This window comes from Noviherbaspirillum saxi (assembly GCF_003591035.1).
Classification (GTDB): Bacteria; Pseudomonadota; Gammaproteobacteria; order Burkholderiales; family Burkholderiaceae_D; genus Noviherbaspirillum; species Noviherbaspirillum saxi.
Window position 1 is genome coordinate 172,856 of record NZ_QYUO01000003.1, and the last position, 57,671, is coordinate 230,526.

Sequence of the window (57,671 nt, forward strand, 5' to 3'; positions counted from 1 at the left end):
GGCATGTCGGTGGAAGAAATCTATGGGATGTTCCCCAACCTTGCCGAGCGACGCCACAGCCAGGGAACGCGCCTGTCCGGCGGCGAGCAGCAGATGCTGGCGGTCGCACGCATCCTCCGCACAGGGGCGCGTCTTCTGCTGCTGGACGAGATTTCGGAAGGCCTGGCTCCGGTGATCGTGCGGGCGCTTGCGCGCATGATCACCGCACTCAAGGCCAATGGGTACACCATTGTTATGGTTGAACAGAACTTCCGCTTCGCTGCACCGCTGGCCGATCGCTTCTATGTCATGGAGCATGGCCAGATCGTCGAACATTTTGCTGCCAGCGAGCTTGACAGCAAAATGAGTGTGCTCAACGAATTGCTGGGCGTGTAACGCAATCCGCCCAATCGCGATCTTTTATCAAGGTTTACTACCATGGAAATATTCGGCATTCCCCTGCAGGCCATGCTGAGCCAGCTCCTGCTCGGCCTGGTCAACGGGTCCTTCTACGCTATGCTCTCGCTCGGCTTGGCCGTCATCTTCGGCCTGCTCAACGTCATCAACTTCGCCCACGGCGCGCTCTACATGGTCGGCGGGTTCCTCGCCTGGATGGGCTTGACTTACTTCGACGCCAATTACTGGGTGATGCTCGCGGCTGCCCCCGTCATCACCGGCGCGTTCGGTGTGCTCATCGAGAAGACCATGCTCAAGCATCTGTACAAGCTCGACCACCTGTACGGCTTGCTGCTGACCTTCGGCATCACGCTGATGCTCGAAGGCCTGTTCCGTTCGTTCTACGGCGTGTCGGGGCAGCCTTACTCCGTACCCGAGGCATTGACCGGCGCGTTCAACCTCGGCTTCATGATCCTGCCGAAGTATCGTGCCTGGGTCGTGGTGGCCTCGGTCGTGGTCTGCCTCGCCACCTGGTACGTGATCGAAAAAACCAAGCTTGGTGCCTATCTGCGCGCCGGTACCGAGAATCCGAAACTGGTGGAAGCCTTCGGCATCAACGTTCCACTGATGGTGACGATGACCTACGGTTTCGGCGTTGCACTCGCCGCGTTCGCAGGCGTGCTCGCGGCGCCGGTAATCCAGGTCTCGCCGCTGATGGGCTCCAACCTGATCATCGTCGTATTCGCAGTGGTCGTGATCGGGGGCATGGGGTCGATCCTCGGCTCCATCGTCACCGGCCTTGGCCTGGGCGTGATCGAAGGCCTTACCCGGGTGTTCTATCCCGAACTGTCAGCCACGGTGGTGTTCATCATCATGGCCATCGTCCTAATGCTGCGTCCCGCCGGCCTGTTCGGCAAAGAAAAATAAGGAGTTCCGCATGAACAAGAAAATCGCCTACGGCGCTGTCCTTTTTGCCGCACTGGCCGCACCAGCGTTCATCTATCCGGTGTTCCTGATGAAGGTACTGTGTTTCGCGCTGTTTGCCTGTGCCTTCAATCTGCTGATCGGCTTCACGGGCCTGTTGTCGTTCGGCCATGCAGCCTTCTTCGGCGGCGCCGGCTATGTTGCCGGCCATGTACTGAAAGTATGGGGATGGCCGTTCGAGCTCGGCCTACTGGCCGGGATGGCGGTAGCGGCCGTGATCGGGTTGATCATGGGAGGGCTAGCGATCCGCCGCCAAGGCATCTACTTCACCATGATCACACTGGCACTCGCACAGATGCTGTACTTCGTCGCACTGCAGACGCCGTTTACAGGCGGGGAGGACGGCTTGCAGGGCATCCCGCGCGGCAGTTTGCTGGGAATGCTCAACCTGGGCAATGACATGGTCCTGTATTACGTCGTGCTGGCGATCTTCGTAGCTGCGTTTGCGATGATCGTGCGCACCATTCACTCGCCCTTCGGCCAGGTACTGAAGGCAATCAAGGAGAACGAGCCGCGCGCCGTTTCCCTAGGTTATGACGTACACCGCTACAAGCTGCTGGCCTTCGTGCTCTCCGGCACGCTGGCCGGTCTCGCGGGTGCACTCAAGACTGTCATTTTGGGCTTCGAAACGTTGACCGATGTGCACTGGAGCATGTCCGGCCTGGTGGTACTGATGACGCTGGTCGGCGGCCTGGGCACACTTGCCGGGCCCATCGTTGGCGCGGTGGTCATCATCGCGCTGGAGAACAAGCTCGGAGACCTCGGCAACTGGATAACGGTAGTAACCGGCATCGAGTGGTTCCGCTCCATTGGCGAATCAGTCACCATCGTGACCGGATTCATCTTTATTGTCTGCGTGCTGGCCTTCCGTCGCGGCATTGTCGGCGAGATTGGCGCGCTCTCGACATTGTGGCGCCTGAAGCCAACGAAAACGGCTGCGAAAGCAGCAACTGCGTAATCTTTCACCACTGCACGGCGCAGTCCGGCGTGCTTCGGACTTGCGTCGTGGATGCTGTACTTTCGCCGATCTTGCTGAATTTTCGGTGAGCGCGTGATTTCAGTAGTCAGAGTAATCCGTTGCTACGGCGATCCAGACCAGCACATTTGTCCTTTGGGAAGCGGTGACTTGGTATTCGATGTTTCCGGCGCGGAGGTATTGAAATCGCAAGTGAAACACGCAGATGTCCGCGTACTGCCGGGAATCGGTCATCTGCCGATGATAGAAGCACCGAAGGAAACCTCGCAGGCGTATACCGGCTCCTTGCGAAAGTCCGTAGGCAGTCAAACCTTATGCTTCGGCAATCTTATCCGCAGCAAGGCGTTCTTTCTATGAATAGATAATCGGAGGAAATTTTACCGCAGGCCCACGGAGTCGATATACGTAATCTGATGGTCCGGGATGACTCGTAAGAAATTGATTCAGCCTCTGCGTGCAGCAATCCTTCTCTTCTGCAATTATTGTGCTGGTATATCCTGAGACGGTCTTATCTTATATAGTTTGATGAAGGTATGGACGTTGGACAAGCCAATCAATCCATTGCAGGATTTCATTAGCGGGCGCGACCCGGATACTCTCTGTACGAGAATAGAGCTGCATGACACTTGGCTGCTCTGAAGAAGAACGGGTTAGAGTCCAGGCCGCGTATCAGATTGGATACAGTTTTTGATAAAGGTTCCGACAAAAAAAAGCCCGCATATCTTTCGATGCACGGGCCAAATCCAATCCTCCGCGGAGGTGGAGGAGACTTGAATGAGATGGAGGCATGCGCAGAGAGTTCAAGTTGTCGTTCTGCGTTTTTCATTCATATTGACGTGCCACGCATTTAGACCAAATATTGCCTATCGGTGTGAGGGTAGCGAAGCGGTCTGTCGCGTTTCCTGGAGGGGACCGCAAGGCGTCAAGCGCAGGCGAACTGTTTACCATTTCGCTTCGACAATCAATTCTGGAGAATCCCGAGCCTCAATTCATGACACCCGCTGGGCGCAAACTTTCATTTGCGCCCAGCAAGATGCTGCAATACATGACATCGCAGATGTCATCGTTACGATGAGCCTGTCCGTGTCCTAATTAAGACGCAGATGCCTATTTGCTTTATATGCAATCGGCCTGGCGCTGTTGCTTCCGCCGCCCGAGTGCAGGCTGTCCATCGTAGCGGCACTGGATGCAAGCTTGAATAGCGCAACCGCCCGATTCAGAATGGCCGCCTGATCCTGCATGCTCTGTGCGGCGGCGGCGGCTTGCTCCACCAGTGCGGCGTTTTGCTGGGTCGCGTTGTCCATTTGCGAAATTGCCTGGTTGATCTGCGCGATACCGGCACTTTGTTCATCGCTGGCGGCGGCGATCTCATTAATGATGTGGGTAAGCTGCCTGACAGAAATCACTATCTCTTCCATGGTTTGCCCCGCTTGGCTGACAAGGACGCTGCCATTTTCGATACGATCAACCGAATCGCCGATCAACGTCTTGATTTCCTTGGCTGCGCCGGCGGACCGGTGTGCCAGTGCGCGCACCTCCGCAGCGACAACGGCAAAACCGCGTCCCTGCTCGCCGGCACGCGCAGCCTCCACGGCGGCATTCAACGCCAGGATGTTAGTCTGGAAGGCAATGCCATCGATAACGGAAATGATATCAACAACTTTCCGGGAGCTTTCCTTAATCGAGCCCATGGTGTCAATGACCTGGGTCACGACCTGCCCGCCCTTCTCGGCGACACTGGATGCGTTTTCGGCCAATTGATTTGCCTGTCGCGCATTCTCGGCATTTTGCTGTACGGTGCCGGTCATTTCTTCCATGGAGCTGGCGGTTTCTTCCAGGCTGGCCGCCTGTGCCTCGGTGCGCGCCGACAAATCTGCGTTGCCCGTTGCGATTTCACGCGAGCCGACGTCGATGGTTTCGGCGGACCGCTTTATATCGGCAAGGGTCTGGCTCAGCTTTTGCCGCATCGCGCTCATCGCAAACAAGACACTGGAGCGGTCATCGTCCCGGATCGATACTGCCGTCGAAAAATCACCAGTCGAGATGTCGCTTGCAATCCTGACCGCATAGTCCGGTTCTCCACCGAGCTGCTTCATCACGTTACGTATCAGCCATGTCATCATGCCTGCCCCGAGAAGAACGGCGAACAGCGTGAGGATCACACTGATTGAAACCATTCTTTCGGTGAATGCGACCATGCTGGATTTCGTTTCTGCGACGGCCGCATTCTTGGCCTTTGCAAAATCGATGAGCCGCGTGCGCATCTGACGCCATACCGGCGTCTCGTCCTTGCTGATCATGGCGATCGCAGCAGCCTGGTCGGAGGCTGCCAGCGCAACGATCGTTTCCTGAATCGGTTTTTGCCGTTCGCGAATGGCGCCTACCTCCTTCAGCATGGCTTGCACCGCGGGCTCGGACTCGGCGAGCGAAAGCGCCAGTTCATGGGCCTGTTTGAACTCCTTGCTCGCGTCATCCAGATTCTTGTATGCAGTCTTGTTCGCCGGATCCATGACGATATTGCGCAGAGCCTGTCCCATCTGAAGACCTTGAGCATACATGGTGGTGGCGGCCTGCAGGATGGCCTGGTCCTTGTCGAGAAAGGTCTCGAAACGGGACTTGGTGTTGAGGGTACTGATGAGGGCTACGGCCAATGCGAGGATAAACAGGGAAAAGCATAGCCCCATGCTCAATACAAGTTTTGTCTTTAGTTTCATGCAGATGTCCAGCGGATTCGAATCGTATAAATGAAAAATGACTGGTATTTGACGAGCGACCAGTTTTGGTTTCTTAGTTATACCAGCGACAGTTGCCCATGAGAAAGACAATGTGCCGCACTATACGATTTGTTGTATGCACGAGACGAACAATGAACAAAGTTTCACATCTCGAGGTCTTCCTTCACTGCTGCGATGCCGGCTGCCGCGCATCTGTCATCCGCTTCGCCTGAAGGTGCGCCGGAAATGCCGATGGCGCCGTAATTGGTTCCCCCGGCCTCGATCAGCATGCCGCCGCCCAGTGCCAGCACGCGCGGAATGTGACGAATTCCGCTCGCGGGCTTGCCTCCTTGAGTCGCTTCGGAAAACTGACTGGTGTTGAGCTTGAAGCTGACCGCAGTCCATGCTTTGTTGACTGCTGCATCCGGCGTGTGCATGCCGGCAAAGCGGTCACGCAAGACGACTTGCGTCTGGCCGGTCCGGTCGACGATCGCAACTGCAATCTGATAGCCGGCATCTCGACAAGCCTGCAGTCCGGCCTGAGCCGCCTTGAGCGCAATCTCGGGCGTCATCAGCTTGACTGTATAGCTCGCATCCGCCGCCAATGCCTGCGCTTCTATGCCGGCGATGAACATGGTCGCAAACAGCTTCTTATAAAAATGCTTCATTACTGCTCCTTTACTTGTGTGCGTATTTGCGCAGCCATCTTTTGTGATGCAGTCGACAGCCGCTGGTCGAAATATGCGCCATACATGCCGGCCGTATCTCCACCGACAAGCGGCTCGGCCAATTGCTGGCCCTGCGCCCCAAGGAAGATGACTGTCGGCGCAAATCGTATGTGGTAGGAAGTGGAGAGCGCCTTATGGGTCATGCGTTCACCATCCAGCCGAAGCAGACTTTGAAGACTGGTCAAGTCGACTTCGCGAATGATCGGGCGAGCGTTCCGGTCGGCCGCCTTCAGCAGCGGCGCAAGATAGTTTTGTCGGATGACATGACAATAACTGCAATCCGGCATCGTAAAAAAAACAATGACTGGTTTGCCTTCATGCTGCGCCTGTACGACGTCCTGACGCAAGTCGGTGGCCAACGGAATGGAAAAATGATGGTCCGCAGCGAACGAACTATTGATCGCTGCTGCAAAACAGGCGAAGCCAAACAGGATAGCGCACCATGCTGATTGAACAGGATGCATGCCGGTCTTATATCGCGATTCCGGGATTTCCTTCCATCCCTATGAGACGCGGTGCGTTCACCTTGCGCGGTTTTACCGTTTTCGTGGTGCGCAGCCATTGCGCCACGACATCCCACACCGGTTCCCCTTTTGCGCCTTCGGCAACCGGCGCCCAGCCGGCGACCTTGTAAGTCTTATTCGCTTCAATCGGTTTGCCGTTCAGACGCATGTCTTGAATGCGCGCTCCCATTTTTGCTTTTGGCTCGATTGCATACGTCATGCCGCCGACACGCACCATGTCGCCGCCCTGCTGGTAGTACGGATCGGGATTGAAGAGATTGTCGGCCACGTCTTCCATGATGGTCTTGATGGTATCGCCGCTCAACTCGGACACCGTGGTATAGGAATAAGTAGTGGCGGTCTGGTCCATCAGGTGATCCATCAAGATAGGACTGTCCGGCAGCAGGGAGGTACCCCAGCGGAAGCCGGGGGAAAATGCAATCTCCGCCTGCTTGACGTCCATCAGCGCATCGACGATCAGTTGATCAAACGTGCCGTTGAAATTTCCGCGCCGGTAGAGCGTTCCTTCGGTCACGGCAAGCTGCTCGTTAAGCTTGGACTCGAATGGTGCGCGGATCTTCTTGATGAGCGCATCCATTTCCTTGTCGGCCGGCAGGAAATTGGAAAACACAGGCATTAGGCGATACTGAAAATCCTGCACTTTCCCACCGCGGACATCGAAGTCGAGCACCCCGAGGAATTTGCTGTTGCTGCCGGCATTGGTGACCAGCGTCTTGCCGCCGGCATTGCTGACGATGACAGGCGCCGGCATGCCGTCGTGCGTATGGCCACCCATGATGGCATCGATCCCGCGCACGCGGGAGGCCATCTTGAGATCGACATCCATTCCATTATGAGAAAGTACGACGACGACCTTGGCGCCTTTCGCACGCGCTTCATCGACCATCTTTTGCATGTTCTCATCCTGAATGCCGAAGCTCCAGTCCGGAATCATGTATCGCGGATTAGCGATAGGCGTGTATGGAAATGCCTGGCCGATGATGGCGACCTGTACCCCATTCATTTCCTTCATCACATAGGGACTGAAAACCTGGTCGCCAAAGTCGGCCGTCTTGATGTTCTGTGCAACGAAATCGACTTTGCCCTTGAAATCTTTTTCGACGATTTCCATCACGCGTTTGTCGCCAAGCGTCATTTCCCAATGCGCTGTCATGACATCGACGCCAAGCTTCAGACAGGCATCGACCATGTCCTGGCCATTTGTCCAGAGAGCGGTGGCCGACCCCTGCCAGGTATCGCCGCCATCCAGCAGCAGTGCGCCCGGCCGCGATGCCTTCATCTGCTTGACCAGAGAGGCGAGATGAGCGAAGCCGCCGACCTTGCCGTAGGTTTGCGCCGCCTGTTCGAAATTCAGATAAGAGAACGCGTGGGCTTGTGCGCTATTGGGTTTGACACCTGTCTGCTTGAGCAGATGTTCACCGACGAGATGCGGCATGCGTCCATAGGCGTCGCCGATACCGAGGTTGACATTCGGTTCACGGAAATAGATGGGAAGCAACTGGGCATGGCAATCGGTGAAGTGCAGAAAATGCACATTGCCAAAACGCGGCAGGTCGTAAAGCTTGCCGGTGGAAGGTGCTGCCAGCGCAGCCTTCGTGTTGAGCGCCATGCCGCCCGCTGCGGCGATACCCATTATTTGCATGAACTCGCGACGGTTCAAACCCATTTTTCTTCCTTTATTTCACTCAGGCCGGCGACGACGCATGCAGTAGTGTTACGTCTTGCACGTGCCGCCGTCCTTGATCAAGGCTGCCTATTTATTGACAGGTGATTGCGGATCCAGCAACAAGGCCATGACGTCCTGAATCTGCTTTTCATTCAGAATTCCCTTGTGGCCGAAACGCGGCATATTGGAGCAGGCAGTAAACGCTTGCGAGTTATAGATCTTTGCCCAGGTGTACTTGAGAATTTCCTCGCTCTGGCCGCGCAGCTTTCCGTAGTGATAAAGCGAGGGGCCGATATTGCCGAAGGAGATTTCTTCCTTGGTCATTTGATGGCAGGCATAACAGTTGCCTCCATTGGTGCCGCCGATCGGATCGGAAGATTGCATGCCACGCCCGTTCTGCGCGATCTTTTCCCCTTCCTGCCACTTGCCGAGATACTTCGCTCCATCTGGATATTTCACCAGTTTTAGCTGCTCCGCTTCGATCTTTTCTGCCACTTCCTTCGGCCGCTCAGTTGGATACTCGCTGCACAAGCGTTGCGCCTCGTCCTGCTTGAGTACGCCTTCGACCGTTGCCGGTCCTTTCGATTTGAAGTCCGACTTGATCATGTCGAGAGCGGCCTTGCCATAGTCGGTGTCGCCGGCCATCGTCGCGCAACCCGCAACAGCACCAGCCATGACGACGGCAATTACGATTCTTTTCATACCGTTCCCCTTATCGCTTCAACGCGGGTGCGTTGTACACGCCGCCCTCGGCGTTTTTGGCTAGAAACATCGTCACCGCAGTAATCGCGTCGGAGCCGTAAAGGGGTTCCGGAAAGCGTTGCTGGCGGAAGCAGTCGTTCAAACGATGTTGCATGGTTCGCACCTCACCCTGCGAAACCCGGTACGCCGGCCATGTCGTATATGCGGCTTGGGCATTCGACTTGGTCAGGATGTTGGGCAACTCCTGAAGACGAATCCGCTGACCGTCGGTCGAATGGCAGGTCGCGCAGGCGAAATCATGGGCCCCGCCGCGATGGAAGAATATCTTCTTGCCGATTTCATAAGCGGTTTTTTCCTGAGGATGGCTCGCGGTGACCGCCATCTTCATGCCCTTGGATTCCGCAGTGATGTAAGACACGAGCGCTTCGATATCGGATGGGTTGCCGGCCGATGCGAACGGCGTCTTGGTCCCCTGCTCGCGCGTCAGACCCTGCAAGGTCATTCGGCAATGAAGCAATCTTTGCTCAAGGTCCATCACCTTGTTCACGTCCTTGAAATAACGTGGAAGCTCAACGTAGGCTCCCTTGAGTACGCCGGGTCCCTTGCCAAGGTCGCACTGTTCCAGCGAGGCTTTTTGAGGTCCATCCTTCTTTTTCCACAGTTCTTCGCCGCGCATCTCCCACAATTCGGCGGGATTACCGTCCGCCAGCAACTGGCGGTATTTTGCGATCTCGTCGGTCACCGATGTCTGCGCGATGGCGGGTGCAGCCGCAACGATTATCGCGGTCGCAATAACATAATGGCTTGTATGCCTCATTACGTCTCCATTGTATTGGAATGTGGTTTGAGCCACTTCCTTATTGTGTCTGGAATATACCTTGCCGAATCGACTAGGCAATGACTGCTTCGTCGGTGCGTGTATCGCCCTTGTTGTCGGTCCAGGTGATCGTGACCTTGTCGCCTTTCGCGCCGCCCTTGAACTTGAACGAAAGGAAGGGATCCTTGGAAATAGACGTGCCCATCTGCGCATCGAGTACAAGCTTGTCGTTGCATTTGGCAGTCAGGGTTTGAATGAAGTGCGGCGGGATGGCTTTTCCGGAAGAATCCTTTCGTTGTCCGGTTTCCATGTCATGACGGATCAAAGCCTTGACCTCCACGACGTCGCCGGTGGCGTTTGCGCGAATCCGCATTGGATTTCCCATGATATTTCCTCTTAAGCGTGAATGATATGAATGCGACGCTGTCGATAATCAACCGCCGCAACCGCCGAGCGTGACCTTGATTTCCTTGCTTGCAATGAGCCACTTGCCATCAGCCTTAACCAGCGCATGGACGTTGGACGTGCCACCCATCTTCACACGCGTGCTGACGGCAGCCTCGGTGCCGGCCGGAATGTTGAAGCTGGCCGACAGGGGATTCGGGTTCTTCTCCACCAGGATGGCGATGAACTCGGTGTTAGGCGCCGCGCTGGCGACCGATACAGGCACCACCGCACCGTTTTCGGCAATATCCGGCCCGTTGACCGTGATGTCTTTGCTGACGACGAACTTGTCGCCGCCTAGCGCCTTGACTGCGTCTTCAAGTGTTTTTGCTTCGAAAACGTTGGCCTTCCAGTCTGCCGCGAATACATCGGACGGCTTGAGCAGTCCGGCAGTCAACGCCAGGCCAAGTACCGAGCTGATGCGCAGAACGTCACGTCGATTTTGATTCATTGCTTTCTCCATTCTTCAAATTAACAAGGCCGCGCGGCCGGGCAATACCTTTGCTTAGTTTTACTGCGCCTGCGCAAGGGCCTTGGCAAGCCGGTCCTTGTTCATGACAAAGGTCTTGGCAAGCTTGTCCGATTCTTTCTTTGCGTCGTCCAGGTTAGTCGCCTTTCCAACTTGAATGACACCGGCCATCGCCATAAGCTTGTGAGGATCGCAGACATACACGTAGACCCCTTCCTGATCCAGCTTTACCGAGAATTCCTCATCCATCTTTCCCTTCCATGCTGTCGCACCGGCCGGCACGACGACGGCAGCGCTGTTATGGGACGGATCCCCCTTGACGAACTTGACGGTGTCACCCTTTGCTATCTTGAGGAAAGACGGTTCGAACACCATCGTTCCATCCTTGCCGTTGTTGAGCATCTTTACTTGATGCTCCGCCGCAGTCGCACTGACTGCAGCCAATGTCAATGCGACAATCATTCCAAGTTTCTTCAATTCCCATCTCCCTGATTTTTCGACTAATGTCTCATCACGCCAAACGCATTGCGGCGTCGGCATTGAACTTTGCCTATTTGGCCCCGGCCAAAATCCATTTCACAACGGTTCCTATGTCTTCAGGCTTGAGGTGCGCCTGCGAAGGCATGGGCACCGGCCCCCATGCTCCGCTACTGCCATTTTTGACTCTTTCGGTGAGCCGCGATACTGCTGATGCATCGCCCTTATATTTGGCCGCGATATCGCTGAAGGCGGGGCCGACGATTTTGTTTGTCAGCCCATGGCAAGCCATGCATGCGTTCTGCTTCGCCACCGCCGCGCCATCCTTCGCAGCCGGTGCTGCGACTTTCACCTGCTGCGATGCATTTGCGACAGCATCGCGGCGGACCTGACTACCAACCGGTTCCGTCGAAGGAGGTTTGCTGGTATCCACACCGCGAACCGGACCAAATGACCGGTTTTGCTGCGACAAATCACCATGCACATTCCTTGCCGAATCCGGAAGCTCGGACCGGATTTTTGTCTCGCCCTTGCAGTCTTTCATGCAAGCGACGCTTTGCACGTCTGCCTTGCCTTTCAATGCCCACATGCCGTGATTCGTCGTCATTCCGTTCCGGTTAGGCATGCGCTTTTGTACTTCCGCCATGTTTTCATTTGAAAGCACAAAGTCGTCCGGAAGGACTTCCGCCATGTTCAAGATATAAGCGGTTACCGCATAGACTTCTTCCGTGGTCAGACTCTTGGGCGCCGTCCACGGCATCGCGCGATTAATATAGTCCCATAGCGTGGAGACAGTCGGCACCTTCATCAGCGTGGTGCGTTGCGGCTGCTTGTTATCAGTGAGCGCAGCAACCTTGCCGGCTTTAACGTCCTCTTTTGTCGTACCGCCGACAATCGGCGTAAAGACTTCGTTAGACTCGCCAAAGGTGCCATGGCAGGAAGCGCATTTCGACTCCCACACTTCCATGCCTTTTGTCACCGATCCCGAACCTTTCGGCAAGCCCTTGAAGTCGGGACGCACGTCGATATCCCATGCTGCAACTTCCTTGTCCGTTGCGACTCGTCCGATATTCGGATATCCCTGCGCGATCGTCGAAGCGCAGGCGAACGATAGCGACAGCGCCGCAATCGCCTTAGTACACCTGAACATTGGATACCTCCCCGGATACATCAAGCTTCCATGACTGGATGGCATTGTTGTGATAGATCGATTTCGTGCCGCGTACCGCACGCAACTCATTAATCTTGGGCTGCACATAACCGCTCTCGTCGACTGCGCGAGACTGCATCACCACGGGCGATCCATCCCATACCCAGTCGATGTTGAATCGTGTAAGGCACTTCGACAACACCGGCGTCTCCAATCGCGCGGCGCGCCAATTCTTTCCTCCATCGACCGAGACATCGACGCGTTTGATTTTTCCGCGTCCAGACCATGCCAGGCCGGTGATGTTGTAGAAACCCTTGTCTAGCAGGCGTTGGCCGGCAGACGGTGTGGTGATAACCGACTTGCACTCCTGAATAGAAGTGTATTGACGATAGCTGCCATTCGGCATCGCGTCGATATAGTGAATCGCCTCATCCTTTGTCGCATAAGGTTTGTCGCCCACCTCGATGCGCCGCAGCCATTTCACCCACGAGACCCCCTGTACGCCGGGAACGACGAGGCGCAAGGGATAGCCGTTTTCCGGCCGCAGCATTTCACCGTTCATGCCCCAGGCGACGATGACGTCGTCGAGTGCATGCTCAATCGCTATCGTACGGGTCATGCCGGAACCATCAGCACCTTCGGCAAGAATGAACTTGGCCGCCTTTCGATCGTATCCGCAGTCGTCCAGCAAAACTGAAAGCGGCACGCCGGTAAATTCGCTACAGCTCAGCATTCCGTGGGAATACTGCACCGCCGGGACTGCGACATTCCCCCACTCCATTGCAGTATTGGCACCGCATTCGATGAAATGGATGCGTGATACCGAGGGAAGCCGCATCAGATCATCCATTGTGTACACCTTGGGATTTTTGACGAGGCCATTAACCATGAAACGATGGCGGCCAGGATCGATGTCGTGCCAGCCCTGATGATGCCGCTCGAAATGCAGTCCGCTGGGAGTGATGATGCCGAACAGGCCTTGCAATGGCGTGAACGATACGGACGCGGCATTGACGCGCGTCAGTCCGGGCGATTCGCGGCGCAGCAGATTGGTTTCGAAGCGGGAAGGCACTCCGTAGGGGTTCGCGGCAACCGGCTTGCCCAGGGTCGTGGAATGTTCGGGCAGCGTGAGAATATTGACATCGCCATCGGTCGCAGCGCTGGCTGCAGCCTGTGCGAGCGCCGAGCCGCTAGCCAAGGCGGCGCTGGCGGCCAGAAAACTCTTACGGAGAAAGCCTCGGCGTTCTTCGTTCAAGCCCTTTTCGGTAATCTCCAGAGCGAGATTTGCATCAAGGAAGTTTTCCGGCGCCCGCAGAATACGGCCACGCTTTTTTACATCATCCTTCATCCGGTCTCCTTGCCTTCCTGCTTTATTGAATAGTTACTAAAGTATATAACTACTTACGCATATTGTGATAAAGATGTTGCTTTTAAACAGCATTCAATCAGGAAGGCGTCATTGCCGTGAATGTAGAAGCCATCTGTTCCGATACATGGCGCGCAACGATCTTGGAAGAAATCTGGCCGCACACGGTTTTGCAGATTTCGAGCGTCGTCTGGTCGTCGATACGATAGTAGACCTGCGTTCCTTCTTTGCGCCTTGCGAGGATCTTTGCACGGAATAGCATATTCAGCTGCCGCGAGACATTCGCCTGGGTCGCTTCGATTTCCGTAACAATGTCATTCACTGGCCGTTCGCCATTGCACAGGCAGTGCAGGATCTTGAGGCGAGTGGGCTCGGAAAGGAGAAAGAAGTAGTTCGATACTTCCTCAAACAATTCGGTCATCTGCGCCTGTCCAAGCTTGTTATCCACGTTAATCACCTAATTGATATAAAAAACATGATCGACATCAATCGACCGCCCTTCCATCTGCACTGCCTCTGTCGTCACCCGTTGCGCGCAAGTTCCGGATTCTACCGCGATGCCATGATGTCCGTTGGACAATATTAGGGCTTCAAATATGCAAAGCCTTCTTCGATTTGCAAGCGTGCGATTTCGGCGACTCCGGACGGTACGACAGTCGCCTCAGGTAGCACGAGCGATTTATCGATCTTGCGCGTCTCCAATGTGTTATTGCATACCCGGAATTCCACTTGGCGCGCTGCCAGTTCCTGCACCGGAATCTCATACGGATTGCCGTTCTGGTTCTTGGCGCCTTCGAGAAGAAAGTCTATACCCGCGCCAAGGGTCACAACGACAATTCTGGTCTTTGGACTGGCATTTAAATGATTGCGGATATTGTTGAGCGCGGCCGACGCATGGGTACTGTCATTAATGTGGTAAACCACCTTGTGCTCACGGTCGGCGGCCAGTGTCGGCGCGGTGACCGACAACAGAAGCACCAGGGCAATGCTGCGCAATAGACTGATCATGATGGTGTCCTCACGGTTTGTTTTTCCATCGTTCGAAAACCTTTACTCCTTGCCGAGGCTTTCCTTTTCCATTAGCAGATAGGTGCCATACGCATTGATGCGGTTGGCTTGCTGAAAAGCCGGGTAGCTCCCGAAGCGGGACCAATCGACCCTGTTGTAGGCCTCCTCAAAGGGCAACAATTCGTTAACCGCACTGCCCATTTCCTGCCGCAGGAACATCAGGTAATCCCGCGTGAGCTTCATGTCGTCCAGGGGTCGCCTTGACGCTTCTCCGTGCCCCGGAATGACGATCGACGGCCGCACCTCCAGCATGCGGTCCAGCGTTTCCAGCCACAGCTTGCTGTTTGCTTCACCGACAAAGGGCAGCCTACCGGTGAAAAACAAATCACCGGCGAACAGCACTCCCTCGCCTTCAACATACAGCATGATGTCTTCCGCCGTATGCGCACCGTTGGAATCAATCAAGCGAAAACGCACGCCGCCCATGTCAAATGCGATCTGTTTCGTTTCGGGAAAACGGATCCAGCGGTCCGCTGGGATGAGCTTTGTCTTTCCATTCACCCATGGAGACAGGGAGACACGCCGCTCGGCCAGGCGCGCCGCCGCAGCGTCGGAACTCACGGAGGAGCGCCCATTTTCATGTGCCCAGACCTCGGCGCCTTGCGTCTTCAAGGCCTGAAGACCATAAAAATGGTCGGCGTGATAATGACTGATGATCACCCGCCTGACGGGGTGAGAGGTGACCTTTCTTATCGCTGCAAGCATCGCCTCGCCGAGTGCCGGGGTAGCGAGGGCGTCGAACACGACAACACCATCATCGGTGACGACAAAACCGGCATTGGACATGAATCCCCGGTTTTGCTTGCTCGCCATGCCGGACTCGCCGCGGAAATAATACACACGGGCCGATACCTTGACTGTCTCGAGGGCAATCCCGGTGTTCGCCGCATACGCTGGAAAATACACCGCCACGCATGTCAGCAGCACCGGCAACAATATCCTGATCAGTCTTGATATGAGCATCTGGCGGCAAATCGAATTTGTTTTGTCGAATTAAATGTGCAATTTAAAACATTACAAACTGATTATATACGCATAAATGAATTAAAAATCAGGAATTTTGAATGGCTACATAAATGCTCTTTTATGCATGTTCATAGGTTCGTACCTCATTAATAGTACCCACACAGGATCAATCCAGGCGCAAAGTTGCTCAGCTAAAAATCCCCGCGCGCCCCTTTATCTATCATTTTTTTTATGGAGTCGCGCATCTGCAGAACGGATTTTTTGAGTTCAGGTGGCAGCTGGCGTCCGAGTTTGATCAGCATGTCCATATTTAATGCATAGAGCCATAAGCCGTCCTCCTTTTCTACAACGGCAATACGGCAAGGCAGGTACGCCGCCATATGCGGACTGAAATCCACCATGGCCCTTGCAGTCACCGGATTGCAGTAGGAGTAGACCTTCAACAACTTCTGGGGCTGCCCAGTCCGTGCCTCCAACTCCGCTGAAAGAGCTGATTCTCCGACCATCTTGAGATTATCTTCCGCCGCAACACTGGCGAAGGCTTCTTCAATTTCTTTCGCCGTGACGCCCTTCTCGACCTTTCGCTCCCAAGTCGTTGCAGCTGCAATATCGCCGCCGGAATCGACATATCTATCCCAGATCGCCATGGCTTCCGAGTAGGCGCCCTCGTCCGTATTCAGCAATGCATGCAGAGATCCGCAAGCTGATAACGCAACGCATAAGGAGACAAGGATGAGTAATCTTGCTGGCTCGGTCTTGATCATCGGGTGTTTTGCTTGTCACTCAAGTATTTTTCCAGGCCCAAGCTTAACGCCTTTTCATACGGTTTTGATGCCGGAAAACGAATCATCCGGCATGTCGGCGGCAAGCCATACTCAATCTATTGAATGATATATTCAAAAATCATATAATGAATTCGTGCAAGCCCAATTCCCTGGAGGGAAAGCGATGACAGTGTCAGCAGAACAGATCGATTTGGAAGTATTGCGAAAATCCGCGTCCGATGCCTGCGGCTTGTTAAAGGTTCTTGCCAATCCCGACCGCCTTCTCCTGTTATGCCAGATGAGCCAAGGCGAATATTGCGTAAGCGACCTCGAAGCGCTAACCGGCATTCGACAACCGACGCTCTCGCAGCAGTTGACCGTTTTGCGAGATGAGGAATTCGTCAACACAAGACGTGAAGGCAAGCAGATCTTTTACACGGTTGCCAGCAAGGAAGCGATGGCGGTGATGAAAGTTCTGTATGAGTTGTATTGCCAAGACGGCAAAGATAAAAAGAGAGCCAGAAAATGACCATCGCCTGGGACAGTTTCACGCCATGGGCTTCGCTGGGCGGCGGCATACTCATTGGCCTTTCCACTGCGATGTTTGTCCTGCTCAATGGAAGAATCGCTGGCGTCAGCGGGGTGTTGGGTGGGCTACTCAGGCCGGCAGGCGCTGATGTCGCTTGGCGCGCCGCATTCATCATCGGTCTGCTCGCGGCACCGTTTGCATTCTCGCGGGTCGCGCCATTGCCCGAGGTGTGGATCGGCGCTGACACTGCCACGCTAGTCGTAGCCGGCCTGCTCGTCGGCGTCGGTACGCGCTTCGGCTCCGGCTGCACCAGCGGGCACGGGGTCTGCGGATTATCGCGCGGCTCGTACCGTTCGCTAGTAGCGACCGCGTCGTTCATGTTTGCGGGCGTCGTTACCGTCTACGTCACCCGTCATCTATTTAGTTGAGGCTACATCGTGCGCATCGCAACCGCTTTTCTTGCAGGCCTGCTTTTCGGCTTGGGCTTACTCCTGTCCGGCATGACGGATCCATCCAAAGTCATCGGCTTTCTGAATGTCGCCGGCAAATGGGAGCCTTCGATGGCTTTCGTAATGAGCGGCGCCATTCTGGTGAGTTACTTTGCCTTTCGCCTTGCTGGAAAGCGCGACAGAAGCTGGCTGGGCGAAACGATACTCCTGCCCTCGGCAACGAAGATCGACCGCCGCCTCGTACTGGGCGGCTTGGTGTTCGGAACAGGTTGGGGGCTGGCTGGAATTTGTCCAGGGCCGGCATTGGTTTCGCTCGGCCGTGGCGACAGCGAGCCGTTCGTTTTTGTTGCCGCCATGCTTGTCGGCATGGGAATGTACGAGCTCTATGAAAGATGTCCTGCATCCCGAATGCGCGATGCCGGGTAATGCCAGTCACACCAATGCCGCGCCACTGGCTTCTGACCTGGGCTAATGCCGCGAAGTCAATCTTGATGGCATCGGAATGATCATCACCCAGATAAGAACACCGACCGATATGCCGTTGTTTCCATACTGCTCCAGGCCCACCGCGCCATGGATTGACTGGCCGCCAGCAGCAATAAGGAACGCGTTGAGACCAGCAGCGTCAACCTCCTGGTGGGGCAGGCCGCTGTCCTTGAGCAGGTTACGGACAGCCGGCAGGTCGTCAGGTGTTGCCAAGCGAAGCGGTGTCATAGCTCAGCAGAGATCGCCGTCGGCTTTTCTGTCATTTGGGATTCCAAACGTGCAATGTGTTGCATTGCAATCGGAATACATCTTGGCCCCTGTTCGGGGCCAAGATGTATTCAGGAAACCAGCTATGCTTGTATGGAAGTTTTAGATAATGCTATTTGAACAATTATCAGAAATCGAATATGTCACTAAGAAACCCTTCTTTTTTCTTTTTCTTGTAATGGCTTTGATGCTGTTCGGAATAGCCATGAGGCTGATTCGAATGTCCGAATCCCTCAGGCTGGCGTGGCTGATTTGAATAAGGATCACTTCGTTGAGCGACTGGCTGCGCTGCTACGCCAGAAGACCTGTCGATGATCTTGTCCAGCTCTCCGCGGTCGAGCCAAACACCCCGGCAACTTGGACAGTAATCAATCTCAATACCTTGACGTTCGGACATTACAAGCTTCGTGTTTTGGCATACTGGACAGTCCATAATTTCCCTCTTCAATGGTCACGTAGAGCGATCTCGCGACAATAGCAAGATCCATAAGATGGATTACATATGCAAGCAAAAATACATTTTTCAATAGGCGGTTCAGAGCTGGCCATTTTTTATTGTTGGCTTAACCTGGTTCGGTCAAGCCTTAGCAATATGCGTTTCTTATTGGCACGAACCTCCACATGCCCTATCGTTTTTTCTTGCTCACCTGGTTGCCAATGACGCCGCCGACTGCGGCGCCTCCTACGGTACCAATTGCATCGCCCCCGGTCAGCAGCGATCCGGCGACTGCGCCAATGCCGGCACCCATTGCCGTATTCTTATCTCGTTGCGACATGCCGCTGCAGCCGGTCAAGGTGACAAGCATTGTTAAAGAAACCGCAGCAAGCAGTGAGCCATTCCCCGTTTTCATCCGAATATATCCGCAAAAAATGATTAACTATTGTTCATACGTGCTCGCTCAAGCATAAGACGTTTTAATAATACGGACCGTCCGTGTTGCCAAGTGTTACGAATTCCATTGCAGGATGCACGCTTGCGTAGGAGTCGGATATTTCGCTTTCCAATAGTCGACATGTTCTTTAACAGCTTTTTCTTTTCGGATTGCCACTATCCACATGCTGCAAAGCGTCAGGCCATAGATGACAATAGTCTAATCTACATCACAATGTGCCCCTGCAAACCAAGGATTCTATGTAGAGATTATTGTGCCCTTCCAATATTTAACCCGTATCAATTAGGAAAACTTGTCCATGAAGTGGCATTGGGAAAAGATCTCACATCGTCACTTTTCAGCGAATTCCGGAGAAGTTGGATTTTTTCGTCATAGCCTTCCATTTGTTGCGGCTTGGGCGATCGGTGCCCTGCTTCTACTTGCGATCGGATGGACCACATTCATGAACAGTCTGAACAGCGAACGCGCCGCGGTTGAAGAAACCGCCTTGCATGAGGCAGAGACTCTTGCCGATGCTTACGCAGAAAGACTTTATCGCTCTGTCCAGGCAATCGACCAAATGACATTGTTCGTCAAACATGGATGGGAGACCGCAGGAACGAGCTTCCGACTCGAAAGCATTACAAAGCCGGGTAACCCTACGACAAGTGCCGGTTTCCATATAAGCGTCATCGATCGGCATGGCTTTCTCCTTTCCAGCACGCTTATCCATCCGATCGCGGCGAATGCCAGCGGTCAACCCTACTTCACGGTGCACCTGCGGCCAGGTCCGGACTACCTGTACATCGGCGGCCCCCATCCAGGCACATTCATGAATCAAACAGTGATTCAGTTCAGTCGAAAACTCGTTACCGCGGATGGAACATTCAACGGTGTGGTTGTGGTTGGCGTGGAGCCGGCATACTTCATCACGCAGTTTGATGAAGGTATTTCCGGTAAAAGCAAGTTAATCGCAATATTGGGAGTGGACAAAAAAGTTCGCATTGCACGCATAGGAGAAAGGATCTTTGACGCTGCGACCCAGCCAATCTCCAATGAACTTCCGCTAGACAGCCCAAGCGGCCGCAGCACTTTGCCTGGCGAACCTTGGTTTTCCGACGCGCGGGATCGCTATGCGGCGTGGCGGACCATCGAAGGCTACAACATGATTACATTTGCTGGCATCGATCAGCAGGAGATATTTGGCCCCTATTGGATTCGACATCACAACGACCTTTGGTATGCGAGTATTGCCACTGCGCTTTTCCTGGCGCTGTCGTTCCTGGCCATGTTGGCCTTTGCTCGCTTATCTTGGAGAAAACATCAGTTTGATGCCATCCAGGCCACCTATCGTGCCGCAACAGAGGGAGGACAGGAAGGATTTTATATAGCGCGCCCGATCGAAGATGCCTCCGGCGAAACAACGGACTTCAAATTCATTGATTGCAACGAACGCGGCGCGTCAATCCTAAAATATAGGAAAGAGGAGCTGATTGGAAAAAGCATTCGCAGCGTTTATCACGGTGAGGCGGCAAAAGGAACCCTCCATTTATTAAAGCATGCGATGTCCACACGTCATTTTTCTGGCGAAGTCAAAGTCCGGGCGGGAGACCCTTCAGGACTTTCCTGGTTATATGTAACGGTAGCCCGGCCCGACGGCGACCTTGCGGTTACCTTGAGGGATATAAGCGACACGAAAACGCATGTTACAGAACTGGAGCGCCTCACGAATGAAGATACCTTAACCGGACTTCCAAACCGCCACTGGCTATATAATTTTTTACCAGGCGCCCTGGAATCTGCAGCACACGGGAAGCATCTTCTGGGCTTGCTGTTCGTTGACCTGGATGGCTTCAAATCGGTCAACGACACGATGGGACATGAAGCCGGGGACGAACTGCTCCGCAATGCCGGGCGCCGGTTAAAGGAGGCGATCCGGCCTCATGACTATGTCATCCGTATCGGGGGCGACGAGTTTGTCGTCGTGATTGAAAACATGACGCACAAGTCCGATGCGTCCCATGTGGCCGAGCGCATCATTCTGTCCTTCCATGAAGCCTTTCGTCTCACGAAGGGCCTTCACTCCGTAGGCACCTCAATTGGCATCAGCGTCTTCCCCGAAGACGGCCAGGATGCCGACTCTCTGCTCAAGAACGCGGACATGGCCATGTACTGGGTTAAAACTACCGGCAAGCGGAATTATCGCTTTTTCGACACGCACATATCGGAAGCTGTCCAGTCCAAGCATGAGATAGAGAGTGAACTTCGGCACGCGATAGTGCATGATCAGTTCATCATTCATTACCAGCCGCGGGTTGACCTGGCATCCGGAGAAGTATCCAGTATGGAAGCGTTAGTGCGATGGGCGCATCCGACAAAGGGCCTTGTCGAACCAGCCTCTTTTATCGCTCTTGCCGAAGAAACCGGTTTGATCATTCAGATTGGCGAACAGGTCATTGATAAAGTGTGTGCTCAGTTGGCATTCTGGTCCCACACCGGCCAGCGACTGGTTCCCATCTCGATCAATATCTCACCAAAGCAATTTCATGAAGTGAATATGGCTGACACATTGGTCGCGGCATTGGCTCGTTATCAGGTGCCCGCCAGCCTGATCGAGTTAGAGCTGACCGAATCGACAATGATGGGCAACAGCCTGGAAATTTCCGAGATGCTCAGTAGACTCCAGGCAATGGGCGTAACCTTATTGGTCGACGATTTCGGAACCGGATATTCATCACTGTCGCAGTTGCAGGAACTGGATTTTGACGTATTGAAAGTCGATAAAGCCTTTACTGCACGGCTTGAGCAAACACCGGCAGGAAAGGTCTTTTTCTCGGCCATCATAACGATGGCGCACTCCCTTGGCATGCGAGTCGTCGCTGAGGGCGTCGAGACCCTGGAACAAATCCAATCGCTGAAGGCGCTACGTTGTGATGAAATCCAAGGCTTCTATATTTCGAAGCCTCTTGCCCCTTCAACGCGCCAGCCAAACATCAGTGATATCGCAGTCCATCACCGGTTCTAATAGATGGCATCACTGTTAAAGACGAATGGCTTGTTCCGTCTAATACCAATCGCACCCTCTAACCTGACAAATGAAATTGATGGATTTTTTCGTCTGGCAAGGCGCAGGAGGAGTCAATAGTCGCGCTATTGACGACGATGGCAACACAAAGCCAAGCGAAAAAAGAGGCGATTTCATGTCGCGTTATGGGTTGGGATTGGCATAAAGTTCGACCTCATGTCGCCGTCGTCACATTCGGTCACGCATATAAGGCTTTACGAGGACGCATCCGTCGGATCTTTCAACCGTCACTGGTAGTAAAAATTTATTTCACCGCAAAACAGTAGAGCAATCCATCGCCGCCTGTGCTACGCAATGCATCGGCGTTACATCCTCGCGTCGGGTGTGCGGAATTCCAGGATTTGGCCCACGAAGCATCGGCAGGCCCCGCACGATCATGATGCCCCGTCATCGCTGAACCATCGGCTCCACTCTTGGTCCAGTTGCCGCAGGTCATATCGGTAAACGGCGCGCCAGGAAAGGCTGTACCGTCCGGCCGAGAGCCGGTCAAAATGTCATGTTTATTAGGTTTTTCGGTACGGCCGTTAACTAATTGCCCCTTCTCATCCAACGCGGTCTGTTTCGTCAAGTTGGTATTGGCAGAGTGCAGCTCCTCGACGTTCCGAGCAATTACGACGCCCTTGGCGTTCTGCCAGGGACCAGTACCGATACGGTCGCGCGCATTAACGAACTTCGGATCGTCCAGCGCTGCCCCCTGAGTGCTCAGGTAAGCGCGCCATGTGCGCTGACCTGCACCTGCGGTTTTTGCTAGCGACTGACAGTGCTGGTCAGCACCATCAAGTCCGCCCAGGTCAGCCCCCTTGCCTGGCCCGGCACTGCTCACAAAAAATGTCATGTCGCCGGCACTTTGCCGTGGCGGCTCTACGCCCGCACATCCAATCAGCAACATCACCGAACCCGCAACTGCTCCTGCCCTACGCATCATGCTGTCCATCGCGATCTCCTTTTAGTTTGGTTTTCGACCTACAATAGCGCCGCGTTCCCACGGCTGCAAGAGAGAACGGCTGGTTCAGACTCATACTTGCATCCGACTTCCTCAAGCATTAACCACGGATACAGAGCCCGGTCATGCTTCCCGGCGTTCAGCGTCGCCATTTGTTGATGCGTTTTCGTCGCCTGCCTTGCATAGTGAATTTAGCGCATTTCACACCGATGCGTGCCCTTCAATTTCTTGTTAAATATCAAACCTGGTCACGCGACAGTTGTCTTCCACCCCTGCGGCCCGCAGGCGTTATTCAAATCGAGGATAGAATTGATTGAGCGCCTTTCGGAGCGAACACTACTGGATCAACGAAAGACATTAGGATATCGCTTCCGATAATAACAACCAGAAGATAACAACCAGAAGACCCGAAACGCTTGGTATCGCGAGGTTTCTTTACTGACGCGGCCCCGCTCGTCTGCTTATGCTTCAAGCTTGTTCCCGATCCTCACACGAACCGACCCGGTAACGATGTTCTTACCGTCGTTTGACTCGATATAATCGATCAGACTTTTGATGATGATCGCCATTTCCAGCACCGATGCCGGATCCACTACGGCGCAATAGTCTGCATGCCACGCAGTATTTTCGTTTGAGCTACGCTTGAGCGCATTTCCACATGCATCAAGGATTACCGACAGCGGCTGCATAATCGTCCCTTGGTATTGGCAGTAAGCAACTTTTCGATTAGACGCCTTACTTTAATTTAACGCCATCCCATATTTATGGGAATTTCCCTCTTGATAGCAGCGAATGGATACTGCGTAAATGCACGACCTGTTCGTGCTATGGAGGGCTTTTACGTGCGACGGCCGACGTCCATAACCGCATAGAGAAGGACAAACTTATAAAACTTCATTGAGCATATAAAAAGTATTGTCTTTCATTTTGTGCCATAGTCCACGTTTGCGCCATTGCTCCAACTCGATTTCCCGGGAAAGCGGCGCATACCTTTCGAAAACCGCATCGAGCCTCTGCGTTGTCGCAGCGTCGGTGATGCCGAGCATGATTTCGTCATTCGTATCGAAAGAACGATCATCGAAATTGCTCGATCCGATCGCACTCCATACACCATCAATCGTCATGATTTTCTGATGCAGTAGCGTGTGCGGATACTCGAACAAACGGACGCCGCATTTCAAAAGTTTTTCGAAATTTCGGTGCCCGGCGTGCTGCACCATCGGGTTATCCGATCCGCTGGCGGACGGCATTAACACGCGGACGTCGACACCTCGGGAAACAGCCTCGCCAAAAGCATCGATTGCTTCCGGTTCGGGAATGAAATATGGATTCTGAATCCAGATTCGCTTACGCGCTAGACAAATTGCAGTGTGGTGAAGGATCTTCACGGCCGGTGCCGAATATTCAGGCTTTACAAACGCTGCATGAATCAATACATCGCCAGCCGGTTTCAACGCCGGAAACACATCGTCACCGACAAATAGTTCACGGGTTTGCCCTACCCAATTTTCGCTGAACGCGGCCTGCACGCTGTTCACGATCGGGCCTTGCAATCTCAAGCTGACATCGCTGAAGTGGTTGCCATCCTGCGCATCACCTAACCAGCTATCGACAATGCAGTGGCCGCCAATAAATGCTTCGCGTCCGTCAATCACAACAAGCTTGCGATGGTCACGGTCGTTCAGCACACCGATATTATGAAATTTTTTATCATGGAAGAAAACGACCTGGCATCCTGCTGCTTGCAACTGTCGGCGCGTCTCGCTCCCGATCTTCCGGCATCCGGTAGCGTCTAGCAGTACCCGTACGCGTCTGCCAGCACGAGCGCGCTCTGACAGGGCATCGGCCACTCGCCTGCCCAGTATTCCATCCTTCCAAAGAAAGGTTTCAAAATGCACTGTATGCTCGGCACGCCGAATTCGCTGCAGAAGAATGTCAAAAAAAATACCATTCTCGTACACTTCGACTGAGTTCCCTGCAATGGCCGTACCAAGGGTAAGGCCGGCAAGCGATGGAGCGAGTTCGTCGATCGGCAAAGCGCAGCTGATGTGTAATTTGGGAGAGCGATGGCGCCGCGCCGACCAGATTATAACGATCAGTAATACGACGACGCCCAGAAGTCCCAGGGCCAGGTAAAAGGATCGCTCGGTCCAGATCGAATCGGTCATCGTTTATCGCTCGTATGCGCGCATATCACGAATGTCCAGCAGCGCGAATGTCCTGTCCGGGTCAAGTGATAGGATTGATACTGCCTTTTTGTGTAAGGTGATGGACAAACTGATACCCGGCCTTTTCGCCATTTACAAGGCGCGGCTGAATAGACCCTGAGATACAAGGTAGTCGCACCTCTGGAAAAAGCATTGCGCTTGCGCAATGCTTTTTCATTGCGAAAAAACCTGCAGTCGCCGGTACCTCTGCACATCAATCATTGATCTTTGCGCCTACCTCATAGCGGGCAACTCAACACATAGTGGTTCAAACCACCAAACGCGCAAAGGGCAAAACACAGACAAGTAAAAAGGGCGAGCCACCATCAGCTCGCCCTCTCGTTCATCATTGCCGGCTCATTCCATGCTACTACGGCGTCACGCTGCGACCGGAACCACCGGGCCCTGACCATCGGGCCGTGATGCCTTTTTCTCGCTCAAGTACTTAGGCGCACGCGGTGGGCTGCCGACCATGATGTCGTTCACCTGGTCCGCATCCAGCGTTTCCCATTCCAATAGCGCCTTGGCCATCGCGTCAACCTTATCGCGATTCGCTTCCAGAAGACGACGTGCTAGCGCGTACTGGCCGTCAAGGATGCGACGGATTTCGTCATCCACCTTCTGCTGTGTCTCTTCAGAGACCATGCGCGCGTTCATGCCGAGGCCATCATGCTCGTCAGTGTAGACCATTGTGCCAAGCGTCTCGGACATACCGAAGCGGGTGACCATTGCTCGGGCCAGCTTGGTCGCGCGCTCGAAGTCATTCGACGCACCGGTCGATTGCTGATTCATGAAAATCTCTTCGGCAATTCGGCCGCCGAACAGAATGGCAATGTCTTCCAGCATCTTGTCCTTGTACATGTTCACTCGGTCATGCTCGGGCAATTGCCAGGTCAGGCCCAGCGCATAGCCGCGCGGCATGATCGTGACCTTATGCACCGGATCGGCTTTCGGCAGCAGCTTCGCAACCACGGCGTGCCCGGACTCATGATAGGCGGTATTGCGGCGTTCTTCTTCGCGCATCACGGCCGACTTGCGCTCCGGACCCATGATGATCTTGTCCTTTGCGTCTTCAAAGTCTTGCATGTCCAGCACACTCTTGTTGCGACGTGCAGCAAAGAGCGCGGCTTCATTGACGAGATTGGCCAGCTCGGCACCGGAGAATCCCGGCGTGCCGCGCGCCAGTATGTCGGCTTGCACGTCCGATGACAGCGGCACCTTACGCATGTGCACGCGCAGGATCTTTTCCCGGCCGCGGATATCCGGCAGGCCAACCATCACCTGGCGGTCGAAGCGTCCCGGGCGCAGCAGCGCCTTGTCGAGCACGTCGGCGCGGTTGGTCGCAGCGACGACGATGATGCCGGAGTTCGGCTCGAAGCCATCCATTTCCACCAGCATCTGGTTCAGCGTCTGCTCGCGCTCGTCGTTGCCCCCGCCCATGCCAGATCCGCGCGCACGGCCGACGGCATCGATTTCGTCAATGAAGATGATGCAAGGTGCATGTTTCTTTGCGGTCTCGAACAGATCACGCACACGCGACGCACCCACACCGACGAACATCTCGACGAAGTCGGAACCGGCGATCGTAAAGAACGGCACCTTGGCCTCACCCGCCATCGCGCGCGCCAGCAAAGTCTTGCCCGTACCCGGGGGACCGACCAGCAGAATACCCTTCGGCACATGGCCGCCAAGTTGCTGGAACTTGCGCGGCTCGCGCAAAAATTCAACGATTTCGTCAACTTCTTCACGCGCCTCTTCGCAACCGGCGACGTCGGCAAAAGTCGTGGTATTCGTATGCTCATCCTGCAGACGGGCTTTTGACTTGCCCATCGAAAACAGACCGCCCTTGCCACCGCCCTGCTGGCGCCGCATGAACCAGATCCATACGCCGATCAGTAGCAGCATCGGGAACCAGGACATGAAGATCTGCGACAGGAGGGACGGTGCCTCCGGATTCTTGACATCGAACGTGATGCCGTTTTCGATCAGGTCGTTGACCAGACCACGATCGAGAAGTGTCGTGTTGGTGCTCAGCCTCTTGCCGTCGTTAGTGACAGCGGACACGCGGGTTCCTTCGATAACGACCTCGCGGATTTCCTTCGACTTTACCTGGCTCAGGAATTCCGAGTAGGCAACGGAGGTCGCCGTACCCTGACTAGTAGAGTTGAACTGTTGGCTGAAAGCGAAAAAGATGACAAATGCGATGGTTGCCGAAATGACGAGACGAATGTGCTTTTGATTCACTACGATTCCTTATGAAGACCCGGTTGCAAGAACCGCCCTTTTGAAGAAAAGGAGGTCAAAACAATAGATTAGGCCAATCTTACGCATTGCAAGTATCTTGATTAAGCGAATAGATCAAGATATTCACTTCGGAAAAACAGGCAATGCAGCTGCAGCTGTAACAATAGATGCTGCCGGAAGCGAGGCTTGCTCTCTTGCGATCATATAGATTCGGGCCCGGAAGTTGTCGAAACGCTCATCAAACATGCTCGATGCGTGAGACTCGGCGCGAAACCATATCGTCGATGTTAGCGAAAGAATAAATATATAAATGCAATTCCCATTAATGGACGTCGAATCTGTTCGCCCACGCGCAATTTCAAACCATCGCTAACCGGATGCTATTTACTCACCCTTAAGCGGCGCATGCCTCGCTCAACAGCATCAGTTGTTTGCTAACAACCTCGACCAGTTGCATCCGCCGCGGATCAGGAGAAGCACCCGGAGCTTGAATCAATGCCCAATCCGGATGAGTACGCGCCACCTGCAACTCATTAACAAGATGTTTTAGTTTCGCACTGGCCTTTATATTCGCATCTGGTGCCTCAACCTGCCCTTGTGCCGCATGTCCGCGTCGTTCCAGCGCCATGAGCAGCTGCAGCATCTGTTCCGACAGCACAAACAGCACTTCGGTTTCCAGCGTCAATTCCTGCACGCCGCGTATCTTGTTCGCCAGCCTGCGCCCGAACTGGCCCCAGCCCTGGCTCGCCAGCCCGCCGATTGCTGCACCAAGTGCTGCGCCAGTGCCAAGCGAGAGACCGGCCAGTGCAAGATCTGCAGTGAGGCCAATGGCAGCACCGACGGCAGCGCCTGTGCCTAGCTTGCGGCTGGCGTCACGTAGCGTTTCGGGGCTGAACAAGTCCCTCTCCCAACGTCCGTCCAGCCACGGGAGGACTGTGACATCGGCGTCTCCGCTGCGAAAGCCATAGACAGTCAGTAGATCTTCGATGGCGGTACGCGAGGCGCGCAGCACCGTTAACCGAAATTCGCCGATGATTGAATCACGCCGGTGTGGGGCGGCGAAATCGTCCTGCGAAATCGAACGGCGTAGGGCCGCCATGGAAACCAGCAGTTCGGCGATAACCCGGCCTCCGGCTGTCTGCCGTTCACGCCGCTGAAACTCCAGTTCCTCCACGACGCGGGCGAGTTCGCCACGTCGGTTACGCAATAGCGTTCCCATGTCCTGATACAGCTGCCGCTCGGAGCCGACAAAGGGCGCCACCGCATCGAACTGCACATACGCATGCAGGTTGTAGGCCGCAAGCATCGTCAGCCATTCTTCCGTTCGGCTGTACGCGTCACGCACAAAGTTCAGCACCGGCATGATCGGCCTGGCGCACCAGGTCAGGATCTCGATCTCGGCGCGAAACTTGGGCAGCACCGGCTCGCGGGTATCAATGACATAGATGCCCGCCTCGACCTCCAGCATCTTGCGCAGCACTTTGGCCTCCTGCTCGAACGCCGCTTTCGCTTCCGGCCCTTGAAGGAAGGCACGGATGCGGTCCGGAGGCGTCGGGCAATTGTCCTGCGCCTTCATGTAGTCCGCCAGCGTGACGGCGTCCTCCAGCCCTGGCGTGTCAAAGAAGCGCACCGCGCTCATGCCATCCACCCTGAGCTCGATTGCCTCCACATGGCGCGTCGTGCCGGGGTAATCGGACACTTCGCCGAAGGTGACTCGCCGCGTAAGCGTGCGCAGCAGTGACGTCTTCCCGGCGTTGGTGTGGCCTACCACGGCGATCTGAACCGGCTCAGCCATAGACACCCTCCATCCATGCCTTTGCTTGTATGGGGTCCGTAAAGCATACGATGGGCATGCCGGACTGCTCCAGCCAGCCCTGCCAGCGCTGCACACCTTCGCCGTGCCTGGGCGTGATCAGTAACAACGCGGTATGCATCGCCAGGCGTGCCGCCTCGCAGAGGAAACGCTCCGTACCGCGATCCGGCGTCGATGCGGCATGACAGACGACGAGCAATGCGCGCGGCCGAAGCAAGGCAAGTTTGTCCAGCATGTCACGGCGCTCGTTGCCTGCACCTGCGATGTGCTCCAGCAACTCAACCTGCGCCAACACTTGTGGCGGCCATGCTACTTCCGGCGGCAGTTCGAAACCGACCACGACACGCGCCGCGCTGCTCGCGTCACTCGCCAACGGCGCCACCCTGTGCCGCGCCAGCTGGCGTCGTTCCGGGTCCGTTACCTGCGACTGCTCCATCTCCTCGAAGCGAGCGAGCAACTTGCTGTAGTACGGATCTGCAGTATCGATATGCAGCCGTCGTAGGCCGCGCCGCCATGCCGTCCAACTCACCATGCCAAGCACTACGCGCGGCAGCAAGCCATACACGAAAGCACAGCCGATCAGCCACCATGCCCAAGCCCGATGATCCCCGCCCGGTGCCGCCGGATTGAGTAGCGTGGCAGCATCCGGCAGTGGGAAGCCTAGCCAGTGCGGCAGCGTGCCGGTCACGGTGACAAAGCGCACAAAGAAATCGGCATCGAGAATCGTCGTCTCCCAGGTCAGCCGGTATTGCTGGAACGAGAAAGCGAACCAGAGCGCGATCAGGATCAGTACGAAAGCCGCCGCCCACACGGCGTGACTGACGACACCGAACGCCCAGGGCAGCAGCCGCGAACGGCGCAGCAGCGCATGCGCCGCATTTGTCATCATGGGTGCGTGCGCATTGCGTTCACCCGGTAAGCGCGCGACCAGCCGCAGCAGCAGGTTGCCAAAGGAAAGATGTGCGAACATGCCAGAGCCGCTGCCTGAGAGCGTTGCCGCGCCCCAGAACGCCAGGGTAAGCATGGGCATCGCAAGTAGTGCGAAGAAAGCCGTCACGGCATTCACGGTGCGGCCACTGCCGATGACGGCAGCGGCGGAACCGTAGGCTGCGAAAAAGGCGAGCAGCGCAAGAAACAGCCCGGCGAACCATGCAAGCTCGCGCCACCGCTCAAGCTCGCGATCCAGCATCAGCCTGTGCCCGATCAGGCGGGCACGTTCCAGCAAGCGCTCCTCGCGCCCGGTCGCGGTGCGGAAAGCCTCGCGCAGCGCGGCCTGATCCTCAAGCGGACCTGACTGCTCCATCAGACGGATCGTCTCGGCGATCAATATATCGGCTGCGCGAGAGCGGGCAATTTGGGACTCGCGGTTCTTTCTGTCTTGGAGCATTGGCTGGCATACCTGGACTAGGCAGGAAAGGGGCGAAGGGGAAATCTTAACAGTACGATGCTTCCGCAAACCGGATTCCGGTCAAGCGGCGCTTTTTTCGTTTAACCCGGACGCCGAAAGAGACAGAGGAGCGCTTGTGAAGCATCTGGCGGTCGCTACGCAGTTCGCAAAGGCTCTATACGTGCGAAAGCTTTTCAAAAAAGCATGTCCTGACACACTTATTTGACGCTGGGGCATTCGCTTCCTAACAGGAAATTAATGTTCCATGAAGCGGGAGTTTGCCTATGAGTTTGATGGAGGTCTAGCGGAAGCTTGTCGATCAGATAGATGCACGAACATTCACATTGTCGTTTGGAACTGTTTTGGCTTGTCCCTGGTCCTAGACATTCTTTTCAAATTATCCATGCGTACACAGAAGCTTTGCTCTGTGGAGCATGTATTACATACAACTCATCCAGATACGGCTTTATGAAACAACCGAACAAGTCCCGCGCAGGTAAAAAACGCCGTCAGAAGGGCAATGGGCAAGCGCGCCTGAAGTCAGAACAAGATATATTTCCGAAAAACCTCGATCGACTTTCCGAGGCCCCTGAAGCCAATCCACGTGAGCCGGCATCGTTGCGATCTCATGCACGGCGCAAACCGCAGCATGACGAAGGCGAGCAGAAACGCAAGCTTTGGGAGCGCAAGCAGTCGGAACTTGCGGCTCGACGGATGGTTGCACAGTCACGTCGTGCCGAACAGGAAAGCGTACGCAAACGCAAAATGAGAATCGTGTACAGCATTACAGGCACGGTCGTCATGGCGCTGGTTTGCGCCCTTGCTTGGTATTTTGCATCGGGCGCGATCCAATTCACCGCATAGCCTTGACGAGGCGAGCAGCATGACGGCGACGTACGGGACGTGCGCAGTTGCCGGAATCGGGAAGCGGTGGTGTATGTGAAGCGGGGAGTGGTGGAACTGTGGAGCGGTGGTGCTTGGTGCGTGGGGTGCGCAAAGTAAAACGCCCCCAGCGGTGTAGCTGGAGGCGTTTTGGGGGGTACGAGCCTGACGATGACCTACTTTCACACTGGTTGCAGCACTATCATCGGCGCGAAGTCGTTTCACGGTCCTGTTCGGGATGGGAAGGGGTGGGACCGACTCGCTATGGTCATCAGGCATAACTGGTAGTGTTGCTTGCAGGATCGTTATTGCTAATCCGTCAAACAACGCAATCTGGGAAGAAGTAGTGCGCAGGGGTTCTGCGCTTATTTTGGCGGGCGTGATGTCCAATCGGGCATACGCTTCATACTTGTCTATAACTACCAAGGTTATAGGGACAAGCCGCACGGGCAATTAGTACTGGTTAGCTTAACGCATTACTGCGCTTCCACACCCAGCCTATCAACGTCCTGGTCTCGAACGACCCTTTAGCAGGCTCAAGGCCTGGGGAAGTCTCATCTTGAGGCAAGTTTCCCGCTTAGATGCTTTCAGCGGTTATCTCTTCCGAACTTAGCTACCCGGCAATGCCACTGGCGTGACAACCGGTACACCAGAGGTTCGTCCACTCCGGTCCTCTCGTACTAGGAGCAGCCCCCCTCAAACTTCCAACGCCCACGGCAGATAGGGACCAAACTGTCTCACGACGTTTTAAACCCAGCTCACGTACCACTTTAAATGGCGAACAGCCATACCCTTGGGACCGGCTACAGCCCCAGGATGTGATGAGCCGACATCGAGGTGCCAAACTCCCCCGTCGATATGAACTCTTGGGAGGAATCAGCCTGTTATCCCCAGAGTACCTTTTATCCGTTGAGCGATGGCCCTTCCATACAGAACCACCGGATCACTATGTCCTACTTTCGTACCTGCTCGACTTGTCAGTCTCGCAGTTAAGCACGCTTATGCCATTGCACTATTAGCACGATGTCCGACCGTACCTAGCGTACCTTCGAACTCCTCCGTTACACTTTGGGAGGAGACCGCCCCAGTCAAACTGCCTACCATGCACTGTCCCCGATCCGGATAACGGACCAAGGTTAGAACCTCAAACAAACCAGGGTGGTATTTCAAGGTTGGCTCCACGGCAACTGGCGTCACCGCTTCATAGCCTCCCACCTATCCTACACAGATTGGTTCAAAGTCCAATGCAAAGCTACAGTAAAGGTTCATGGGGTCTTTCCGTCTAGCCGCGGGTAGATTGCATCATCACAAACATTTCAACTTCGCTGAGTCTCGGGAGGAGACAGTGTGGCCATCGTTACGCCATTCGTGCAGGTCGGAACTTACCCGACAAGGAATTTCGCTACCTTAGGACCGTTATAGTTACGGCCGCCGTTTACTGGGACTTCAATCAAGAGCTTGCACCCCATCATTTAATCTTCCAGCACCGGGCAGGCGTCACACCCTATACGTCCACTTTCGTGTTTGCAGAGTGCTGTGTTTTTATTAAACAGTCGCAGCCACCAGTTTATTGCAACCCCTTCATCCTCAGGCCGCAGGGCCTTCAAACTACCAGGGCGTACCTTATCCCGAAGTTACGGTACCAATTTGCCGAGTTCCTTCTCCCGAGTTCTCTCAAGCGCCTTAGAATACTCATCTCGCCCACCTGTGTCGGTTTGCGGTACGGTCTCGTTAGACTGAAGCTTAGAGGCTTTTCTTGGAACCACTTCCGATTGCTTCGCGGCACAAGGCCACTCGTCGCACACCCTTGAATTGCGCGCCCGGATTTGCCTAAGCGCCTTCTTCGATGCACAAACCGGGACATCCAACACCCGGACAACCTTCCGCGATCCGTCCCCCCATCGCATCTAACGACGGTGCAGGAATATTAACCTGCTTCCCATCAGCTACGCATCTCTGCCTCGCCTTAGGGGCCGACTCACCCTGCTCCGATGAACGTTGAACAGGAAACCTTGGGCTTACGGCGTGCGGGCCTTTCACCCGCATTATCGCTACTCATGTCAGCATTCGCACTTCTGATACCTCCAGCATCCTTTACAAGACACCTTCGCAGGCTTACAGAACGCTCTCCTACCATCTGCATTACTGCAGATCCGCAGCTTCGGTGACTGGCTTAGCCCCGTTACATCTTCCGCGCAGGACGACTCGATCAGTGAGCTATTACGCTTTCTTTAAAGGATGGCTGCTTCTAAGCCAACCTCCTGACTGTTTTAGCCTTCCCACTTCGTTTTCCACTTAGCCAATCTTGGGGACCTTAGCTGGCGGTCTGGGTTGTTTCCCTCTTGACGCCGGACGTTAGCACCCGACGTCTGTCTCCCAAGCTCGCACTCACCGGTATTCGGAGTTTGCAATGGTTTGGTAAGTCGCGATGACCCCCTAGCCATAACAGTGCTCTACCCCCGGTGGTGATACTTGAGGCACTACCTAAATAGTTTTCGGAGAGAACCAGCTATTTCCAAGTTTGTTTAGCCTTTCACCCCTACCCACAGCTCATCCCCTAACTTTTCAACGTTAGTGGGTTCGGACCTCCAGTACCTGTTACGGCACCTTCATCCTGGCCATGAGTAGATCACTTGGTTTCGGGTCTACACCCAGCGACTGAAATCGCCCTGTTCGGACTCGCTTTCGCTACGCCTTCCCTATTCGGTTAAGCTTGCCACTGAATGTAAGTCGCTGACCCATTATACAAAAGGTACGCAGTCACCCCTTGCGAGGCTCCTACTGTTTGTATGCACACGGTTTCAGGATCTATTTCACTCCCCTTCCGGGGTTCTTTTCGCCTTTCCCTCACGGTACTGGTTCACTATCGGTCGATATCGAGTATTTAGCCTTGGAGGATGGTCCCCCCATGTTCAGACAAGGTTTCACGTGCCCCGCCCTACTTGTCGCAAGCCTAGTTCCACAATACCGATTTCGCATACGGGGCTATCACCCTCTGTGGCCGGAGTTTCCAATCCGTTTTGCTATCGCTACTGCTAAATCTTGCAGGCTGTTCCCATTTCGCTCGCCACTACTTTGGGAATCTCGGTTGATTTCTTTTCCTGCAGCTACTTAGATGTTTCAGTTCGCCGCGTTCGCTTCACACACCTATGTATTCAGTGAGTGATGACCCAAAGGGCCGGGTTTCCCCATTCGGAAATCTGCGGATCAATGCGTGTTTGCTCGCTCCCCGCAGCTTATCGCAAGCTACTACGTCCTTCATCGCCTGATATCGCCAAGGCATCCACCATGTGCACTTATTCGCTTGTCCCTATAACGTTGGCTTCTGTCGCCAGAATCCCGTTATAAAGTATGAGTTTGAATATGCCGTAGTCCAGACTACTCGCGTGTTACCACGAGAACTCTTTCCTACCTATGATTGATACAATCACAACCCACCAGTATCTCCCAACGCGCTCATCACAAACGCATCAGTCCATACTGATAAATTCTTTACTACTTCTTCCAGATTGTTAAAGAACAAAAACAGCCAATGATCTCAAAAGATCAAACCTAAGTTGATGGAGCGGGAAAAGAGTCTCGAACTCTCGACCTCAACCTTGGCAAGGTTGCGCTCTACCAACTGAGCTATTCCCGCTTTGTCATATCGCATGACGACATGCGATCAACTTAGGTTTGATATTTCTACCGCATAAAGTGGTAGGTCTGATTGGACTCGAACCAACGACCCCTACCATGTCAAGGTAGTGCTCTAACCAGCTGAGCTACAGACCTGCTTTATGCAAATTGGCTATTTTTCTAACACACCGATAAGTGTGAACGCTTGACGCGATGGCTTTACTCTAGAAAGGAGGTGATCCAGCCGCACCTTCCGATACGGCTACCTTGTTACGACTTCACCCCAGTCACGAATCCTACCGTGGTAAGCGCCCTCCTTGCGGTTAGGCTACCTACTTCTGGTAAAACCCGCTCCCATGGTGTGACGGGCGGTGTGTACAAGACCCGGGAACGTATTCACCGCGACATGCTGATCCGCGATTACTAGCGATTCCAACTTCATGCAGTCGAGTTGCAGACTACAATCCGGACTACGATACACTTTCTGGGATTAGCTCCCCCTCGCGGGTTGGCAGCCCTCTGTATGTACCATTGTATGACGTGTGAAGCCCTACCCATAAGGGCCATGAGGACTTGACGTCATCCCCACCTTCCTCCGGTTTGTCACCGGCAGTCTCATTAGAGTGCCCTTTCGTAGCAACTAATGACAAGGGTTGCGCTCGTTGCGGGACTTAACCCAACATCTCACGACACGAGCTGACGACAGCCATGCAGCACCTGTGCGCCGGTTCTCTTTCGAGCACTCCCAGATCTCTCCAGGATTCCGACCATGTCAAGGGTAGGTAAGGTTTTTCGCGTTGCATCGAATTAATCCACATCATCCACCGCTTGTGCGGGTCCCCGTCAATTCCTTTGAGTTTTAATCTTGCGACCGTACTCCCCAGGCGGTCAACTTCACGCGTTAGCTGCGTTACCAAGGAAATTAATCCCCGACAACTAGTTGACATCGTTTAGGGCGTGGACTACCAGGGTATCTAATCCTGTTTGCTCCCCACGCTTTCGTGCATGAGCGTCAGTGTTATCCCAGGGGGCTGCCTTCGCCATCGGTATTCCTCCACATATCTACGCATTTCACTGCTACACGTGGAATTCTACCCCCCTCTGACACACTCTAGCCGTGCAGTCACAAATGCCATTCCCAGGTTAAGCCCGGGGATTTCACATCTGTCTTGCACAACCGCCTGCGCACGCTTTACGCCCAGTAATTCCGATTAACGCTCGCACCCTACGTATTACCGCGGCTGCTGGCACGTAGTTAGCCGGTGCTTATTCTTCAGGTACCGTCATTAGCCCAGGATATTCACCCAGACCGTTTCTTCCCTGACAAAAGAGCTTTACAACCCGAAGGCCTTCTTCACTCACGCGGCATTGCTGGATCAGGGTTGCCCCCATTGTCCAAAATTCCCCACTGCTGCCTCCCGTAGGAGTCTGGGCCGTGTCTCAGTCCCAGTGTGGCTGGTCGTCCTCTCAGACCAGCTACTGATCGTCGCCTTGGTAGGCCTTTACCCTACCAACTAGCTAATCAGATATCGGCCGCTCCACGAGCATGAGGCCTTGCGGTCCCCCACTTTCATCCTTAGATCGTATGCGGTATTAGCTAATCTTTCGACTAGTTATCCCCCACTCTAGGGCACGTTCCGATACATTACTCACCCGTTCGCCACTCGCCGCCAGGGTTGCCCCCGCGCTGCCGTTCGACTTGCATGTGTAAGGCATGCCGCCAGCGTTCAATCTGAGCCAGGATCAAACTCTTCAGTTCAATCTCTGTTTGTGCCATTGCTGGCAACCTCCGAAGAGGCGTCGCCCACTCAAAATACTGACAAGTAACATCTTGCGATGCTTACCTATATTTCTTCGTGAGCACTTGATACTTGTGTAATGCCAATGGCCGAAACCATCAACCCCACCCCACCAAGCGCCCACACTTATCGGCTGTTAGTTGTTAAAGATCCGCTTGCTCCGACAGAGCGTTGTGTCTGTCGCCGCCCACTGCAATGCAGGGACCATCTGCTGCGCTTCAAGGACCATTTTGCATCCCTTGCACCCTTCGCTTCCGCGCTTTGTTTGCTGCGTGTCGTGACGGGAGGCGCACTATAGCAAAGACTTTCGAACTATGCCAAATTTTTTTGTGTGTTGAAAAATTGTAAATACATTCAAGCTGTGCTGAACAAGGCTCGGCTTTTCGAATTCAAATCGGTTTCTTTTGACAATTGTCATGCTTTGTCGGACTTGACGGATAAAAACGTCGGGCACTTTCTCAATGTAGAACAGGTAAAGGATTTAGTGCGACCAGACCAAATCGATGCGCCCGCACTCTCGCACTCTTCATCCATTTGCATTGCAGACTAGAGCGTTGAGGACGACGGCCGCATGATGCACCTAATAATTCCAAAGGCGAAAATGCAAATAACATCGGGATTACTCAAGGCAATCATTTCTCCAATTATTTTTCTTGCCGGATGTGGTGGCAACAGCACGGACTCGCCATCAACAGCAATCGAAACAGGAGCGACGGCAACTCCTCCTCCAACGTCCGCCGTTACGCCGACCGGGCAAGCCAGTCGTCTTCAAGACTCCAGGATCTATACGCTCGATCCGACGGCACTGCCTTTCGGCCCAATGGCAGGTGTGGCGGCTGAAACGGACAGATGGGCCGGCGTTCTAAACGGCAGCGGTTACCGCATCGAAGTCCCGAAACGATGGAACGGCCGGCTGGTGCTGTACGCCCATGGTTATGATGGTCTGGAGCCTGTCCTGAAAGTATCCGATGTTCCGATACGCCGCTATCTGGTAGAAAATGGCTATGCATGGGCAGCCGCCAGCTTCAGCAAGAATGGCTATGATGTCCGCGCCGGTGTTGAAGACACCAACGCCCTCGCGCTAGCATTCACCACCATTGCCGCACAAAACAGCCGTCCTCTGCCGGCGCCGTCGAAGATTTACATCGTCGGAGCGTCGATGGGCGGACATGTCGCAGCAGCAGCAATCGAACGGGAAACCCTGGAAACAGCAAACAACAAAGTGCGATATAACGGCGCGCTGTCGATGTGCGGTGTTGTGGGCGATACCGATCTGTTCAATTACGCGACTGCCTACCAGCTCGCCGCGCAGTATCTTGGCGGCCTTCCGGCCACCACGTTTCCAGTCACCGATTTCGCGGGTAAGGAAGAAAGAATCAAGGATGCACTGTGGCGAATCTTCCCTCTTTTCCCGACAGACCAGGGTCGTAAGCTGAGCGCAGCATTCATCAGTCTGACGGGAGGGCCACGACCCATCGCTGAGGACAGCTTCAAGCTGAAACCCTTTCAGGATCCAGTCTGGCGCCGCTTTGGCGACGACGGCACTATCGAAGGCATCCTCACCAAGAACATCGCGGACACAACGGGCATCGCCTACCAACTCGATGCCGATCCTGCGCTCTCGCCCGAGGAGCAGACGATGAATGCGACTATCCTGCGCGTGACTTCGGCGTCCGATGCTAATCCCCGACGTACCGACGGATTGCGCTGGGTACCCAAGGTGAACGGGCAATTCGACGTTCCCGTGGTGACCTTGCATTCGCTGGGTGATCTGTTCGTTCCGTTCAGCATGCAGCAAATCTATAAGAGACGGGCACTGGCAAACGGTAGCGACCGGTGGTTAATCCAACGGGCGATCCGCTCTCCTGGCCACTGCGACTTCACGATTACCGAACAAGTCGAGGCATTCCAGTCGATGGTGACCTGGGAACAATTCGGCACCAAGCCGGCCGGTGACGATGTGCTCAATCCAGCGGTCGTAGCCAACGCAAACTATGGCTGCTCCTTCACCAGAAACACGACGGGACCCGACGACTCGGGGGCGCTGAATGCGGTGCGAAAGATATTACCCTCCTGCCCATAGCATCGATAGAAAGCCGAGACAGCCAGACTAAGTTCACACGTAGCTCTCAGGCCTCCACGGTTGTTTGAAGCGACGTCCTCTCGTCCGCCCCGGATGCCTGTCTCAGATCACTAAACTTCGATCAGACATGCCTATAACAGTGGACATTAATCTATATGCGCCATCATTCATGGAAACGATATAAGCAGTATAAGGATCCAATGATGGAAGTGGACAGTCCAACAGGCAAGATACTTACAAATGAAAACACAAATATAAAGTTGAAGGTTCCACCTTTTCTCATCAAGGAGATCGAATGGGTGATAGCAAAAGGCGGAAAATACTCCAGCTGGCACTGTTGACTACCTGCCCGTCATTGATGGCCAAGGCGTTAGGCAAAGACGGTGAAACGAACTTATCTGCAAACGACGCCGCTCCATCGCGTATCGTTGACCCGGTCAAGGCCGCATTCGTTTATGTTGGACCGGTAGGCGATGGCGGTTGGACTTACTCGCATGATCAGGCACGCAAGTCTCTTCAGGCTCAATTGGGAGAAAGAGTTGTCACCAGCTATGTAGAGAACGTGCCAGCCGGACGTGATGCGGAAAAGGCTTTCCGCGATCTGGCTATAAAAGGCAATCGCGTGATTTTTGGTACCTCGTTCGGCTATATGGACGCCATGTTAAAAGTAGCCAAAGATCATCCGAACGTCAAATTTCATCATGTCGGCGGCAACCAGACTACGGCCAACCTGTCGGTGTACGAAGCGCGTACCTACGAAGGTGCTTATCTTGCCGGCATCCTTGCCGGAAAGGTCACTAAGACAGGAAAGCTGGGCTTCGTCGGGTCGGTGCCGATACCCGAGGTTTTCCGAAACATCAACGCCTTCACTCTGGGAGCACAATCTGTCCGGCCCGAAGTTACAACCCAGGTCATATGGGTAAATAAATGGATAGACTTTGCCAAAGAGCGCGAAGCGGCATTAGAGCTTATTCGTCACGGCGCCGATGTGCTATTGCAGAACACCGACTCCTCCGCCGTGCTGCAGGCTGCCGAGGAAAAGGGAGTAAAAGCATTTGGCTGGGACTCCGACATGAAGCACTACGGATCAAAGGCTCACGTTGGATCAGCGATCATCGATTGGACGCCTTACTATATGAAGGTGGTGGTCAGCTTGATGCAAAACGCATGGAAGCAGGGAACCATCTGGCTCGGCGTGCGGCACCATGTCACGCGCATAGCATCACCGAATCCTGAACTGGCTTACGACCTGATTCTGCTGCTTGGTGAGAAGACGCACGAAATGAGAGCGGGAAGACTACATCCCTTTCAAGGTCCGGTTATTAACCGGGATGGCGGCACGGTGATTGCATCAGGCGTGGTTCCAGATGATGCTGCGCTACGACGGATGGATTATTTTGTTAAAGGTGTACAGGGCTCGATGAAGTGAGCTTGTCGACCATTTACAGGCGGGTTGACAGTATTTCGTTGCTTCCAACAGATTCCCGTAGCACTTTTCTCGCCAATCCAATCAAGGAAAGTCAGTTTTGGAGGGAATAGAGGAACCGACAGCTATGACTGGAACCTTCGATGGGAAAAATGACAACGGCCGCTTTCGCGGCCGCTCAATTGTCATCCTGTTGGTGCCCAAAAGAGGACTCGAACCTCCACACCTTTCGGCACAGCGACCTCAACGCTGCGTGTCTACCAATTCCACCATCTGGGCCCGGCATTCTTGCTCGCCATTCGAATTGGTTCACACCAAATCCGTATGACATGAGTTACAAAAGAGTTAGGGAATATTCCCTAACTCTTTCATAGAAACTACTGGTGCGGCTGGCAGGAATCGAACCCACGACCCCTTGGTTCGTAGCCAAGTACTCTATCCAGCTGAGCTACAGCCGCAAGGCGCAGCAGTATAGCACGAGCATTTTCTATTCGGAAATTTAATTGCATTAATCTTCTGCTCAATGGGGAGCTTTCGTCATCGTGCCGTTATCGCAACAACAGCGCCGCTTTTTCTCTTTTGCAACTCACAAGTATTGACTGTTATCGATAAAAACGACAAAGATGCTATATGCATCATTGATTTCTGCGGTGAATGCAATCAATCGATGGCGAGCCAGCGTGCGGATATAAAAGTGATAAGTGAGAACAAATACAACATCCTGATCGTCGACGACCTGTCGGAGAATCTGCGCCTGCTGACCAATATCCTTAGTGCGCATGGTTATACCGTGCATGCGGCCAAAAGCGGCGCGTCCGCGTTGCAATACCTGCAAGCCAATCTCGCTGACCTTGTCCTGCTTGATGTGGTCATGCCGGGCATGGATGGATATCAGGTTTGCGAACTGTTGAAATCCGATGAGCGCACGCGCGATATACCGGTTATCTTTCTCAGTTCGGCCGATCATGTTTTCAACAAGACCCAGGCATTCAGCAAGGGGGGTGTCGACTACATGCTGAAACCGTTTCATGAAGAAGAGTTGCTGGCGCGGATCAATGTACATCTAAGCTTGCGCGCCGTCCAAAAGCAGCTGGTAGAACAAAATATCCAATTGCAGAAAGAGATCGTCGAGCGCAAACAGGCGCAGGAAAAGATTCTCTACTTGGCAACGCATGATGCGCTGACCGGCCTGCCCAATCGGGCCTTGCTGCAGGAGCGGATAAAACGCGATCTTGCACTTGCACGACGCTACCAGCGTGAAGTGGCGATACTCTTCATCGATCTGGATCGATTCAAGCAAATCAATGACTCGCTCGGGCATCATGTCGGCGATGAACTGCTTAAAGCGGCTGCAGAACGCATGAAACGCTGTGTGCGTGAGACGGACAGCCTCGGCCGCCTGGGTGGCGATGAGTTCGTGATCTGTCTACCGGAAATCATCAGTGCAGAAGTCGCGTCTTTAGTGGCGAAAAAATTCTCAAAGCGCTGGCGGAACCATTCCATATCGAGAATCACGCATTGCATATCAGCGGAAGTATCGGTCTGAGCCTGTATCCGACCGACGGCGAGGATGAACACACGCTGATGCGCAATGCGGATGCCGCGATGTACCATGCCAAGGAAAAAGGCCGCAGCAACTGCCAGTTCTTTTCGGCGGATGCAGATACGATTTGATTGTCGAGGTGTGATCGCCTGCGATCAGCCGTCCATGCGACGTTCATTAAATCCTTACGGATTTTCAGCGATGGAGTAACTGCGTCAGAACGTCTTGAGGCAGGTCCATCCATGATCTTGTCATCGGACCGCATTCCATTTCCTTCGCCTCAACCGGCCAGCCCATCAGCTGGAATTCCCCTTGCCCATTAGAAAGCGTCGATACCGTTCCATCTCAGAGCGCACTAATTGAAATCATTCATGCACAACTTCGAGGCGATGGTTTGCATATTCACGTTGCTTTCTTAGGCAGACAAGTAGTACAGGCCTTCGTACCGGCACTACTTGTCTGCTTAGAAATAAGCGTCCTCGATCACCTTGCTATCGAGCAGTTCATCCGCCTTGCCGGCGGCAACGACGCGGCCTTTGACCATCAGATATCCACGATCGGCGATGCCCAGGCCTTTTTCCGCATTCTGCTCGATCAGCAAAACGGTCGTTCCCTGCCGGCTGATTTCATGCGTGACTTCGAAGTATTCATCAATCAGCTTCGGCGACAGTCCCAGCGAAGGCTCGTCCATGATGATCATCTGCGGCTGGCCGATCATGGCGCGCACCAGCGCCACCATGGCCTGCTCGCCGCCGGACAGCGTACCGGCCGGTTGTAACAGGCGCTCGCGTACGCGCGGGAACAGCGCCGTCGTATCGTGCAGCCGCTGCTCGAAGGCATGCCTGTTTTTTCCGCCGGTGACGGCGTCGAAACCTAGGCGCAGGTTTTCCAGGACGGTCAGTTGGGGGAACAGACGCCGGCCTTCCGGCACCAGTCCCACGCCCAGCGCGGCGATTCGCTCGGTGCCGACCTCGCCGGCTTTGCGTCCGAGCAGCTTGACCTCGCCTTCGGTCGGGCGGACCAGATCGGTGATCACCCGGAACAGCGTGGTTTTGCCGGCGCCGTTCGGTCCCAGCAGGCACACCACTTCGCCCTGTTTCACATCCAGCGTCACATTGCGCAGCATCGGCACGCGGCCATAAGCGCTGCTCACATTGTTCAGTTCAAGCATGTGCGGCTTTCCCCAGATAGGCCTGCTGGACTCGTTCGACTTTACGAATCTCATTGAAGCTTCCTTCCATAATTTTCTGGCCGAAATCAAACACCATGATCGAGTCCGGAAGATCGGCAACCAGCCGCATATCGTGTTCGATAATGATCAGCGACAGTGTCGGCTGAATCTGCTGTATGCGGCGGATATCCGTGATCAGTGCATCGGTTTCCTTGTCGTCCATACCGGCCGATGGTTCATCCAGCAATAGCAGCTTGGGCGATGCCGCCAGTGCTCGCGCGATTTCCAGCCGGCGACGGTCTGCCTGGGCCAGCCCGGAAGCCAGGCTGAACCTGTTTTCATACAATTCCTCGGATACCATGCGCAACAATTGACCCGCGCGTTCCGCCGCCGCCGTTAGTTCGCGTCGCGCGCGCCACGGCATGAAGATCGCGCGCATGACGCCGGTCGTGGTTTGCGTATGCATGCCGATGAGGACGTTATCGAGCACGCTCAAGTCACCGAACAAGCGACTGGATTGAAATGTGCGGCTAATACCGAGGCGGACGATCTGATGCGGCGTCACGCCGACCAGGTTGTGTCCCATGAATTCCAGCTTGCCGGCGACTGGCTTGTAAATCCCGGTCAGCAGGTTGAACAGCGTCGACTTGCCCGCGCCATTGGGCCCGATGATGCCAAGGATATGCCCTTGCCGCAGCTCGAAACTCACATCGTTGAGTGCCGTCAGGCCGCCGAAACGGATGGTGGCTCCCTCGCAACGTAAAATGACCGGACTCATGCTCATCCCTTGTAACGACGTAGTTGTTTCGGAATCAGGCCCTGAGGGCGCACGATCAGCATCAGGATCACCACGGCGGCATAGATCAACAAGCGATAGTCCGAAAAGATGCGGAATTTCTCCGGCAGCACGGTGAGTAAAAAGGCGCCGAGTATCACGCCCAGCACATTGTCCATGCCGCCGACAATGACCATCGTCATGATGGTCACCGATACCAGGAACGTGAAGTTGTCGGGCGAAATATACGTAACGTAAGACGCGTAAATGGTGCCGGCGAATGCCGCCATGAAGGCATCGACCGCAAACGCCAGCATCTTGTACCAGGTGACGTTGATCCCTTGCGCGCTGGCCGCCAGCTCATCGGTCCGCAATGCATTCCATGCCAGTCCGACGCGCGAGTTGTGCAGCAGCCTGGCGACGATGACTGACACCACGATCAAGGCGAAGGCGAGCAGATAAAAATTCACCTGGCTCGGCAAGCTGTGACCGAAGACCACGATGGGATCGGCAAACGAATGATCGAACAGCGTCGGCGCCGGAATCCCGACCAATCCGTTCGGCCCCCCCGTCCATGAAAAATTGTTGATCAGCTGTTGCAACACGATGCCGAACGCGATCGTCACCAGCGCCAGATACGAATTGCGGGTGCGCATGCACGGAATCCCCAACAGGAATCCGAACAGCGTGGCGACCATCGCGGAAGCAAGCAGGCACCACCAGAAGCTGATGCCCCAATGAAGTGCCAGCAAGGCCGAGGTATAGGCGCCGATGCCGTACGACGCACCGGTCGCGAAATTGGGAATGTTGGCGCTGCCGAGCTGAAAATTCAGGGCCAGTGCGAGCACTGCATACAGTTGCGAAATGACCAGCAAGTGCAGCACATAGGTATTGCCTTGCAAAAGGAATGGAAACACCAACACCAGTACGCTCATCCATACCATCGACAGCACTTTGCATTGCGCGAAACTGTCGATGATCGCGCGCTCCGCAGCCTGATGACGCTGCATATACAGCAGCGCGCCGACGCCGAGCACCAGCAAGGCCAGCAGCAGCGGCCACGACTCCAGCATCAGGAACAGATAAAGCCAGATGGCCAGACCAGTTTCAAGCGCCACCACCAGAGCTGTCGCCCGGCCCGGGCCTAGGCGTGCAGATTGATTCGCCATCGTCATACCTTCTCCACAACGACTTTGCCGAGCAAGCCTTCCGGCCGGAACAGCAGGAATACGATCACCATCATGAACGCGAACACCTGGCGGTAGGCGGCGCCGTCCGGTACCAGTGCTTGGGCCAGCACTTCGGCGCCGGCGATCAGCAAGCCGCCGACCACCGCGCCGAAAATGCTGCCAAGGCCGCCAACCACCGCTGCCGAAAATCCCATCAGTCCCGCCAGGATGCCGAAGTCGAAGCGGGTGGCGCCGACGTTACCGGCATAAAACAGCCCGGCAATGGCCCCACTCGCGGAAGCGATGAAGAAGCTCGATTGAAACACCCGGTTGGAGCGCACGCCCATCAGACGCGCCGCTTCCCTGTCCTGCGATACAGCGCGGATGCGCACGCCCATCGGCGTCTTTTTCAGGAAGAAGAACAGGCCCGCCAGCAAGGTCGCGGTGGTCGCCAGCACGATCACGCTGAACCAGCTGACCGCGACCTCACCCAACGAAAATGCCGGGGCGGAGAAGGGCATCGAAAATGCCTGTGGATTGCTGCCCTGGGGATAAAAACGGCGAATCGCTTCACGCAGAAAGATCCCCAACGCGACGGTTGCCACCAGCGGCATCATCGCCGGCGCGTCGCGCAAGGGCCGGATCACGATACGCTCGATCACGACGCCGAGGATGCCGATGATGAAAATCGCCGCCAGCATCGACATCAGCAGCGCGCTTACGGATCCGCCTGGGCCGAACGCCGATCCGAGCGCGGGAACGATCGCCAGGGCGACGAACGGCCCGATCAGAGAGACATCGCCGTGCGAGAAATGAATCACATTGATCACTCCGAACAGCAAGCTGAAACCGATCGCCAGCAAGGCGTAAATACTGCCGAGCACCAGCCAGTTCAACAGTTGTTGAATCACTTCCGCTGCCATCGTGTCTCCTCCAAAAGGGCCATACCACTGAACATGCGAGTCTACCGTGCCGGATTCGGGATGCCTGGGAATCCGTATCCCGGGTTATTGTTATCACGTCACAAACTACCGCTACACGGTTCCCTCCCCTTGCAGGGGGACGAGCCGGGGGGTTCGCAAAGCGGTAGCTTATGACCCAGTAGCACTACTTTCAAAATCCAATATTGATAATCTTGTCGGTGTTCTCCATCCCGTGCCGGTTCAGCGTCTTGCGGCACAAATCAACGAACAATTGCGCAGGCCGCGTGAGCTGGTTGCTCTTTAGCCAGATGGCGGTGAGGCTGACGCTGTCGACCGACTCCTTGATCTTCATGCATACGATGTGGTTGCCATCGTAGGTGACATCGATTTCCGGCCGCGTGACCATCACGGAAAAGCCGAGCCCGCGCCCGACCAGGCCGCGCACCAGTTCCAGCGAAGGCGAACGGAATGCGATGTGCGGCGCGAGGTTGTAGTCGCGGAAAATGCTGAGAAAGTAAGTCTTGCTCGGCAAGAGGTCGAGCAGGATCATCGGCTCGGTGCTGAGTTCATGCAAGGACACGCTGTCCCGTCCGGCCAGCGGATGGTCCGCCGACAAGATCACGTAGGGACGCAATTCATCGAGCAGTACCGAATTGTCGAACACGCTCTCGTCTATCTCCTGGTTATAGAGAATCGCCAGATCGAGTTGCCCGGATTGCAGGCAGTTCTTCATGTCAGACTGGTCACCGTCCTTGATATTGAGCTTGACCCCCGGATAGGCGCGTGAGAAATCGGCGATCAGCCGTGGCAGATAGACCGGGCCGAGCGTTTTGAAGCAGCCGATATCGATCTGTCCCGACACCACGTCGTTGTCGGCGAGCGCGTTTTGTTCGAACTCGCGCAGCACGCGCAGAAGCTCCTGCGCCTTGTGATGAAAGCGCATGCCGGCGGGCGTCAGGGTCACTCCCTGCGCGTGGTGGCGAATGAAAAGCTGGATGCCGAAATTGTCTTCCAGGCTCTTGATCGCCGACGACACCGAGGGCTGCGCAATATACAGGCGGCGCGACGCCTCCGCGACGCTGCCGCATTCAACAGTGGTCAGAAAATACTTCAACTGCCTGAGGGTGTAATTGACCATGGCTACCCGTTTACGATGTCGATCTTGATGATGGTCGCAGAGCTCGCTGACGACAGGACGATGCGTTCGCCGCCGGACACCGTGTCGAGGCGCAGGGTTTCCTGCACCCCGAGCTCGTGCTGCGCAGCGTCATAGGCAAGCCGGCAGCTCCCTCGCAGGCAGTGGACCAGCGTCGTACTGCGGGGAGCGGGGTGATGCAGTGCCGGTGCCGCTTCCAAGTGCAGTACCGAGGCTGAAAAGCGCGCCTTGTCGCGTGCCGCCATGATGTTGAATACGCGCACCGGGCCGTTGCACAAACGGCTTTCGGTCGCTTCGTCGCCAGGGAAATACAACGTATCGAAGGGCTTCTTCAGCACCATCTCGTCACGCTGGCCGCAACGCAATCCCAAGCCCGTGCCTTCCAGCAGGATCAGCAACCGGTCCACGCCATCAAAGCGGGAAAATGGCCCCGCCTGCACAATCTCCGGCACGCTGATGCGCCAGGCGAACCCGATGCCGGACCCGGTGTCGGTCAGCTCGCGGGTCGAGCCAAGGCCATTCTTCCACGGCACGACACGATAAGCGGCAGCGTTATAGTGTTGCGCGTGAATGGGCATCCGCTGGTCTCCGCGAGCGTCGCAAAAAGCGAAGCGTGCCACTCACTTCTGCGCCCAGTCGACCCATTTGCCATCCCTGGCTTCCTTGATATCGATGATAACCGGCAGCCTGGTCTGGCCTTTTTGATCGAACTCGGTCTGCCCCAGCACGCCGTTGTACTTGATGCTGCGGATCACCTTGGCGAGGGCGGCCTTGTCCTTGTAGCCGTTCTCCTTGATGGCTTTCAGCATGATATTGGCGGCATCGTAGGCATACTTTGCGTACGGTCCGGCGGGCTCGCTGAAGCCGGCTGCTTCATAGGCTTTCTGGAAATTCTGCAGCGCTGCGCTTTCCGGCACCCGGGGCGAGCTGACCACGGTATCGTTGGCGGCCGAGCCGGCGATTTCGAGATACTTCGGATCGTAAATGCCGGAAATGGCGGACATTGGGATCTGCGCCATGCCCAGCGCCATCATTTGCTTGCGGACCAGCGCGGCTTCGGTGATCACGCCGCCGAAGTAAATGATGTCCGGGTTTTCGCTCTTGATCTTGGTCAGCATCGACTGGAAATCGGTCGTCCCGACCGGCGCGGCAGCCTTGCTGATGACCGTGCCGCCGGCCGCGGTGAAGTACTGGCTCATCGCGTTCGTGTTGGAGACACCATAATCGCTGGTGTCCGAAATGATGGCCATTTTTTTCCGGTTGTAGGATTTGACCAGCCACTCGGCAAGCGGCCTGTTTTCCTGTTCGAGCGTAGGCGTGACACGCGTCACCACCGGCAGATTGGCTTCGGTGATCTTGGGGCTGATCGCGCCCCAGATGACGGTGGGCATTTGATAGCGGTTGAACACCGGCGTGGTGGCCAGCGCGACCGGGCTGTTCCAGTGCGCGGTCACGGCCGCTACCTGGTTGTCGTTGACCAGCTTGAGCGCGGCCGAGACGCCAACGGCGGGATCGGACGCATCATCCAGCGTGATGCCCTCGATGCGGAAGGGATAACCGGCTGCGTTGGCCTGCTTAATCGCGAGCAGGAAGCCGTTGCGCGCCCCCAGGCCTTGCTGCGCATTCCCTCCGGTCAGCGGCCCGATGAAGCCCAGCTTGATCGCGTCCTGCGCGCCAGCGATATGCGGCAGCGCCGACAGGCTGAGCGTACACAGAATTACCTGCGTGGCGCGTTTCCAGTTTGGCAAGCCTTCGCTGAATGTTGTGCTGAATTTTGGCATCGTCATCTCCTAAATTATTTATAGATTTATAAGACTCACCGCCGCACGACAACGGTGAATAACGCAACGAACTTCCAAACAACAACCAGGCTAGCGTAACGTAGCGGGACGAATCGGAGGCTACATTATTTATCGCTAGAGTCAAACAAATTGTTAGCGTCTGTCTTGCAAAGCATTTCAACCAACTGCTGCAGGAACTTCTCGCACGCGGCCACCTGCGTGACCGTGATGAACTCGTCAGGCTGATGCCCCTGCGCCATGCTGCCCGGACCGCATACCACGGTTGGAATGTCGGCGGCGGTAAACAATCCTCCCTCGGTGCCGTAGCTGACCGTCTCGGCATGCTGTGCGCCGGTGATCAACTTCAGCAGGCGCACAATCGGCAAATCGTCCGCGCTGTCGAGGCCCGGATAACTGGACAGCAGATTGAAGGAGATATCGCTCGCCGCCGATTTTTTCCGCATTTCCGGCAGCAATTCCCGCTCGGCATAGTCGCAGATCTCGTCCGCCACGCATTGTGGATCGAATAACGGCAGCGCGCGCACTTCAAAATCGAAATGGCAATCGCCGGGGATCATGTTCAGCGCCCGGCCGCCGCTGATGACGCCGGTCTGCAGCGTGTTGAACGGCGGATCGAAACGCGGGTTGATCTCGGCGGTCGCCAGCCGCTCGCCGATCTGCGCCAGGCGCGTGACCAGTTTCGCCGCGTATTCGATCGCGTTCACGCCATAGGGAGCATAAGCCGAATGGCCTTCGCTACCATGCACCTGGCAGCGCATCGCCAGCTTGCCTTTGTGCCCGCTGACCACGCGCATTTCGGTGGGCTCGCCGATCACGCAGGCGATGGGCTTCACCGCGCGGCTGCCGATCGCCGCCAGCAAGGGACGCACGCCGAGACAGCCGATTTCTTCATCGTAGGAGAAAGCAAGATGAACCGGTATCCGCAGATCCATCCTGACAAAGTCGGGAACAAAGGATAGCACTGCCGCAATGAAGGATTTCATGTCCGTGGTGCCACGCCCGTACAGGCGGCCGTCTTCCTCGGTCAGTTGAAATGCCTGCCTGGTCCAGCGCTGCCCGTCGGCCGGGACCACATCGGTGTGGCCGGACAGCACGATCCCGCCCCGGTCGCGCGGACCGATGGTGGCGAACAGGCTGGCTTTGTTACGTTCCTCGTTGAAGTGGAGTTCGCATTCCACGCCATGGCTTTCGAGATAGCTGTGGATGAAGCCGATCAACGCGAGGTTCGACTCGCGGCTGACCGTATTGAAGCCGACCAGGCGCTCAATCAGCGCCCGGCTGCGAATGGATGTGGGTGCGGACTCACTCATCGCCCGGCACCCCGTAGCTGGGTGCCGCCGGCGGATTCAATGCCCTCGCCACATAGTCATTCATTTGCGGCCTGTACATGTCCCACAGCGTGCGCAGGCGCGTGACCGGTTCCTCGTCTTCCCAGTCGACACGGAGATTGACCAGCGGCCAGGCGAGATCGCTGGCGACCAGCAGCGCCGCGGAATGCACGGGACCGACCTCACCGCCGGCGGCGACCCCGGCAGCAAGGCCGCGCAGCAGGCGTTCCGCCAGATGCTCGCCCTTGGCCGCTGCGAATGCACCGGCCATCGCCTGCGGCACCTCGACGGTCGACAGCAGATTGCCGGCGGCGATACAACCGTCGCCGGTGGCGACCGCATTGGTGCCCAGGATTTCCGTGCCGGTAAAGTGGGCGCTGCGTCCCTGCGTATCCACCACGACCACTTGCCGGTACCCATTGAACTCGCGCCCGCGCAAGGCATCCGCGAGCGCATCGGCCGGCCCCATGCCGGCCTCCAGCCGGTCCAGGATATCCGGCCCGAGGCTCGGCAAGGTCACGTTTTGCGTGGCGACGGCGCCAGCGCCGGCGCGCACCCAGGGACAGCGGCTGCCGACGCAGATGCTGGAGGTGGTGATGGCGACGCCGACCATGCGCGTTTCCGGACAATAGGCAGTAAGCGAGAATGTCATGGCTAATGTTGTATGGGTTATGCGTCGTTCTCGGGAATCATCGCTTCGACGTCGATTTCCATCAGCATTTCCGGACGTGCGAAGCCGCTGATGATCAAGCCGGTCGAGCATGGATAAACGCCTTTGAGCCATTTGCCGATCACGCCGTAGACCGCTTCGCGATGCGCGCGGTCGTTGATGTACACAGTGATCTTGGTAATGTGTTCGAGCTTCGCACCCGCCTCGCCGAGTAGGATCTTGACGCACTTCATCGCATTCTCGGTTTGCGCCGCCGGGTCGCCGATGCCGACCATATTGCCTTCGAGGTCGAAGCCGGTCTGGCCGCGCAGCCAGACGTGACTGCCGGCGCGCACGGCCATGCACAGATCATTGTCCATGCCCTTTCCGGGATACATGTCGCGCGTGTTGAAGGGGCGGATGCGTGTATGAACCATTGAATCACTCCTTGGTGAATGAAAAGAATGCGTTGACGATGCCTGCAATCGCCTGTCAGGCGGGAGGAAACAGCCATGCCGTCCCATAACTGCGGTTGGCATGCAGCAACGGGCGTGCGGTCTTGCCGAACTCGACATGGAGCACGCCGCCGATGAAGATGTAGTGCGTGTTGACCTGCATGTGCTGCATCAGCTTGCAATCGAAGGCGACCAGCGGTCCGTCGATCACCGGTGCGCCGCTTTGCAGCGTATGCCAGCTGGCGCAACCGAACTTGTCGCCTTCCGGCGCGGCCACGCGTCCGGCAAAAGTGTCGGAAATTCTTGAGGCTTCGGTGTGCAGCAGGTTGACGCAGAAGACGCCATTCTCGATGATCGCCTGACTCGCTCGGCTCAAGTGATGCACGCAGACCAGCAAGGTGGGCGGATCAGCCGATACCGACGCCGTCGCACTGACCGTTACACCGAAACGGCCGGCAATGCCGTCGGTGGTCACGACCGATACACTGTTCGGCACACGGCTCATGCCGTCGACAAAATTTTCACGCAGCATTTTTCACCTCCTCAATACCGAGCGACAGGTGCCGTCGCAGACATCGATATTCCTTACTTCGCCAGTACACGATCCGACAGGCCGGCGGATTTCTTGACATGCCTCAGCGGCGTATTGAAGTCGAAGTTGCGATAGACCGCCGCCAGATGGGCGAACGGCGGCGATTGCGCGAACAGCTGGAAGGTCAGGCGATGACCGGCGTAATCCGAATTGAGCAAGTCGCGGCCGAAGGCAAGCAGTTTGCGGCGATCGTCGGCGACCCAGTTGCCATTGATCGAGTAGTACTTGTCCATCCACTTGCCGATTTCCGGATGATGGAAGGAAGCGGCGGACGGGGTGACGCAAATCTGTCCGCCGCACAATTCGCGCGCGATATGCATCATGGCCGGCAGCTGGGTACAGGCCTGGACGCGTCCGGTATAGAGCATCGACTGATTCGGCATCAGCAGTCCGGACGGACTCTCTTCGCTGGCGGCAATCGCAGCGGTGAGATGGGCATTGATGGTTTCGCGATACACCGCCAGTGCCGCCAGTTTTTCCTGGACCGCCTGCTGTTTTTCTAGGCCCGTCTGACGCACGTTGAACAGTGCCGCGCCGATCATCAGGTCGGCCATACGCAAGGCACGCTGGACCCAGGCGAACGCGCTGTAGCGGTGCAGGGTGGAACGGATGAAGCTCGCCGCTCTCGTATGCTGGTAGAACAGCACATTTTCCCAGGGGATCAGCACGTTATCGAAGATGACCAGCGTATCGACTTCATCAAAGCGGCTGGCCAGTGGGTAGTCTTCGCTGGGCGCGCGGCCGACGAAACTGGAGCGGCAAATATGCTTGACGCCGGATGCGCCCATGTCACAGATGAAACCGAGCGCATAGTCGGACAATTTCTCCTCACCCCAATTGGCGATGGTCGGCTTGACGAATGCCTGGTTGGCATAGGCCGCGGCAGTCTCGTATTTCGCGCCGCGCACAATGATGCCGGCATCGGTTTCCTTCACCACATGCAACAGCGAATCGGGATCCTGTTCCTGCGGCGGTTTGGAGCGGTCGCCTTTCGGATCGGTGTTGGCGGAAACATGGAAGGGATCGGTGTAGAGCGCCCGGTGAATATGCCGGTCTATGTTTTCCGCAAAGCGCGGATCGACTTCATTCAACACATCCTTGCCGTCATACAGCGACCACATTTCGCCGATGGTTTCATCGCCGACACGCGTCACGATGCCGCCGATATCGTCCATCACCGTATCGACGGCGCGCCGCTTGTCATGCCAATCCTGTTGCGTGTGCGGCAACTTGAGGCCAATCGCATTGCGCTCGCCAGTGGACTCGTCCACATATGTCATGACGTCGCGCGTTGCCTCTTCATGCGCGAGGTCATAGATGCGCGCGCGGATGTCAACGACAGGCTTGAAACCGGGGTGCCTGGTGATATCCTCCACGCGCTCGCCATCGATCCATACCTCACGGCCATCGCGCAGCGAATCCCTGTACTGCTCGCCGGTTCTAATCATGCTCGCCTCCTCTGTAGATGAGTTGTTGATGCGATTGATTCTTGCATGAACGCCTGATTTGCGAAGCTATGGTTTTCTTACAGGGTGACGATAAAAAAGATGCCTTCGGGATGGCAGACTGACAATCGGCACGAAATCGGGTGCAAAAAATTTTTACAAACTCTTATGTCTTATAGAAGAGTTGTCGCGGTAAAATAGGGCAGGTGTAGTCTGCTCGTGGTTTTCCGCATCGTGGGAAGTTGCAGCAGGCTCATGACTTTCAATCCTGCTAATAAATGAGTCCGCTATGCTAGAAACCTATCGCCAGCATGTAGCCGAACGCGCCGCGCTCGGTATCCCGCCCCTCCCCTTGTCGGCAAAACAAACGGAAGAACTCGTCGCCCTGCTCAAGAATCCGCCGAGCGGCGAAGAGCAATTCCTTGTCGAACTGATCACATATCGTGTGCCAGCGGGCGTGGACGATGCTGCGAAGGTCAAAAGCGCGTTCCTGGAAAAGGTCGCCAAGAACGAAGAACAGTGCGCCCTGATCTCTCGCCAGGAAGCTACCCGTCTCCTCGGCACCATGCTGGGCGGCTTCAATATCAAGCCGATGATCGAGCTGCTCGATGACACGGAAGTCGGCGCGGTGGCTGCAGAGGGACTCAAAAAGACCCTGTTGATGTTTGACTACTTCCATGATGTCAAGGAACTGGCAGACAAGGGCAGCGCCAACGCGAAACTGGTGCTGCAGTCCTGGGCCGATGCGGAATGGTTCACATCGCGTCCGGAAGTCCCGCAAAGCCTGACGCTGACCGTATTCAAGGTCACCGGCGAAACCAATACCGACGACCTGTCCCCTGCGCCTGACGCGACTACCCGTCCCGACATTCCGCTGCATGCATTGGCCATGCTGAAGAACCCGCGTCCCGGCATCGATGCCGATGAGCCGGGCAAGATCGGTCCGCTCAAGCAGCTCGAAGCGCTCAAAGCCAAGGGCAATCTGGTCGCCTATGTCGGCGACGTGGTCGGCACCGGCTCCTCGCGCAAATCCGCGACCAACTCGGTGCTCTGGTTCACCGGCGAAGATATTCCATTCATCCCGAACAAGCGTTTCGGCGGCGTCTGTCTGGGCACCAAGATCGCTCCGATCTTCTACAACACCATGGAAGATGCCGGCGCCCTGCCGATCGAACTGGATGTGTCCCAAATGGACATGGGCGACGTCGTCGAACTGCGTCCTTACGAAGGCAAGGCACTGAAGAATGGTGCAGTAATCGCCGAATTCACCGTGAAGTCGGATGTGCTGTTTGACGAAGTGCGCGCAGGCGGACGCATTCCGCTGATCATCGGCCGCGGCCTGACATCCAAGGCGCGCGAAGCGCTGGGCCTGGCACCGTCCACCCTGTTCCGACTGCCGCAGAATCCGGTTGCATCGGACAAGGGATTCTCGCTCGCGCAAAAGATGGTTGGCCGTGCCTGCGGCCTGCCGGAAGGCCAGGGCATTCGTCCGGGCACCTATTGCGAACCCAAGATGACGACCGTCGGATCGCAGGATACGACAGGCCCGATGACACGCGACGAACTGAAAGACCTCGCCTGCCTGGGCTTCTCGGCTGATCTCGTGATGCAATCGTTCTGCCATACCGCGGCCTATCCAAAACTGGTCGACGTCAAAACCCACCGGGAATTGCCAAGGTTTATCGCCAATCGCGGCGGCGTGGCACTGCGTCCGGGCGATGGCGTGATCCACTCCTGGCTCAATCGCCTGCTGTTGCCCGACACCGTCGGCACCGGCGGCGATTCGCATACCCGTTTCCCTATCGGTATCTCCTTCCCTGCAGGCTCGGGTCTGGTGGCGTTCGCCGCTGCAACCGGCGTGATGCCGCTGGATATGCCGGAGTCGGTACTGGTGCGCTTCAAGGGCGAAATGCAGCCTGGCGTCACCCTGCGTGACCTGGTCAATGCGATCCCGCTGTACGCGATCCGCCAAGGCATGCTGACCGTGGAAAAGAAAGGCAAGAAAAACATTTTCTCGGGCCGCATCCTGGAAATCGAAGGCTTGCCGAAGCTGAAGGTTGAACAGGCGTTCGAACTCTCTGACGCATCGGCCGAACGCTCCGCCGCAGGTTGCACCGTGCACCTGGACAAAGAGCCGATCATGGAATACATGACATCCAACATCACGTTGATGAAATGGATGATCGCCAACGACTACCAGGACAAGCGTACGCTCGAGCGCCGCATCAAGGCCATGGAAGCATGGCTTGCCAAGCCGGAACTGCTGTCGCCGGATGCGGATGCGGAATACGCTGCCGTGATCGAAATCGACTTGGCCGATATCCACGAACCTATCGTTGCATGCCCGAACGACCCGGACGATGTGAAGACCCTGTCCGAGGTCGCCGGTGACAAGATCGATGAAGTCTTCGTCGGTTCCTGCATGACCAACATTGGTCATTTCCGTGCCGCAGCGAAACTACTCGAAGGAAAGACCGATATTCCGGTACGTCTGTGGGTCGCCCCGCCGACCAAGATGGACCAGCAGGTACTGACCGAAGAAGGCCATTACGGCACGCTTGGCCGCACCGGCGCGCGCATGGAAATGCCGGGCTGCTCGCTGTGCATGGGTAACCAGGCACAGGTTCGCAAGGGCGCTACCGTCATGTCGACATCGACCCGTAACTTCCCGAACCGTCTCGGTCTGGATACCCGCGTCTATCTCGGCTCGGCTGAACTGGCAGCGGTTTGCTCGACCCTTGGCAAGATTCCGACCAAGGCAGAGTACATGGAACATACCGGCGTGCTCGACAAGAATGCGGCGCAGATCTACCGTTACATGAACTTCGACAAGCTGCAGGAATTCAGTGAAGTCGCGGATACGGTCAAGGTCTAAGCCACGCCCATGATGGCGCATCCCGAGGATGACTAGGTAACGGGATGCAGTCTGTCAAACCACACGGTCGGGAAGCGGTGCTCACGGTACCGCTTCCCGATTTTCATTGGGCATCACGTCTCGCAGAGTAACGTTAGAGCGCATTTCAAGCCCTTGCGGAAAATCTTGAGCCGCCTCGTCCCCAGCTAGTAAAATACCTTGCCTCCCCTGCAAGCAGGTGCATTCGCTTGCGGACAAGCGTAATCAGGCGGAGGAGTCTGCAAAACCTTCCATTTACGAACGCACTCTCAACAAACGCCATGCCGAGAAAAGCACGCAGCGAACAGTCCTCTTCCGTGGCCATGGGTGCGCGTGCCACGCTGAATGATGTGGCGCAACAGGCAGGCGTTGACGTGTCGACCGCATCTCGCGTGTTGCGCGGTGACCAGAATCAGCGCGTCGCCGAGGAAACGCGCCAGCGCATTCTGGAGACAGCCAAACGGCTTGAATATCAACCGAACATGACCGCGCGCAGCCTGCGCGCAGCCAAAACCTTCACGCTCGGCATCGCCGTTCCGCAGTTGGACAATCCGGTCTTCTCGCAAATGATCATCGGCGCGGAACGGGGTGCGCGCGACCGCGGCTATTCGCTGCTGATCGCGCACATTGAGGAAGGCTCGTCCGACGACGACGCCTATGAAAGGCTGGCCAGCGCCAATCGCGTCGATGGCCTGCTGATTACGACGCTGGATGATAACAGCGTCGTACTGGCCGCCGCCAAGAAAACCAGGGTGCCGGTGGTCATACTCAACCGGACCGTGGAAGGCATTGAAAACTCGATCTACTTCGAAAGCGGCGAGGCCGCGAAGATGGCGATGCGGCATCTGATCGGTCTTGGCCATACGCGCATCGCACATTTGTCCGGCCAGCTCAATCCGTCCACGGGTATCGGCCGCTTCGCCGGCTATAGCGAGGCGCTGGCAGAGGCCGGCATACCCTATGACCCCAAGCTGGTAGCAGTATCCGGCTATACCATCAAGGGCGGCGCCGAAGCGATGCGCGCAATTTTGAATCAGGCCGGCGAACCGCCGACCGCCGTCTTTCCCATCACGCTGGCCGCCGCTACCGGCGCGATCATGGCTGTACAGCAGTATGGCTTGCGCGTGCCGCAGGATTTGTCGGTAGTGACCGTGCATGACGGTCCGATTGCAGAAGCCATCTTTCCGCCTTTGACCACGGTACAGATGCCAGTGGAAAAAATGGGCTATGACGGCGCAACCGGCCTGATCGATCTGATAGAAGGTCGCCAGACCAATATCCGCAGCGCGCTGCGTCCACTGCAACTGGTGGTGCGGGGATCTACCGGTCCGGCCCCGGATCGCAGCAGGAAGACTTGATCGACCGCCAATTCCACTGAATCGAATTGCAGGCTCGGTGTATGAAAATCACTCCGCTTCACGCTTGACCACGCACGCCATCAACGCCATTCCAGGCCTCTCGCTTCTGGAAGTGAACAAACCTCGAACTTA

Annotated in this window: 50 protein-coding genes, 4 tRNA genes and 3 rRNA genes (1 of these 57 cut by a window edge); 14 read left to right on the forward strand and 43 right to left on the reverse strand. The window is 55.7% G+C overall.

The features are described from left to right. The 3 genes in view from D3871_RS24045 to D3871_RS24055 are tightly spaced (at most 42 nt apart) and all read left to right on the forward strand, a layout consistent with a single transcriptional unit that may run on beyond the window. A protein-coding gene (locus tag D3871_RS24045) for an ABC transporter ATP-binding protein (protein ID WP_119771661.1) crosses the window boundary here: on the forward strand, positions 1 to 375 show its 3' end. Its footprint begins 378 nt before the window's first position; 375 of the gene's 753 nt are visible here — the last part of the coding sequence; its start codon lies off the left edge, out of view; it ends in the stop codon at positions 373 to 375. Between the two features lie 42 nt (positions 376 to 417). Next, complete coding sequence (locus D3871_RS24050; RefSeq protein WP_119771662.1) at positions 418 to 1,302, forward strand: branched-chain amino acid ABC transporter permease; 885 nt, start codon at positions 418 to 420, stop codon at positions 1,300 to 1,302. A gap of 10 nt (positions 1,303 to 1,312) precedes the next feature. After that, complete coding sequence (locus tag D3871_RS24055) at positions 1,313 to 2,317, forward strand: branched-chain amino acid ABC transporter permease (protein ID WP_119771663.1); 1,005 nt, start codon at positions 1,313 to 1,315, stop codon at positions 2,315 to 2,317. Between the two features lie 1,106 nt (positions 2,318 to 3,423). Here D3871_RS24055 and D3871_RS31430 read toward each other — a convergent pair. From D3871_RS31430 to D3871_RS24135, 15 genes are all read right to left on the reverse strand, one after another. After that, on the reverse strand, positions 3,424 to 5,049 hold the full coding sequence (locus tag D3871_RS31430) for a methyl-accepting chemotaxis protein (RefSeq protein WP_119771665.1): 1,626 nt from the start codon (positions 5,047 to 5,049) through the stop codon (positions 3,424 to 3,426). Between the two features lie 164 nt (positions 5,050 to 5,213). Continuing rightward, positions 5,214 to 5,717 (reverse strand): GlcG/HbpS family heme-binding protein, encoded by a 504-nt coding sequence (locus D3871_RS24070; RefSeq protein ID WP_119771666.1) that lies wholly within the window; start codon positions 5,715 to 5,717, stop codon positions 5,214 to 5,216. Continuing rightward, entirely contained in the window at positions 5,717 to 6,241 is a 525-nt protein-coding gene (locus D3871_RS24075) for a thioredoxin family protein (RefSeq protein WP_119771667.1), read from the reverse strand. Before D3871_RS24075 ends, D3871_RS24070 begins: the two co-directional genes overlap by 1 nt. A gap of 7 nt (positions 6,242 to 6,248) precedes the next feature. Then, complete coding sequence (gene soxB, locus D3871_RS24080) at positions 6,249 to 7,967, reverse strand: thiosulfohydrolase SoxB (RefSeq protein ID WP_119771668.1); 1,719 nt, start codon at positions 7,965 to 7,967, stop codon at positions 6,249 to 6,251. 87 nt (positions 7,968 to 8,054) lie between these two features. Beyond that, positions 8,055 to 8,612 (reverse strand): sulfur oxidation c-type cytochrome SoxX, encoded by a 558-nt coding sequence (gene soxX / locus D3871_RS24085; protein WP_420799691.1) that lies wholly within the window; start codon positions 8,610 to 8,612, stop codon positions 8,055 to 8,057. Positions 8,613 to 8,679: 67 nt separating this feature from the next. Further along, positions 8,680 to 9,486 (reverse strand): sulfur oxidation c-type cytochrome SoxA, encoded by an 807-nt coding sequence (gene soxA, locus D3871_RS24090; RefSeq protein ID WP_119771670.1) that lies wholly within the window; start codon positions 9,484 to 9,486, stop codon positions 8,680 to 8,682. 73 nt (positions 9,487 to 9,559) lie between these two features. Next, positions 9,560 to 9,871 (reverse strand): thiosulfate oxidation carrier complex protein SoxZ, encoded by a 312-nt coding sequence (gene soxZ / locus D3871_RS24095; protein WP_119771671.1) that lies wholly within the window; start codon positions 9,869 to 9,871, stop codon positions 9,560 to 9,562. A gap of 48 nt (positions 9,872 to 9,919) precedes the next feature. After that, a complete protein-coding gene (soxY, locus tag D3871_RS24100; RefSeq protein ID WP_119771672.1) occupies positions 9,920 to 10,381 on the reverse strand; it encodes a thiosulfate oxidation carrier protein SoxY in 462 nt (153 codons plus the stop codon). 60 nt (positions 10,382 to 10,441) lie between these two features. Further along, positions 10,442 to 10,876 (reverse strand): pseudoazurin, encoded by a 435-nt coding sequence (locus tag D3871_RS24105; RefSeq protein WP_233575797.1) that lies wholly within the window; start codon positions 10,874 to 10,876, stop codon positions 10,442 to 10,444. Between the two features lie 73 nt (positions 10,877 to 10,949). After that, the gene (locus D3871_RS24110) at positions 10,950 to 12,026 is read right to left on the reverse strand and encodes a c-type cytochrome (RefSeq protein ID WP_119771674.1); all 1,077 of its coding nucleotides are present in this window, start codon (positions 12,024 to 12,026) and stop codon (positions 10,950 to 10,952) included. After that, positions 12,010 to 13,374 carry a sulfite dehydrogenase gene (gene soxC / locus D3871_RS24115; protein WP_119771675.1) on the reverse strand — a complete coding sequence of 455 codons (1,365 nt, stop codon included), beginning with the start codon at positions 13,372 to 13,374 and terminating at the stop codon, positions 12,010 to 12,012. The genes D3871_RS24110 and soxC overlap by 17 nt, the downstream gene beginning before the upstream one ends. 97 nt (positions 13,375 to 13,471) lie before the next feature. Next, positions 13,472 to 13,840 (reverse strand): ArsR/SmtB family transcription factor, encoded by a 369-nt coding sequence (locus tag D3871_RS24120; RefSeq protein WP_233575798.1) that lies wholly within the window; start codon positions 13,838 to 13,840, stop codon positions 13,472 to 13,474. 134 nt (positions 13,841 to 13,974) lie between these two features. Further along, positions 13,975 to 14,400, reverse strand: a complete 426-nt coding sequence (locus D3871_RS24125) for a DsrE family protein (protein WP_119771676.1) — start codon at positions 14,398 to 14,400, stop codon at positions 13,975 to 13,977. 42 nt (positions 14,401 to 14,442) lie between these two features. After that, positions 14,443 to 15,387, reverse strand: coding sequence for an MBL fold metallo-hydrolase (locus D3871_RS24130; RefSeq protein WP_233575887.1), 945 nt, complete (start codon positions 15,385 to 15,387; stop codon positions 14,443 to 14,445). A gap of 230 nt (positions 15,388 to 15,617) precedes the next feature. Further along, positions 15,618 to 16,190, reverse strand: coding sequence for a DUF302 domain-containing protein (locus D3871_RS24135; RefSeq protein WP_119771678.1), 573 nt, complete (start codon positions 16,188 to 16,190; stop codon positions 15,618 to 15,620). A gap of 184 nt (positions 16,191 to 16,374) precedes the next feature. Here D3871_RS24135 and D3871_RS24140 point away from each other — a divergent pair, with 184 nt between their 5' ends. The 3 genes from D3871_RS24140 to D3871_RS24150 are packed head-to-tail and all read left to right on the forward strand — an operon-like array spanning position 16,375 to position 17,594. Beyond that, positions 16,375 to 16,719: an ArsR/SmtB family transcription factor gene (locus tag D3871_RS24140; RefSeq protein WP_119771679.1), complete on the forward strand. Its 345-nt coding sequence runs from the start codon at positions 16,375 to 16,377 to the stop codon at positions 16,717 to 16,719. Beyond that, positions 16,716 to 17,147 carry a YeeE/YedE family protein gene (locus D3871_RS24145; RefSeq protein WP_119771680.1) on the forward strand — a complete coding sequence of 144 codons (432 nt, stop codon included), beginning with the start codon at positions 16,716 to 16,718 and terminating at the stop codon, positions 17,145 to 17,147. Before D3871_RS24140 ends, D3871_RS24145 begins: the two co-directional genes overlap by 4 nt. Positions 17,148 to 17,156: 9 nt before the next feature. Then, complete coding sequence (locus D3871_RS24150; RefSeq protein ID WP_119771681.1) at positions 17,157 to 17,594, forward strand: YeeE/YedE family protein; 438 nt, start codon at positions 17,157 to 17,159, stop codon at positions 17,592 to 17,594. A 42-nt stretch (positions 17,595 to 17,636) separates the two neighbouring features. On the opposite strand, the gene D3871_RS31070 is transcribed toward D3871_RS24150, so the two are convergent. The 3 genes from D3871_RS31070 to D3871_RS24165 all read right to left on the reverse strand — a co-directional run bounded on the left by D3871_RS31070 (position 17,637) and on the right by D3871_RS24165 (position 18,772). Next, complete coding sequence (locus tag D3871_RS31070) at positions 17,637 to 17,882, reverse strand: hypothetical protein (protein WP_233575799.1); 246 nt, start codon at positions 17,880 to 17,882, stop codon at positions 17,637 to 17,639. 166 nt (positions 17,883 to 18,048) lie between these two features. Continuing rightward, positions 18,049 to 18,354, reverse strand: a complete 306-nt coding sequence (locus D3871_RS24160; protein ID WP_119771682.1) for a TFIIB-type zinc ribbon-containing protein — start codon at positions 18,352 to 18,354, stop codon at positions 18,049 to 18,051. A 193-nt stretch (positions 18,355 to 18,547) separates the two neighbouring features. Continuing rightward, a complete protein-coding gene (locus tag D3871_RS24165) occupies positions 18,548 to 18,772 on the reverse strand; it encodes a glycine zipper 2TM domain-containing protein (RefSeq protein WP_119771683.1) in 225 nt (74 codons plus the stop codon). Between the two features lie 340 nt (positions 18,773 to 19,112). Between D3871_RS24165 and D3871_RS24170 the strand changes: the two genes are divergently transcribed. After that, positions 19,113 to 21,818 (forward strand): bifunctional diguanylate cyclase/phosphodiesterase, encoded by a 2,706-nt coding sequence (locus D3871_RS24170; protein WP_119771684.1) that lies wholly within the window; start codon positions 19,113 to 19,115, stop codon positions 21,816 to 21,818. Positions 21,819 to 22,122: 304 nt separating this feature from the next. Here D3871_RS24170 and D3871_RS24175 read toward each other — a convergent pair whose 3' ends face one another. The 6 genes from D3871_RS24175 to D3871_RS24200 all read right to left on the reverse strand — a co-directional run bounded on the left by D3871_RS24175 (position 22,123) and on the right by D3871_RS24200 (position 30,472). Further along, a complete protein-coding gene (locus D3871_RS24175; RefSeq protein ID WP_119771685.1) occupies positions 22,123 to 22,812 on the reverse strand; it encodes a hypothetical protein in 690 nt (229 codons plus the stop codon). Positions 22,813 to 23,282: 470 nt separating this feature from the next. Then, complete coding sequence (locus D3871_RS24180; RefSeq protein ID WP_119771686.1) at positions 23,283 to 23,510, reverse strand: hypothetical protein; 228 nt, start codon at positions 23,508 to 23,510, stop codon at positions 23,283 to 23,285. Positions 23,511 to 23,705: 195 nt separating this feature from the next. Beyond that, complete coding sequence (locus tag D3871_RS24185; protein WP_119771687.1) at positions 23,706 to 24,989, reverse strand: phospholipase D-like domain-containing protein; 1,284 nt, start codon at positions 24,987 to 24,989, stop codon at positions 23,706 to 23,708. Positions 24,990 to 25,406: 417 nt separating this feature from the next. Beyond that, positions 25,407 to 27,272: an ATP-dependent zinc metalloprotease FtsH gene (ftsH, locus tag D3871_RS24190; RefSeq protein WP_119771688.1), complete on the reverse strand. Its 1,866-nt coding sequence runs from the start codon at positions 27,270 to 27,272 to the stop codon at positions 25,407 to 25,409. Between the two features lie 394 nt (positions 27,273 to 27,666). Continuing rightward, positions 27,667 to 29,067, reverse strand: coding sequence for a GTPase/DUF3482 domain-containing protein (locus tag D3871_RS24195; RefSeq protein WP_233575800.1), 1,401 nt, complete (start codon positions 29,065 to 29,067; stop codon positions 27,667 to 27,669). Next, entirely contained in the window at positions 29,060 to 30,472 is a 1,413-nt protein-coding gene (locus tag D3871_RS24200) for a DUF2868 domain-containing protein (protein ID WP_119771690.1), read from the reverse strand. The genes D3871_RS24195 and D3871_RS24200 overlap by 8 nt, the downstream gene beginning before the upstream one ends. 468 nt (positions 30,473 to 30,940) lie before the next feature. Here D3871_RS24200 and D3871_RS24205 point away from each other — a divergent pair, with 468 nt between their 5' ends. Further along, positions 30,941 to 31,336 (forward strand): hypothetical protein, encoded by a 396-nt coding sequence (locus D3871_RS24205; protein ID WP_119771691.1) that lies wholly within the window; start codon positions 30,941 to 30,943, stop codon positions 31,334 to 31,336. Between the two features lie 181 nt (positions 31,337 to 31,517). On the opposite strand, the gene rrf is transcribed toward D3871_RS24205, so the two are convergent. From rrf to D3871_RS24230, 5 genes are all read right to left on the reverse strand, one after another. Further along, positions 31,518 to 31,630 (reverse strand): 5S ribosomal RNA (gene rrf, locus D3871_RS24210). A gap of 156 nt (positions 31,631 to 31,786) precedes the next feature. Next, a 23S ribosomal RNA gene (locus tag D3871_RS24215) occupies positions 31,787 to 34,664 on the reverse strand. Between the two features lie 251 nt (positions 34,665 to 34,915). Continuing rightward, positions 34,916 to 34,991 (reverse strand) — tRNA-Gly (locus tag D3871_RS24220). A gap of 60 nt (positions 34,992 to 35,051) precedes the next feature. Next, positions 35,052 to 35,128 (reverse strand) — tRNA-Val (locus tag D3871_RS24225). A 72-nt stretch (positions 35,129 to 35,200) separates the two neighbouring features. Next, a 16S ribosomal RNA gene (locus D3871_RS24230) occupies positions 35,201 to 36,731 on the reverse strand. The 16S, 23S and 5S rRNA genes sit together here with 2 tRNA genes alongside, the layout of an rRNA operon. 641 nt (positions 36,732 to 37,372) lie before the next feature. Here D3871_RS24230 and D3871_RS24235 point away from each other — a divergent pair. Then, entirely contained in the window at positions 37,373 to 38,854 is a 1,482-nt protein-coding gene (locus D3871_RS24235; RefSeq protein ID WP_119771692.1) for an alpha/beta hydrolase family protein, read from the forward strand. Positions 38,855 to 39,149: 295 nt separating this feature from the next. Next, positions 39,150 to 40,283: a BMP family ABC transporter substrate-binding protein gene (locus tag D3871_RS24240; RefSeq protein ID WP_119771693.1), complete on the forward strand. Its 1,134-nt coding sequence runs from the start codon at positions 39,150 to 39,152 to the stop codon at positions 40,281 to 40,283. Between the two features lie 191 nt (positions 40,284 to 40,474). Here D3871_RS24240 and D3871_RS24245 read toward each other — a convergent pair. Then, positions 40,475 to 40,559 (reverse strand) — tRNA-Leu (locus tag D3871_RS24245). A 102-nt stretch (positions 40,560 to 40,661) separates the two neighbouring features. Further along, positions 40,662 to 40,738, reverse strand: a tRNA-Arg gene (locus D3871_RS24250). Between the two features lie 236 nt (positions 40,739 to 40,974). Between D3871_RS24250 and D3871_RS24255 the strand changes: the two genes are divergently transcribed. Beyond that, positions 40,975 to 41,826: a diguanylate cyclase domain-containing protein gene (locus D3871_RS24255; protein WP_158598038.1), complete on the forward strand. Its 852-nt coding sequence runs from the start codon at positions 40,975 to 40,977 to the stop codon at positions 41,824 to 41,826. Next, entirely contained in the window at positions 41,799 to 41,954 is a 156-nt protein-coding gene (locus tag D3871_RS31435) for a diguanylate cyclase domain-containing protein (RefSeq protein WP_274381781.1), read from the forward strand. Before D3871_RS24255 ends, D3871_RS31435 begins: the two co-directional genes overlap by 28 nt. 332 nt (positions 41,955 to 42,286) lie before the next feature. On the opposite strand, the gene D3871_RS24265 is transcribed toward D3871_RS31435, so the two are convergent. The 12 genes from D3871_RS24265 to D3871_RS24320 form a co-directional block, all read right to left on the reverse strand. Further along, positions 42,287 to 42,994, reverse strand: coding sequence for an ABC transporter ATP-binding protein (locus D3871_RS24265; protein ID WP_119771696.1), 708 nt, complete (start codon positions 42,992 to 42,994; stop codon positions 42,287 to 42,289). Then, on the reverse strand, positions 42,987 to 43,772 hold the full coding sequence (locus D3871_RS24270; protein ID WP_119771697.1) for an ABC transporter ATP-binding protein: 786 nt from the start codon (positions 43,770 to 43,772) through the stop codon (positions 42,987 to 42,989). The genes D3871_RS24265 and D3871_RS24270 overlap by 8 nt, the downstream gene beginning before the upstream one ends. 2 nt (positions 43,773 to 43,774) lie before the next feature. Continuing rightward, a complete protein-coding gene (locus D3871_RS24275; RefSeq protein ID WP_119771698.1) occupies positions 43,775 to 44,944 on the reverse strand; it encodes a branched-chain amino acid ABC transporter permease in 1,170 nt (389 codons plus the stop codon). Beyond that, positions 44,941 to 45,861: a branched-chain amino acid ABC transporter permease gene (locus D3871_RS24280; RefSeq protein ID WP_119771699.1), complete on the reverse strand. Its 921-nt coding sequence runs from the start codon at positions 45,859 to 45,861 to the stop codon at positions 44,941 to 44,943. The genes D3871_RS24275 and D3871_RS24280 overlap by 4 nt, the downstream gene beginning before the upstream one ends. A gap of 190 nt (positions 45,862 to 46,051) precedes the next feature. Next, entirely contained in the window at positions 46,052 to 46,999 is a 948-nt protein-coding gene (locus D3871_RS24285; RefSeq protein ID WP_119771700.1) for a LysR family transcriptional regulator, read from the reverse strand. Positions 47,000 to 47,001: 2 nt separating this feature from the next. Next, positions 47,002 to 47,595, reverse strand: a complete 594-nt coding sequence (locus D3871_RS24290) for a HutD/Ves family protein (protein ID WP_119771701.1) — start codon at positions 47,593 to 47,595, stop codon at positions 47,002 to 47,004. 42 nt (positions 47,596 to 47,637) lie between these two features. Next, the gene (locus tag D3871_RS24295; protein ID WP_119771702.1) at positions 47,638 to 48,798 is read right to left on the reverse strand and encodes a branched-chain amino acid ABC transporter substrate-binding protein; all 1,161 of its coding nucleotides are present in this window, start codon (positions 48,796 to 48,798) and stop codon (positions 47,638 to 47,640) included. 125 nt (positions 48,799 to 48,923) lie between these two features. Further along, positions 48,924 to 50,129, reverse strand: coding sequence for an acetylornithine deacetylase (gene argE, locus D3871_RS24300; RefSeq protein WP_119771703.1), 1,206 nt, complete (start codon positions 50,127 to 50,129; stop codon positions 48,924 to 48,926). Beyond that, complete coding sequence (locus D3871_RS24305; RefSeq protein WP_119771704.1) at positions 50,122 to 50,799, reverse strand: DUF1028 domain-containing protein; 678 nt, start codon at positions 50,797 to 50,799, stop codon at positions 50,122 to 50,124. The genes argE and D3871_RS24305 overlap by 8 nt, the downstream gene beginning before the upstream one ends. Before the next feature lie 17 nt (positions 50,800 to 50,816). Next, the gene (locus D3871_RS24310; protein ID WP_119771705.1) at positions 50,817 to 51,233 is read right to left on the reverse strand and encodes a Rid family hydrolase; all 417 of its coding nucleotides are present in this window, start codon (positions 51,231 to 51,233) and stop codon (positions 50,817 to 50,819) included. A gap of 55 nt (positions 51,234 to 51,288) precedes the next feature. Continuing rightward, positions 51,289 to 51,783, reverse strand: a complete 495-nt coding sequence (locus D3871_RS24315; RefSeq protein ID WP_119771706.1) for a flavin reductase — start codon at positions 51,781 to 51,783, stop codon at positions 51,289 to 51,291. Positions 51,784 to 51,836: 53 nt separating this feature from the next. Then, a complete protein-coding gene (locus tag D3871_RS24320; protein WP_119771707.1) occupies positions 51,837 to 53,291 on the reverse strand; it encodes a 4-hydroxyphenylacetate 3-hydroxylase family protein in 1,455 nt (484 codons plus the stop codon). 286 nt (positions 53,292 to 53,577) lie between these two features. Between D3871_RS24320 and D3871_RS24325 the strand changes: the two genes are divergently transcribed. After that, positions 53,578 to 56,163, forward strand: a complete 2,586-nt coding sequence (locus D3871_RS24325) for a bifunctional aconitate hydratase 2/2-methylisocitrate dehydratase (RefSeq protein ID WP_119771708.1) — start codon at positions 53,578 to 53,580, stop codon at positions 56,161 to 56,163. Between the two features lie 299 nt (positions 56,164 to 56,462). Next, positions 56,463 to 57,539: a LacI family DNA-binding transcriptional regulator gene (locus D3871_RS24330; RefSeq protein ID WP_233575801.1), complete on the forward strand. Its 1,077-nt coding sequence runs from the start codon at positions 56,463 to 56,465 to the stop codon at positions 57,537 to 57,539. Positions 57,540 to 57,671 lie beyond the last annotated feature (132 nt).

What these genes read in the sequence shown, in the direction of transcription:
- D3871_RS24050 (WP_119771662.1), top strand. Translation starts at nt 418, where the DNA reads ATGGAAATATTCGGCATTCCCCTGCAGGCCATGCTGAGCCAGCTCCTG.
- D3871_RS24055 (WP_119771663.1), top strand. Translation starts at nt 1,313, where the DNA reads ATGAACAAGAAAATCGCCTACGGCGCTGTCCTTTTTGCCGCACTGGCC.
- D3871_RS31430 (WP_119771665.1), bottom strand. Translation starts at nt 5,049, where the DNA reads ATGAAACTAAAGACAAAACTTGTATTGAGCATGGGGCTATGCTTTTCC.
- D3871_RS24070 (WP_119771666.1), bottom strand. Translation starts at nt 5,717, where the DNA reads ATGAAGCATTTTTATAAGAAGCTGTTTGCGACCATGTTCATCGCCGGC.
- D3871_RS24075 (WP_119771667.1), bottom strand. Translation starts at nt 6,241, where the DNA reads ATGCATCCTGTTCAATCAGCATGGTGCGCTATCCTGTTTGGCTTCGCC.
- soxB (WP_119771668.1), bottom strand. Translation starts at nt 7,967, where the DNA reads ATGGGTTTGAACCGTCGCGAGTTCATGCAAATAATGGGTATCGCCGCA.
- soxX (WP_420799691.1), bottom strand. Translation starts at nt 8,612, where the DNA reads ATGGCCGGCGACACCGACTATGGCAAGGCCGCTCTCGACATGATCAAG.
- soxA (WP_119771670.1), bottom strand. Translation starts at nt 9,486, where the DNA reads ATGAGGCATACAAGCCATTATGTTATTGCGACCGCGATAATCGTTGCG.
- soxZ (WP_119771671.1), bottom strand. Translation starts at nt 9,871, where the DNA reads ATGGGAAATCCAATGCGGATTCGCGCAAACGCCACCGGCGACGTCGTG.
- soxY (WP_119771672.1), bottom strand. Translation starts at nt 10,381, where the DNA reads ATGAATCAAAATCGACGTGACGTTCTGCGCATCAGCTCGGTACTTGGC.
- D3871_RS24110 (WP_119771674.1), bottom strand. Translation starts at nt 12,026, where the DNA reads ATGTTCAGGTGTACTAAGGCGATTGCGGCGCTGTCGCTATCGTTCGCC.
- soxC (WP_119771675.1), bottom strand. Translation starts at nt 13,374, where the DNA reads ATGAAGGATGATGTAAAAAAGCGTGGCCGTATTCTGCGGGCGCCGGAA.
- D3871_RS24125 (WP_119771676.1), bottom strand. Translation starts at nt 14,400, where the DNA reads ATGATCAGTCTATTGCGCAGCATTGCCCTGGTGCTTCTGTTGTCGGTC.
- D3871_RS24135 (WP_119771678.1), bottom strand. Translation starts at nt 16,190, where the DNA reads ATGATCAAGACCGAGCCAGCAAGATTACTCATCCTTGTCTCCTTATGC.
- D3871_RS24140 (WP_119771679.1), top strand. Translation starts at nt 16,375, where the DNA reads ATGACAGTGTCAGCAGAACAGATCGATTTGGAAGTATTGCGAAAATCC.
- D3871_RS24145 (WP_119771680.1), top strand. Translation starts at nt 16,716, where the DNA reads ATGACCATCGCCTGGGACAGTTTCACGCCATGGGCTTCGCTGGGCGGC.
- D3871_RS31070 (WP_233575799.1), bottom strand. Translation starts at nt 17,882, where the DNA reads ATGACACCGCTTCGCTTGGCAACACCTGACGACCTGCCGGCTGTCCGT.
- D3871_RS24160 (WP_119771682.1), bottom strand. Translation starts at nt 18,354, where the DNA reads ATGGACTGTCCAGTATGCCAAAACACGAAGCTTGTAATGTCCGAACGT.
- D3871_RS24165 (WP_119771683.1), bottom strand. Translation starts at nt 18,772, where the DNA reads ATGAAAACGGGGAATGGCTCACTGCTTGCTGCGGTTTCTTTAACAATG.
- D3871_RS24170 (WP_119771684.1), top strand. Translation starts at nt 19,113, where the DNA reads ATGAAGTGGCATTGGGAAAAGATCTCACATCGTCACTTTTCAGCGAAT.
- D3871_RS24175 (WP_119771685.1), bottom strand. Translation starts at nt 22,812, where the DNA reads ATGGACAGCATGATGCGTAGGGCAGGAGCAGTTGCGGGTTCGGTGATG.
- D3871_RS24180 (WP_119771686.1), bottom strand. Translation starts at nt 23,510, where the DNA reads ATGCAGCCGCTGTCGGTAATCCTTGATGCATGTGGAAATGCGCTCAAG.
- D3871_RS24185 (WP_119771687.1), bottom strand. Translation starts at nt 24,989, where the DNA reads ATGACCGATTCGATCTGGACCGAGCGATCCTTTTACCTGGCCCTGGGA.
- D3871_RS24195 (WP_233575800.1), bottom strand. Translation starts at nt 29,067, where the DNA reads ATGGCTGAGCCGGTTCAGATCGCCGTGGTAGGCCACACCAACGCCGGG.
- D3871_RS24200 (WP_119771690.1), bottom strand. Translation starts at nt 30,472, where the DNA reads ATGCTCCAAGACAGAAAGAACCGCGAGTCCCAAATTGCCCGCTCTCGC.
- D3871_RS24205 (WP_119771691.1), top strand. Translation starts at nt 30,941, where the DNA reads ATGAAACAACCGAACAAGTCCCGCGCAGGTAAAAAACGCCGTCAGAAG.
- D3871_RS24235 (WP_119771692.1), top strand. Translation starts at nt 37,373, where the DNA reads ATGCAAATAACATCGGGATTACTCAAGGCAATCATTTCTCCAATTATT.
- D3871_RS24240 (WP_119771693.1), top strand. Translation starts at nt 39,150, where the DNA reads ATGGGTGATAGCAAAAGGCGGAAAATACTCCAGCTGGCACTGTTGACT.
- D3871_RS24265 (WP_119771696.1), bottom strand. Translation starts at nt 42,994, where the DNA reads ATGCTTGAACTGAACAATGTGAGCAGCGCTTATGGCCGCGTGCCGATG.
- D3871_RS24270 (WP_119771697.1), bottom strand. Translation starts at nt 43,772, where the DNA reads ATGAGTCCGGTCATTTTACGTTGCGAGGGAGCCACCATCCGTTTCGGC.
- D3871_RS24275 (WP_119771698.1), bottom strand. Translation starts at nt 44,944, where the DNA reads ATGACGATGGCGAATCAATCTGCACGCCTAGGCCCGGGCCGGGCGACA.
- D3871_RS24280 (WP_119771699.1), bottom strand. Translation starts at nt 45,861, where the DNA reads ATGGCAGCGGAAGTGATTCAACAACTGTTGAACTGGCTGGTGCTCGGC.
- D3871_RS24285 (WP_119771700.1), bottom strand. Translation starts at nt 46,999, where the DNA reads ATGGTCAATTACACCCTCAGGCAGTTGAAGTATTTTCTGACCACTGTT.
- D3871_RS24290 (WP_119771701.1), bottom strand. Translation starts at nt 47,595, where the DNA reads ATGCCCATTCACGCGCAACACTATAACGCTGCCGCTTATCGTGTCGTG.
- D3871_RS24295 (WP_119771702.1), bottom strand. Translation starts at nt 48,798, where the DNA reads ATGCCAAAATTCAGCACAACATTCAGCGAAGGCTTGCCAAACTGGAAA.
- argE (WP_119771703.1), bottom strand. Translation starts at nt 50,129, where the DNA reads ATGAGTGAGTCCGCACCCACATCCATTCGCAGCCGGGCGCTGATTGAG.
- D3871_RS24305 (WP_119771704.1), bottom strand. Translation starts at nt 50,799, where the DNA reads ATGACATTCTCGCTTACTGCCTATTGTCCGGAAACGCGCATGGTCGGC.
- D3871_RS24310 (WP_119771705.1), bottom strand. Translation starts at nt 51,233, where the DNA reads ATGGTTCATACACGCATCCGCCCCTTCAACACGCGCGACATGTATCCC.
- D3871_RS24315 (WP_119771706.1), bottom strand. Translation starts at nt 51,783, where the DNA reads ATGCTGCGTGAAAATTTTGTCGACGGCATGAGCCGTGTGCCGAACAGT.
- D3871_RS24320 (WP_119771707.1), bottom strand. Translation starts at nt 53,291, where the DNA reads ATGATTAGAACCGGCGAGCAGTACAGGGATTCGCTGCGCGATGGCCGT.
- D3871_RS24325 (WP_119771708.1), top strand. Translation starts at nt 53,578, where the DNA reads ATGCTAGAAACCTATCGCCAGCATGTAGCCGAACGCGCCGCGCTCGGT.
- D3871_RS24330 (WP_233575801.1), top strand. Translation starts at nt 56,463, where the DNA reads ATGCCGAGAAAAGCACGCAGCGAACAGTCCTCTTCCGTGGCCATGGGT.